The 57261-nt window shown below is 65.4% G+C and carries 52 protein-coding genes and 1 tRNA gene (1 of these 53 only partly in view); 29 read left to right on the top strand and 24 right to left on the bottom strand.

The features are described 5' to 3' along the window. Both B8446_RS05980 and B8446_RS05975 read left to right on the top strand, forming a co-directional pair. Nucleotides 1-978: the 3' portion of a DegT/DnrJ/EryC1/StrS family aminotransferase gene (locus B8446_RS05980; RefSeq protein ID WP_048848263.1), read on the top strand. It extends 186 nt beyond the left edge of the window; 978 of the gene's 1164 nt are visible here — the last part of the coding sequence; its start codon lies off the left edge, out of view; its stop codon occupies nt 976-978. Further along, on the top strand, nt 975-1436 hold the full coding sequence (locus tag B8446_RS05975) for a hypothetical protein (RefSeq protein ID WP_048848262.1): 462 nt from the start codon (nt 975-977) through the stop codon (nt 1434-1436). The genes B8446_RS05980 and B8446_RS05975 overlap by 4 nt, the downstream gene beginning before the upstream one ends. Nucleotides 1437-1693: 257 nt before the next feature. Here B8446_RS05975 and B8446_RS05970 read toward each other — a convergent pair whose 3' ends face one another. The 4 genes from B8446_RS05970 to B8446_RS05955 form a co-directional block, all read right to left on the bottom strand. After that, nucleotides 1694-2818 (bottom strand): AI-2E family transporter, encoded by a 1125-nt coding sequence (locus tag B8446_RS05970; RefSeq protein WP_048848261.1) that lies wholly within the window; start codon nt 2816-2818, stop codon nt 1694-1696. A 25-nt stretch (nt 2819-2843) separates the two neighbouring features. Beyond that, the gene (locus B8446_RS05965) at nt 2844-4730 is read right to left on the bottom strand and encodes an ABC-F family ATP-binding cassette domain-containing protein (RefSeq protein ID WP_048848259.1); all 1887 of its coding nucleotides are present in this window, start codon (nt 4728-4730) and stop codon (nt 2844-2846) included. Between the two features lie 186 nt (nt 4731-4916). Further along, complete coding sequence (locus B8446_RS05960) at nt 4917-5288, bottom strand: hypothetical protein (RefSeq protein ID WP_048848257.1); 372 nt, start codon at nt 5286-5288, stop codon at nt 4917-4919. Next, the gene (locus B8446_RS05955) at nt 5285-6169 is read right to left on the bottom strand and encodes a VOC family protein (protein WP_241767657.1); all 885 of its coding nucleotides are present in this window, start codon (nt 6167-6169) and stop codon (nt 5285-5287) included. Before B8446_RS05955 ends, B8446_RS05960 begins: the two co-directional genes overlap by 4 nt. 204 nt (nt 6170-6373) lie before the next feature. On the opposite strand from B8446_RS05955, the gene ndk reads away from it, so the two are divergent. Both ndk and B8446_RS05945 read left to right on the top strand, forming a co-directional pair. After that, a complete protein-coding gene (ndk, locus tag B8446_RS05950; RefSeq protein ID WP_048848255.1) occupies nt 6374-6796 on the top strand; it encodes a nucleoside-diphosphate kinase in 423 nt (140 codons plus the stop codon). Nucleotides 6797-6808: 12 nt separating this feature from the next. After that, entirely contained in the window at nt 6809-8215 is a 1407-nt protein-coding gene (locus tag B8446_RS05945; RefSeq protein ID WP_084712113.1) for a DUF2142 domain-containing protein, read from the top strand. Here B8446_RS05945 and purN read toward each other — a convergent pair. From purN to purM, 3 genes are all read right to left on the bottom strand, one after another. Then, nucleotides 8147-8794, bottom strand: a complete 648-nt coding sequence (gene purN / locus B8446_RS05940; protein ID WP_048848252.1) for a phosphoribosylglycinamide formyltransferase — start codon at nt 8792-8794, stop codon at nt 8147-8149. The genes B8446_RS05945 and purN overlap by 69 nt on opposite strands. An 85-nt stretch (nt 8795-8879) precedes the next feature. Then, complete coding sequence (locus B8446_RS05935; protein ID WP_048848250.1) at nt 8880-10340, bottom strand: DUF2142 domain-containing protein; 1461 nt, start codon at nt 10338-10340, stop codon at nt 8880-8882. A 13-nt stretch (nt 10341-10353) separates the two neighbouring features. Then, nucleotides 10354-11427 (bottom strand): phosphoribosylformylglycinamidine cyclo-ligase, encoded by a 1074-nt coding sequence (purM, locus tag B8446_RS05930; RefSeq protein ID WP_048848388.1) that lies wholly within the window; start codon nt 11425-11427, stop codon nt 10354-10356. Nucleotides 11428-11564: 137 nt separating this feature from the next. Between purM and B8446_RS05925 the strand changes: the two genes are divergently transcribed. Further along, nucleotides 11565-12299, top strand: a complete 735-nt coding sequence (locus B8446_RS05925) for a hypothetical protein (protein WP_048848248.1) — start codon at nt 11565-11567, stop codon at nt 12297-12299. Nucleotides 12300-12303: 4 nt separating this feature from the next. Here the strand turns inward: B8446_RS05925 and B8446_RS05920 are convergent, their stop codons facing one another. After that, nucleotides 12304-12636: a hypothetical protein gene (locus B8446_RS05920; RefSeq protein ID WP_048848246.1), complete on the bottom strand. Its 333-nt coding sequence runs from the start codon at nt 12634-12636 to the stop codon at nt 12304-12306. 256 nt (nt 12637-12892) lie between these two features. Between B8446_RS05920 and B8446_RS05915 the strand changes: the two genes are divergently transcribed. From B8446_RS05915 to B8446_RS05890, 6 genes are all read left to right on the top strand, one after another. Further along, entirely contained in the window at nt 12893-15151 is a 2259-nt protein-coding gene (locus B8446_RS05915; RefSeq protein ID WP_084712111.1) for an RNA degradosome polyphosphate kinase, read from the top strand. 138 nt (nt 15152-15289) lie between these two features. Then, nucleotides 15290-16711: a Ppx/GppA family phosphatase gene (locus B8446_RS05910; RefSeq protein ID WP_048848384.1), complete on the top strand. Its 1422-nt coding sequence runs from the start codon at nt 15290-15292 to the stop codon at nt 16709-16711. Continuing rightward, on the top strand, nt 16708-17442 hold the full coding sequence (locus B8446_RS05905; RefSeq protein ID WP_084712110.1) for a CDP-diacylglycerol diphosphatase: 735 nt from the start codon (nt 16708-16710) through the stop codon (nt 17440-17442). The genes B8446_RS05910 and B8446_RS05905 overlap by 4 nt, the downstream gene beginning before the upstream one ends. 95 nt (nt 17443-17537) lie before the next feature. Next, nucleotides 17538-18104 carry a ferritin-like domain-containing protein gene (locus B8446_RS05900; protein WP_048848244.1) on the top strand — a complete coding sequence of 189 codons (567 nt, stop codon included), beginning with the start codon at nt 17538-17540 and terminating at the stop codon, nt 18102-18104. A gap of 70 nt (nt 18105-18174) precedes the next feature. After that, on the top strand, nt 18175-18903 hold the full coding sequence (locus tag B8446_RS05895) for an MFS transporter (RefSeq protein ID WP_048848242.1): 729 nt from the start codon (nt 18175-18177) through the stop codon (nt 18901-18903). Nucleotides 18904-18909: 6 nt separating this feature from the next. Next, on the top strand, nt 18910-19404 hold the full coding sequence (locus tag B8446_RS05890; RefSeq protein ID WP_148505868.1) for an MFS transporter: 495 nt from the start codon (nt 18910-18912) through the stop codon (nt 19402-19404). 115 nt (nt 19405-19519) lie between these two features. On the opposite strand, the gene B8446_RS05885 is transcribed toward B8446_RS05890, so the two are convergent. Both B8446_RS05885 and B8446_RS05880 read right to left on the bottom strand, forming a co-directional pair. Then, on the bottom strand, nt 19520-20737 hold the full coding sequence (locus tag B8446_RS05885) for a cytochrome-c peroxidase (RefSeq protein WP_053053724.1): 1218 nt from the start codon (nt 20735-20737) through the stop codon (nt 19520-19522). Next, a complete protein-coding gene (locus tag B8446_RS05880) occupies nt 20721-21965 on the bottom strand; it encodes an alkaline phosphatase family protein (RefSeq protein ID WP_048848238.1) in 1245 nt (414 codons plus the stop codon). The genes B8446_RS05885 and B8446_RS05880 overlap by 17 nt, the downstream gene beginning before the upstream one ends. A 146-nt stretch (nt 21966-22111) precedes the next feature. On the opposite strand from B8446_RS05880, the gene B8446_RS05875 reads away from it, so the two are divergent. Further along, nucleotides 22112-23230, top strand: a complete 1119-nt coding sequence (locus B8446_RS05875) for a P1 family peptidase (protein WP_048848236.1) — start codon at nt 22112-22114, stop codon at nt 23228-23230. Nucleotides 23231-24128: 898 nt separating this feature from the next. Here the strand turns inward: B8446_RS05875 and B8446_RS05870 are convergent. Together B8446_RS05870 and B8446_RS05865 are read right to left on the bottom strand one after the other, a co-directional pair. Then, the gene (locus B8446_RS05870) at nt 24129-25565 is read right to left on the bottom strand and encodes an NCS1 family nucleobase:cation symporter-1 (RefSeq protein WP_241767656.1); all 1437 of its coding nucleotides are present in this window, start codon (nt 25563-25565) and stop codon (nt 24129-24131) included. A 244-nt stretch (nt 25566-25809) separates the two neighbouring features. Then, on the bottom strand, nt 25810-27129 hold the full coding sequence (locus B8446_RS05865; RefSeq protein ID WP_048848232.1) for an aspartate aminotransferase family protein: 1320 nt from the start codon (nt 27127-27129) through the stop codon (nt 25810-25812). Nucleotides 27130-27299: 170 nt separating this feature from the next. Between B8446_RS05865 and B8446_RS05860 the strand changes: the two genes are divergently transcribed. After that, on the top strand, nt 27300-28448 hold the full coding sequence (locus B8446_RS05860; RefSeq protein WP_048848378.1) for an MFS transporter: 1149 nt from the start codon (nt 27300-27302) through the stop codon (nt 28446-28448). A 4-nt stretch (nt 28449-28452) separates the two neighbouring features. Here B8446_RS05860 and B8446_RS05855 read toward each other — a convergent pair whose 3' ends face one another. From B8446_RS05855 to B8446_RS05840, 4 genes are all read right to left on the bottom strand, one after another. After that, on the bottom strand, nt 28453-29700 hold the full coding sequence (locus B8446_RS05855) for a Zn-dependent hydrolase (RefSeq protein WP_048848230.1): 1248 nt from the start codon (nt 29698-29700) through the stop codon (nt 28453-28455). 58 nt (nt 29701-29758) lie between these two features. Next, nucleotides 29759-31042 (bottom strand): NAD-dependent dihydropyrimidine dehydrogenase subunit PreA, encoded by a 1284-nt coding sequence (gene preA, locus B8446_RS05850; protein ID WP_048848228.1) that lies wholly within the window; start codon nt 31040-31042, stop codon nt 29759-29761. 3 nt (nt 31043-31045) lie between these two features. Then, nucleotides 31046-32371 carry an NAD(P)-dependent oxidoreductase gene (locus B8446_RS05845; RefSeq protein ID WP_048848226.1) on the bottom strand — a complete coding sequence of 442 codons (1326 nt, stop codon included), beginning with the start codon at nt 32369-32371 and terminating at the stop codon, nt 31046-31048. Between the two features lie 116 nt (nt 32372-32487). Further along, nucleotides 32488-33138: a TetR/AcrR family transcriptional regulator gene (locus B8446_RS05840; protein WP_048848224.1), complete on the bottom strand. Its 651-nt coding sequence runs from the start codon at nt 33136-33138 to the stop codon at nt 32488-32490. A gap of 88 nt (nt 33139-33226) precedes the next feature. Here B8446_RS05840 and hydA point away from each other — a divergent pair, with 88 nt between their 5' ends. From hydA to B8446_RS05780, 12 genes are read left to right on the top strand one after another with little or no spacing between them, the layout of a single operon-like run. Beyond that, a complete protein-coding gene (gene hydA / locus B8446_RS05835) occupies nt 33227-34654 on the top strand; it encodes a dihydropyrimidinase (protein ID WP_048848222.1) in 1428 nt (475 codons plus the stop codon). Beyond that, complete coding sequence (locus B8446_RS05830) at nt 34651-35346, top strand: HAD family acid phosphatase (RefSeq protein WP_048848219.1); 696 nt, start codon at nt 34651-34653, stop codon at nt 35344-35346. Before hydA ends, B8446_RS05830 begins: the two co-directional genes overlap by 4 nt. 8 nt (nt 35347-35354) lie before the next feature. Next, entirely contained in the window at nt 35355-36821 is a 1467-nt protein-coding gene (locus B8446_RS05825; RefSeq protein ID WP_048848217.1) for a SidA/IucD/PvdA family monooxygenase, read from the top strand. Next, nucleotides 36818-37006 (top strand): DUF4089 domain-containing protein, encoded by a 189-nt coding sequence (locus B8446_RS05820; RefSeq protein ID WP_048848215.1) that lies wholly within the window; start codon nt 36818-36820, stop codon nt 37004-37006. The genes B8446_RS05825 and B8446_RS05820 overlap by 4 nt, the downstream gene beginning before the upstream one ends. Then, a complete protein-coding gene (locus tag B8446_RS05815) occupies nt 37003-38358 on the top strand; it encodes an AtzE family amidohydrolase (protein WP_048848213.1) in 1356 nt (451 codons plus the stop codon). The genes B8446_RS05820 and B8446_RS05815 overlap by 4 nt, the downstream gene beginning before the upstream one ends. Before the next feature lie 8 nt (nt 38359-38366). Then, complete coding sequence (locus B8446_RS05810) at nt 38367-39944, top strand: gamma-glutamyltransferase family protein (RefSeq protein ID WP_048848212.1); 1578 nt, start codon at nt 38367-38369, stop codon at nt 39942-39944. Further along, entirely contained in the window at nt 39938-41203 is a 1266-nt protein-coding gene (locus B8446_RS05805; protein WP_048848210.1) for an allantoate amidohydrolase, read from the top strand. Before B8446_RS05810 ends, B8446_RS05805 begins: the two co-directional genes overlap by 7 nt. A 5-nt stretch (nt 41204-41208) precedes the next feature. Further along, nucleotides 41209-42429, top strand: a complete 1221-nt coding sequence (locus B8446_RS05800; RefSeq protein WP_373277135.1) for a pyridoxal-phosphate-dependent aminotransferase family protein — start codon at nt 41209-41211, stop codon at nt 42427-42429. Further along, a complete protein-coding gene (gene puuE / locus B8446_RS05795) occupies nt 42426-43322 on the top strand; it encodes an allantoinase PuuE (protein WP_048848207.1) in 897 nt (298 codons plus the stop codon). The genes B8446_RS05800 and puuE overlap by 4 nt, the downstream gene beginning before the upstream one ends. Continuing rightward, nucleotides 43319-43837: a 2-oxo-4-hydroxy-4-carboxy-5-ureidoimidazoline decarboxylase gene (gene uraD, locus B8446_RS05790; protein ID WP_048848205.1), complete on the top strand. Its 519-nt coding sequence runs from the start codon at nt 43319-43321 to the stop codon at nt 43835-43837. Before puuE ends, uraD begins: the two co-directional genes overlap by 4 nt. Continuing rightward, the gene (uraH, locus tag B8446_RS05785; RefSeq protein ID WP_048848203.1) at nt 43834-44166 is read left to right on the top strand and encodes a hydroxyisourate hydrolase; all 333 of its coding nucleotides are present in this window, start codon (nt 43834-43836) and stop codon (nt 44164-44166) included. Before uraD ends, uraH begins: the two co-directional genes overlap by 4 nt. 1 nt (nt 44167) lies before the next feature. After that, nucleotides 44168-45010, top strand: coding sequence for a glycerophosphodiester phosphodiesterase family protein (locus B8446_RS05780; RefSeq protein ID WP_084712108.1), 843 nt, complete (start codon nt 44168-44170; stop codon nt 45008-45010). Here B8446_RS05780 and B8446_RS05775 read toward each other — a convergent pair. Both B8446_RS05775 and lysA read right to left on the bottom strand, forming a co-directional pair. Further along, a complete protein-coding gene (locus B8446_RS05775; protein ID WP_084712107.1) occupies nt 44997-47744 on the bottom strand; it encodes a DUF4175 domain-containing protein in 2748 nt (915 codons plus the stop codon). The two genes, B8446_RS05780 and B8446_RS05775, sit on opposite strands and share 14 nt — an antisense overlap. Then, a complete protein-coding gene (gene lysA, locus B8446_RS05770) occupies nt 47741-49084 on the bottom strand; it encodes a diaminopimelate decarboxylase (protein WP_241767661.1) in 1344 nt (447 codons plus the stop codon). The genes B8446_RS05775 and lysA overlap by 4 nt, the downstream gene beginning before the upstream one ends. Before the next feature lie 96 nt (nt 49085-49180). Here lysA and B8446_RS05765 point away from each other — a divergent pair, with 96 nt between their 5' ends. The 3 genes from B8446_RS05765 (at nt 49181) to B8446_RS05755 (ending at nt 50811) form a co-directional block, all read left to right on the top strand. Next, nucleotides 49181-49573 carry a cytidine deaminase gene (locus tag B8446_RS05765; RefSeq protein ID WP_048848374.1) on the top strand — a complete coding sequence of 131 codons (393 nt, stop codon included), beginning with the start codon at nt 49181-49183 and terminating at the stop codon, nt 49571-49573. Between the two features lie 107 nt (nt 49574-49680). Beyond that, the gene (locus tag B8446_RS05760; RefSeq protein WP_241767655.1) at nt 49681-50271 is read left to right on the top strand and encodes a trypsin-like serine peptidase; all 591 of its coding nucleotides are present in this window, start codon (nt 49681-49683) and stop codon (nt 50269-50271) included. Between the two features lie 138 nt (nt 50272-50409). Beyond that, complete coding sequence (locus B8446_RS05755) at nt 50410-50811, top strand: response regulator (protein ID WP_048848195.1); 402 nt, start codon at nt 50410-50412, stop codon at nt 50809-50811. A gap of 41 nt (nt 50812-50852) precedes the next feature. Here the strand turns inward: B8446_RS05755 and B8446_RS05750 are convergent. Both B8446_RS05750 and B8446_RS05745 read right to left on the bottom strand, forming a co-directional pair. Continuing rightward, nucleotides 50853-50929 (bottom strand) — tRNA-Arg (locus tag B8446_RS05750). Nucleotides 50930-51000: 71 nt separating this feature from the next. Then, complete coding sequence (locus B8446_RS05745; protein WP_048848192.1) at nt 51001-51399, bottom strand: hypothetical protein; 399 nt, start codon at nt 51397-51399, stop codon at nt 51001-51003. Between the two features lie 158 nt (nt 51400-51557). Here B8446_RS05745 and guaA point away from each other — a divergent pair, with 158 nt between their 5' ends. Further along, nucleotides 51558-53159, top strand: a complete 1602-nt coding sequence (guaA, locus tag B8446_RS05740; RefSeq protein WP_048848190.1) for a glutamine-hydrolyzing GMP synthase — start codon at nt 51558-51560, stop codon at nt 53157-53159. A 117-nt stretch (nt 53160-53276) separates the two neighbouring features. On the opposite strand, the gene B8446_RS05735 is transcribed toward guaA, so the two are convergent. The 4 genes from B8446_RS05735 to B8446_RS05720 form a co-directional block, all read right to left on the bottom strand. Then, on the bottom strand, nt 53277-53462 hold the full coding sequence (locus tag B8446_RS05735) for a hypothetical protein (protein ID WP_048848188.1): 186 nt from the start codon (nt 53460-53462) through the stop codon (nt 53277-53279). A gap of 2 nt (nt 53463-53464) precedes the next feature. Continuing rightward, a complete protein-coding gene (gene feoB, locus B8446_RS05730; protein ID WP_048848186.1) occupies nt 53465-55357 on the bottom strand; it encodes a ferrous iron transporter B in 1893 nt (630 codons plus the stop codon). Then, a complete protein-coding gene (locus B8446_RS05725; RefSeq protein ID WP_373277132.1) occupies nt 55347-55616 on the bottom strand; it encodes a FeoA family protein in 270 nt (89 codons plus the stop codon). Before B8446_RS05725 ends, feoB begins: the two co-directional genes overlap by 11 nt. A 76-nt stretch (nt 55617-55692) precedes the next feature. Then, nucleotides 55693-56670: a hypothetical protein gene (locus B8446_RS05720; protein ID WP_048848184.1), complete on the bottom strand. Its 978-nt coding sequence runs from the start codon at nt 56668-56670 to the stop codon at nt 55693-55695. Nucleotides 56671-57261: the final 591 nt, after the last annotated feature.

Genomic DNA, 57261 nt, shown 5'->3' with positions numbered 1-57261 from the left:
TCCGGCACCGATGCCTTGCTGATGGCACTCATGGCCGAGGAGATCGGCCCGGGCGATGCCGTCTTCCTGCCGGCATTCACATACACCGCGACGGCCGAGGTCGTGCTGCTGCTGGGGGCGACCCCGGTCTTCGTCGATGTCGATCCCGCGACCTTCCAGATCTCCCCGGCCGATCTGGCGATCCGGATCGGGCAGGTCCAGGAGGGCACCGAACTCGACCCTCGGGCGATCATCGGCGTCGATCTGTTTGGTCAGCCTGCCCCCTGGGACGAGCTGCGCGCGATCGCTGAACGCGAGGAACTGGCATTGTTCGCCGATTGCGCGCAGGCGTTCGGCGGCGCGTATCACGGTCGCAAGTTGGGCCGCGAAGCCCGGGCTACGACGCTGTCGTTCTTCCCGTCCAAGCCGCTTGGCGGCTATGGCGATGGTGGCGCGATCCTGACGGATGACGCATCTCTCGCCGATCTGTACCGCTCGCTGCGCAGCCACGGAGAAGGCAAGACCCGGTATGAGGTTCTGCGCATCGGACTGAACGCGCGCCTCGACACGTTGCAGGCTGCGGTTCTTCTCGCCAAACTCGATGCCTTCGAGGCGGAACTTGCGCGTCGCGACGAGATCGCGCGGGCGTATGACGCGGGCCTGCGCGATATCCTGCAGACGCCCACCCGCGTTGCGGACAGCCAGAGTGCCTGGGCGGTCTATTCGGTGCTGGCGGCCGATACCGCATCGCGCGACAGCCTCCAGCAGGCCTTGCGCGATGCAGGCGTGCCGAGCGCCATCTATTATCCGATGCCCCTTCACTGGCAGCCGGCCTACAGGGACACCCACGATTCGGCCATTTCACTGCCTGTTGCCGAGAGCCTCGGCACGCGTATCCTGGCCCTGCCAATGCAACCGGAACTTACTGACATGGAGGTTCAACGCGTGATCGACACCGCTCGCACCTGGGCGACCCAGGCCGCAGAGGCACGACTGTGAGGCGCGAAACGGCGATCGTCGCCGGGTTTGTCGTCGTCGTTGCCGGATCGGCAGCGCTGGTCTGGAGCTTTGCGCTGCCCAACCTGGTGCCGCTCCATGTGCCGAAGTTCGTCAGCGTGGCCATGGTGTCGGGGCCCAGTCGCCAGCAGACGATCCTGACGCCGCAGCAGGTGAGCGATCTCAACAGGTGGATCGACGGGACGACCCATGAATGGGGCCCGTTGAGCTCCACACCGCCATCGTCCGGCGACGCCGTGCTGACGCTGCATCCCGAACACGGCGCCGACTACACGATGACCGTCTGGCTCGGTATCAGTGCCGGCGACTGGAACGACGCGGCCGTTTTGCAGCGCGGCGAGGGAAGCAAGGCGCGCTACGCGACACTTCCCGAACACGACTTCGCACCGCTTCGGCATATCGTTCAGCCCGAGCAGTTTCAGCAGGCTGACGCCCCCTGAGCTTCAGGTTCCTTGCGTCACCTAGGGACCGGTAAGTGCGGTGATGCGGATTGCCAAATAGTTGGCACGGCACGCCGCAATCCGGGATGGACTGTCTGACGGCCGTATTGCCGGTCCAACCTTCGTCCAGACGCCGTGGCCCTGCGATCGCAGCGTCATGATTTACAAGAATTTTCACGTGCTTGTGGCCGGGTGCGCAACCCAGTCCTTCGCAGAGGACCGGGCTTGCGGAAACAGGACCGTAAGGACGGCCGGGCCTAGTCGCTCTTGCTCAGCCCGTCGGGAGATTCCGGCCCGTTTCCGACCCGGACATCGGGTGCAAGCGGGGCGGTCGAGCGATCGCCTATGGCAAGCAGGGCAGCCGTCAGAGGCGATGCCAGAACCAGACCCGGGACACCCAGGATCGAGCTGAACACCGTCTGCGACAGGATGGTAAGGGCAGGCGGCATGTGAACCGCATGGCGCTGGATCAGCGGAGCCATCACGTTGCCTTCGAAGAACTGGATGACGGAATAAAGGATCGCAACCAGAATCCCTTCGCGCGTGCCCTGCGACAGGCCGATCATGATGGCAGGAATGGCCCCGAGAAACGCGCCGATATAGGGAATGAAGTTGCACAGGCCCGCGAGGACGCCGAGTGCCAGCGCCAGAGGCACGCCGATGACGCTGAGGCCGATGCCGGAGAGCAGGCCCACCACGCACATATCCAGAGCCTGACCCGCCGTCCAGGCCCAGAGCGTTGCGCCCGCGGCAAGCGTCAGACGCCGGACCATCGGGCGATGCGGCTCCGGAAACAGCCGCAGCACACCATTGATGTAGAGCGCCGGAGACAGCGCGAAATAAAGTGCCGCGATCAGAATGACCGCGAGCGTTCCCAGTGCGCCGAAGGCGGAGCTGAGGATGCCGGTCACGGAGCCCGCGAGCCCCGAGCTGAAATCCCCGATGCCGCCGCCCTGCTGGTTGCCGCCCAGCGAGCTCGGCAGATGGTCGAGCGCCACCCGTCCCCATTCCGAGGCATTGAGACGATCGTGCCAGGTTCCGACCTGGGTCACGGTCGCCTGTTTCAGCAGCATGAACTGGGTCGCGATCCGCGGGCCGCTGCTCCAGACCAGCAGGGCGACAAGCCCCAGGATCACGAGAACGGCGAGGAAGATGGCGAGCTGATAGGGGATCGGCACGACCTTGCGAAACATCCGCGCGATGCCGTTCAGGATGACGGCACAGAGGATCGCGGCGAACGCGACCATCAGGACGTCCTTCATCAGCCAGACACCGACGGTCAGTGCCGTCAGGATCACGGTGAAGCGTGCAAGCCGGAACAGGCGGGACAACTCGGTGGGTGTCGTGTCCTGCCGGGCGAGGGAGAGATCGGTGTCGTTCATGGAGCCTGTCGCGTTGAGAAGACCATCAAGCGTCGCGCGCGGCCTCGAGTTCGGCTTCCGCTTCGAGCCACGCTGTTTCGGCGGCTTCTTCCTGGGCGCGCACGGCTGCGAGGCGGGCATTGATCCGTGCGATTTCGCCGCCATCCCCGCGTTCGTAAAGGGCCGGATCGGCAAGTCTGGCCTCGATCGTGGCCCGTTCCGCGGAAAGCTGCGCCATCATGCGCTCGGCAGCCTGAGCCTGCTTGCGTAATGGCGCCTGTGCCCGGCGCGTCTCCGCGCGGTCGCGACGTTCGTTCTTGCGCGCCGGCGTTTCGGCACGCTCGACGGTTTTCGCCCGTGCCGCCCGTGCGCGTTCGATCAGCCACGCGCGATAGGCGGCCATGTCGCCCTCGAACGCGCTGATGGTGCCGTCTTCCACGAGCCACAGGCGATCCGCGACCGATTCCACCAGATGCGCGTCATGGCTGATCAGCACGACGGCGCCTTCGAACGCCGCAAGCGCCCGGATCAGCGCATCGCGCGCATCGATGTCGAGATGGTTGGTCGGTTCGTCGAGCAGCAGGAGATGGGGCGCATCACGCGTCGCGAGCGCGAGCAGCAGCCGCGCCTTTTCACCCCCCGACAACTCGCCCACGCGCGTCTCGGCCCGCAGCGCGTCGAGGCCGAAGCGCGCGAGCTGCGCGCGCACCGCCGTTGGCGCTGCGTCCGGCAGGGCACGGGCCATGTGGTCGATGGGCGTTTCGTCCAGCACCAGCTCGTCCGTCTGGTGCTGGGCGAAATAGCCGATCCGGAGCTGGCGTGAATGGCTCATCGTGCCGCTCATGGGCGCGAGACGACTGGCGATCAGCTTGGCGAAGGTCGATTTGCCGCGCCCGTTCTGTCCGAGCAACGCGATCCGGTCCTCCAGATCGATACGGAGCGACAGGTTGCGCAAAACGACGCGGTCGCCATAGCCGACGCTGACGCGGTCGAGCGACAGCATCGGGGGCGGCAAGGGGCTGGGTTCGGGAAAGTCGAAGCTTTGAGGCGTATCCTCGATGACGCTGTCGATCTGCGGCAGTTTCTCGAGCGCCTTCAGGCGTGCCTGCGCCTGGCGGGCCTTGGTGGCCTTGGCACGGAAACGATCGACGAAGCTCTGCATATGCGCACGCTGGGCCGCGATCCGGGCCGCGGCGCGGTTCTGCTGCATGGCCTGCTCGGTGCGGATACGCACGAATTCCTCGAAGCCGCCCGGCGTCAGCGAAAGCCTGCCCTGATCAAGATGCGCAATGGAATCCACGCAGGCATCGAGCAGGCCGCGATCATGGCTGACGATGATCGCGGCACCCGAGAAGCGCTGCAGCCAGCCTTCGAGCCAGAGCGCCGCCTCGATGTCGAGATGGTTGGTCGGCTCGTCGAGTAGCAGGAGGTCGGGGTTCAGGAACAGCGCAGTCGCCAGTGCCACGCGCATGCGCCAGCCGCCGGAAAAGTCGGAGACCGGACGGCCCTGTGCCTCGTGATCGAAACCGAGGCCCGAGAGGATGGCGCTGGCGCGCGCGGGAGCACTGTGGGCATCGATCGCCAGAAGGCGCTCGTGAATGTCACCGAGTTCCGTGGGGGCGCTCGTCGTCTCGGCCGCATGGAGCAAGCGCGTGCGTTCGAGATCGCCGTCCAGCACGGTATCGATCAGGGATGCGCTCCCTGCCGGCGCTTCCTGCTTCACACGCCCCATCGTCGCGCGCGCGGAAAGCGTGATCATCCCGCCGTCCGGCGTGATGTCGCCGGCAATCAGCGCGAGCAGCGTCGATTTTCCGGCGCCATTGCGCCCGACAAGGCCAACCTTCCGGCCGGGATCGATGGCGAGCGATGCCCCTTCCAGCAGGGGCCGTCCGGCGATGCGAAAGCTCAGATCGGTGATGGTCAGCAGGCTCAAGAAGGAAGGCTCCGGTCACGACGGGTCCGACAGGTGGCGCGTGTTATGGGACGCACAGCGCTACTTGTCGAAGGGTCATGCGAGGCAGGCCCGCTTCACCATTGGTTTGTCGTGGATTTTGGCGCTGTTTGCTGCTCTGTGGCCACGCCTTTCCGCGTGGCCCGCACGTCGTCGCCTGTCCTGCCTTCAGCGACCATGTCCGCCCCCGCCACCGCCGTGGAATCCGCCGCCTCCGCCATGGAAACCACCACCGCCGCCATGGAAGCCGCCACCCGGGCCGCCTCCGGGACCGCCCATGCGGCGGCCGCCGGGCATGCCGGGCATGTGAGGTCCGCCGCGCATGCCGCCATGCCAGCCTCGATACGGACCGACACCGTATCCGGGGCCCCAACCGCCGCCCCAGCCACCCCAGCCGCCGCCCCAGCCGCCGCCATAGTTGCCGTAGTAGTTGCCGCCGTAGGGATCACCATAGACCGGACCGCAGGCGCCCAGCGTCAGCACGGAAGCGACGGCGCCCGCGAGAGCCGCCCCCTTGATGATGCGTGACAGGCCGTTCATTTCGCAGTCTCCGCCGGGGCGTCATCCGGCCACTCGAGCAGCCCCAGTGCCGCGCCCGTGGGATCGATCACGATCGCGACCTTGCCGCCGTCGTGATCCACATAAGGAGCCACGGCGACGCGGCCGCCCAGTGCCTGGGCCTTGGCCGTTGCGGCCGCGATATCGGCCACGCGAACGAAGCGCAGCCAGTGGGCCGGTACAGACCCGGCGCGGGGCGGCAGCGGGTTGATGCTCGCCCGCGCAAAGTTCTGGGACGCGAGGACGAAGTGATTCGCATCGCCGGCCGCGCTATATGGCGTGGCGCCCAGAAGTGACGCGTAGAATCCGGCTGCCGTTGCCGGAGCCGGGGTGTGAAGCGACGACCAGATCCACTCGCCCTGGGCCGCGGCATCGTCGGCAGGGTCGCCGGATACTGCATGCAGGAGTGCGAATGTGCCGCCTTCCGGGTCGGACAACACGGCCTCGCGGCCGAGGCCCGGTACATCGCGCGCCGGGGCGAGTACCCGGGCGCCGCGTTCCCGCGCTTCGGCGACCGCACGGTCCACGTCTGCCACCGAGAAGAAGACGAGCCATGAGGCGTGCACGCCGGGACGATCGGGCAGGGGACGTTCGATCAGGCTTGCGACGTTACGCCCGTCCGACATCGCCTCGGCGTAGTGCCAGTGACTGGTGGGCACATCGCGGAACGTCCAGCCGAACATGCCGCCATAGAAGCGTTCGGCGTCCGCAAGGGATGGCGTGACAAGCTGTGTGAAGACCGGCTTGCCCGGCAGCGACGCTCCGGTCGTCGAGATAGGCGGAAAGCCCGTGTGGGCGGCGCGTGCCGCGCCGGTCAAGGCAGCGGCTCCGAGCAGAACCGCGGTCAGTCGAGGAAAGCGCAACAGAACAACCTCCGCGTGGAAACAGGCATATGTTGATAAACGCGGCGACGGGCGCGCGATGACGATCTGGAAACTACGCGAAACGGCCCCTTCCGGTTTCGGTGGAGGTCTATCGTGATGGCGCCAGATGGTCTAAGTGGCCCGCTGAGATCGGCCTTGTACTTCGGACGGCGGCCGATGCGACCATCAGACGGAGACATCATCATGGCTACCGAGCGCACCCTTTCGATCCTCAAGCCCGACGCGACCCGTCGCAACCTGACCGGCAAGATCAATGCCGTGTTCGAGGAGGCGGGCCTTCGCATCGTCGCACAGAAGCGCATCAAGCTGTCCGACGAGCAGGCCGGCGCATTCTATGCCGTCCACAAGGAGCGTCCGTTCTACGGGAGCCTCGTTGCGTCCATGACGTCCGAGCCGGTCGTGGTGCAGGTCCTCGAAGGCGAGGGTGCAGTCGCTAAGAACCGTGAAGTCATGGGGGCCACCAATCCGGCACAGGCCGCCGACGGCACGATCCGCAAGCTGTTCGCCGAGAGCATCGAAGCGAACTCGGTCCATGGTTCGGACAGCCTCGAGAACGCGGCGATCGAGATCGCCTTCTTCTTCGCGCAGACCGAAATCCTGCCGTAAGATCTCTGCCGCATGACGCCACGTTCGGCCGAGCCTGCTCACTGCGGGCGGGCGACGCCGAGGGCACGGTTGATCGAAGCCGTTGCCAGGTGGCGTCTCTGGCAGATCTATCTCTGCCTCGGCCTGCCCATCGGCCTGTTTCTGATCGTGGCGCTGCCACCCTTGCAGATGCCGGATGAGCAGACGCATTTCCTCCGGGCGGTCTACCTCTCGCGAGGGCATCTGGTCGCCCATCGGCTTTCCGCATCGAACGCCGGCGGCGCAGTCCCGTCGGATGCCGTGCGCTTTGCCTGGTCCTTCGACGACATGAAGGGGCATGGGGAGCGCAAGTTCGACCTGGACCGTCTTCGTGCGGTCCAGAACGGCAGTCTTTCGAGCCCGCTGATTCCGACCGGCTTTCCGAATACCGCGGTCTACCCGCCGTTCTTCTATATGCCGGCTGCCACGGCCCTGCTGGCGGCGCGTCTAGGCCATCTGCCGATGGCATGCGCCTACTATCTGTCCCGGTTCGGCTGTCTGGTCGCGGCGCTGGGCGTATCGGCACTTGCCATTGCCCTCATCACGCGCGGCGCATTGCTGCTGGCGATGATCCTGAGCCTGCCGATGACCCTGTCGTTATTCGCGGCCTGCAGTCAGGAAGGGCTTCTGATCGCGGCAACAGCGCTCGCGGTCGCCCTGTGCACGCGCGTGCAGACCCGCACCGAGGCCGTGGTGCTTGCCGTCCTGCTGGCCATGATCGCCGGAACGAAGCTTCCCTATCTGCCGCTCGTCGCCCTGCCTGTGGTCTTCGCACCGCGTGCTCGCGCGGCCTGGCTCCAGGCAGTCGCAGGGCTCGGCGGCGCGCTTGCCTGCGCCGCCATCTTCACGCGCCCGGCAAAGATCCCGTTTCTGGTCGACCAGGGCGTCAATGCGGGCCGGCAGATGGCTTTGGTGCTGCATCATCCCCTGAGATGGGTTCGCACGCTCCTTTGTACGATGCACATCCAGGGCCCGAGCTTTGCCAAGCAGTTCATCGGCGTGCTTGGCTGGCTTGATACATTGCTGCCGGACTGGAGCTACGTCGCCCTGTCCGGGCTGCTCGTGACGGGTGGCGTGCTGAGCCTGCGGACACTCGGGCCGCAGGGGCTGGCGGATGTCGAGATCTGGCCGCGCATCGGTGTCGCTGTCATTGGCAGTATCGCGACCCTTGGCGTCTTCGGGTCACTTTATCTGATCTGGACGCCGGTCGGCCATGACATCATCTGCGGTATTCAGGGACGATATTTCATCCCGCTGTCGCTTCTGGTGTGCCTGATCCTGCCGCGTGGCGTGCGGACTGCCTCGCTTCAGATCCGCGCCGTCGATGGAGCGCTACTCGCGGGCTTTCTCGGTTGTGTTGCGCTCAGCCTCCACATTGGAATCATGGTCCGCTACTGGTAGTTCCCCGCGCAGGAACCGCGCGAGCGTCTCGGGATAAAGTGCGTGTTCCTGTTCCAGGACCCTTGCCGCAAGGCCTTCGGGCGTATCGGACGGATGAACCGGGACACTGGCCTGTGCCAGAATGGGGCCGGCATCGACACCCGCTGTCACGAGATGAACCGTGCATCCGTGTTCGGCAACGCCTGCGGCCAATGCGGCCTCATGGGTGTGCATGCCGGGGAAGTGGGGCAGGAGGCTCGGGTGAATGTTCAGCATTTTGCCCGCCCACGCATCGACCAGAAAGGGGGTCAGGACCCGCATGTAGCCGGCGAGGCAGACCGTCTCCACGCCTGCTTCCCGCAGGGCCGCGTCAATGGCACGCTCATGCGCCTCGCGGTCGCGGCCGAAGGGCCGGTGCGGAATGGCAAGAACCGGCAGGCCCGCTTCGCGTGCCAGATCGAGCCCGAGTGCGTCGGCCTGGTTGCTGATCACCAGTGCAATGCGGGCCGGAAAATCGGGTGACCGGCAGGCTTCGATCAGGGCGCGCATGTTGCTGCCGCGTCCGCTGATCAGGATGGCAATGGGATGACGTCTGGTCATGAAAACGGGGTCCGGGCAACAGGATACGAAGGAAACCGGAGACTGAACCTCATGCAGATGTCTCCGGGGAACGGCATGCGCGGGTCTAATGCCAGTTCAGGGCAAAGCGACCCAGCGCGACGAGAGACACGTGCAGCGCCAGGGCGGCCGCCAGGATCATGAGCAGCGCGGGCACGGCCATTACATGCGTCATGCGGCAACACAGCGCAGCGGGCCTGGCAGCGCTGATCGCCAGAGCCAGAAGGATGAGTGGAAGCAGGAAATAGCGCCCCTGAAGACCCGTGATCGGCGCATGTCCCGCAGGCGAGAAGCCGACATAGAACGCAGCCAGCGTCGCACCCGTGTAGAGCGCAGCCAGGACCACGAGACCCAGTGACGCAAGACCGTCTCCTTTTTCCCGCGTCCACCGGCTCGGATCGTGGCCCGCAGGCCGTCCCGAGACATCGCACACTGCGAGAAGCGCTGCGATCGCGAGCGCTGCCAACGAGGACATTGCGCCGAGCTTGAAGAACTGCGGCACCGGGGCTCCGCCGAAACGGCCATATACGTCGAGCCACCACCATTGCAGCCCTTCCCGGAACGTGACCCAGAAGATCTGCACTGCCGTCAGCGGGTGATGCACAGAATACGCCAGCACGAGATGCGGGTCGCCACCGGTCTGCCAGTAGTGCCCCGGCACGAACGGAAAGAATCCGTTCCAGAGCACGGCGAGTGCAACCGACAGGCCGATGGTCATCAGGCGGACGCGCAAGGCGTCACGGGGCGCGGGGAATGCCCTTGTCGGCACGAGGAGGATCGCGGCGCTCAGGACGCAGCATGTCAGCTTCAGCAGCCCCATTCCGCCACCCAGCAGGATCAGGGCTACGGCTTCGCGGCGGGAGACGGCCCCGATCGTCCTGCAGCGCAGGCACAATCCTACGAATAGCAGGCACAGCGTGTTCGTGACGGGATCGGCGCTATAAGTGCTGGCGAGGTGTAGAGCGGTCGGCGTCGTCAGCAGGACGAGGGCCGAGAGGCGTCTATAGGGAAGGACCACGAGGAGCATGAGCGCGAAAAGCCCGAGTTGGCCAAGGCGCCCGGCCATGAGGCGTGTGGCGACGCCCGCATGTCCGGCTTTTGCGATCGCAAGTCCTATGGCGGATCCGAGATAGGGCAGCGGGGGGTAGGATGCGGTCGAGCCGAATTCGGAGAAACGCCGCCCGCTTGCCGCGTGGTCGGCCATGTAGGCTCGATCCTGGGCCGCACCGCTGGAGGAGGGGGTGCCACGGTCCCGTTGATCCTCAAAATATTCCATGTAGCTCAGGAGGCGGCCGTCGAGCCGACCGCCGTAATGATCATGGGCCACGCGCAGCGCGAACAGGTGCCCTTCGGAAATCTGCAGCGCGCGCCGGAAATGCGCGCCCTCGCCGATCCCGCTGGCTGGTGTCACCCGATAGACGAACACCAGCGCGACGACCAGCATCGCGACCACGTAGCCGACCACGACCTGCGACAGGAATGTCCGCTGCATGGGCACGCCGGGCCGCAGCGGAGACCGAGCGTCCATACGGGGCAGTCCCTCAGAACGTGACGGGTGCCGTGAACCGCACCGGCGGCATGTTGTCCGCTGCCGCATGGAGGCGACCGATCACATGGCCTGTCTGCCCCTCGGCCTGAAGCTGGCGCAGCACGTCGTCCGGGCGGTCCGTCACCAGCACCATGCCGACACCGCAGTTGAACACGCGCAGCATTTCATCCGCCGCGATCTGGCCTGTCTGCGCCAGCCATCCGAAGACGGGCGGGACCGGCCAGCTTCCCGGCTCGATGTCCGCGCGCAGGTCGGCCGGCAGGATGCGGGGAAGATTGCCCGGCAGCCCGCCCCCCGTGATATGCGCACAGGCGTGCAGCAGCCCTGCGCGATGCAGTGCGAGCACGGGCTTGACGTAGAGCGCGGTCGGCGTGAGCAGCGCCTGTCCAAGCGTCTTGTCGGCGTCGAACGGGGCGGGGGCCGACCAGTCGAGACCTGAGCGGCGCACGACTTCGCGCACCAGCGAGAACCCGTTGGAATGCACGCCGGAAGACGGAAGCGCGATCAGCGTATCCCCTTCGGCAACGTTCTTCGGCAACAGTGCGCCACGCTCGGCAGCACCCACCGAGAAGCCGCCAAGGTCGTAATGACCGGCTGCATACATGCCCGGCATCTCGGCCGTCTCGCCGCCGACCAGCGCGCAGCCGCTTTCCCGGCAGGCATCGGCAATGCCACGCACGATCGTTGCCGCATCCTCGATCGCAAGCTTGCCGGTCGCGAAATAATCGAGAAAAAACAGGGGCTCGGCACCCTGAACGACGAGATCGTTGACGCACATCGCGACCAGATCCACGCCGATGGTCTCGTGCAGGCCGGTCTCGATGGCAATCATGAGCTTCGTGCCGACGCCATCCGTGCAACTCACGAGCACAGGATCCTTGAATCCCGCTGCCTTCAGGTCGAACAGGGCGCCGAAACCGCCCAGGCCGCCCATCGTGCCGGCGCGGTCGGTGCTGCGGGCGGCGGGCTTGATCGCGTCCACCAGTGCATCGCCTGCATCGATGTCGACGCCCGCGTCACGGTAGCTGGCGCCGGTCGCGGCGTGGCTCGAGGTCGGATCGGTCATGGCGCGGAACGGGTCCTGATTGATCATGGTTGCGCTCGAAAGGTCGGAGCGGGTGCAATACACTGTGCGTCCGCACGCCTGATTCGGGTCGTGTTGTCGTTCGGCTCATAACCCGATTGGAGGGCAGGCGTAAAACCATGGCGGACGCCGCACAGCGAGATCATGCCGATGCGGTGTGTCGGGACGAGGGAACCGGTGCCGGGCAACTGGCTCTGCCCTTTGTGCGCGAGGGTCGTCTGCGTCCGGAAAGCTTCGTCGCCGCGCCCTCGAACACGGCGGCGCGTGCATGGCTCGACAACGGAAACTGGCCGGAATTCCGGCTGTGGCTCTGGGGAGCGGAAGGGGCGGGCAAGACCCATCTCCTGACGATCTGGGCGCAAGGTCGCGATGCCGCCATGCTCGACGGGGCCACATTGTCCGATGCGGATGTGGAAAGCATCCTGCGCATGCCCGAACTGCAGGCGGTCGCAGTCGATGACGCGGATCGGGTGGCGGACGGCCGGGCATTGCTGCATCTGGTCAACGCACTGCGCGAGCGGGCCATTCCGCTGCTGCTGGCCGGGCGACTGCCGCCGGCCCGTGTCGTCCTCGATCCACCGGATCTGGCGAGTCGGCTCCGTGCGAACGCATCGGTTGCCATCGGCCCTGCGGATGATCGGCTGCTGGAAGCGCTGCTGCTGCGGCTCCTGGCGGAGCGGGAAATCGTCGTTTCGCGTCCGGTGCTGGACTGGCTGCATCGCAACCTGCCGCGCAGTCCGGCGGCTCTGGTGCAGGCCGCAGACCGTCTCGACAGGGCAGGTCTTGCCGCGGGACGGCCGATCACGCGGGCGCTGGCCCGTGATGCGCTAGGCTCTCTGATCGCGGGGGAATGAGCGCTCAGCTCCGCACGGCCGGACGGGAAATCGCGCCGAGATAGGTCGCGTGAACCGCGATGAAGAAGATACAGATCACGGCAGTCACGCCGAAATACCAGACACCCATGGCGTGCGGGACGACCACTGTCGGAAACATCATCAGCGTCAGGGTCGTCGCTGCCAGCGCCGGCGTGAAGGCCAGCGCCACGCTGCGCGGCGCCGACCATGACGGCCGCCCGTCAAGCCCCCACTGCATCGGAACGAGACGCGCCCCGATAAGCTTGCGGCCCGTGACAACAGACATCGTGGTGAGGGTAATCATCGTCGCGACAGCAATCAGCAGAGACAGCGTCATCGGCTTAAGCTCCAGGCGGAAGCCGATGGTAGCGTGTAACAAGCGTGGTCAGCCAGCGAAAACAGACGCCATCCGCCATGTGTTTGGCCAGTGACGCGAAAGTTTCATCGGCGCCTGCCGATTCTCGCGTTTGACAGCGCCCGGGCGCGGTCCGATCCTGCCTGCACAAGACGTCCGAGCCTGTGGAGACTGCGTGACCGACAAAGATACCGCGCCATCCCGCAAGGGTAGCCGGCTGGTGCGTGCAAGGCGCCCGATGCCGAAGGCGCCCCGTCGTCCGGCCTTGCGCCGGCACCGTGCCCCGCCGCTTCCCGACGGGCCTGAAATCCTGACGTCGCCGGCGCGCTTCCTCAACCGCGAACTGTCGTGGCTCGATTTCAACCAGCGCGTGATCGAGGAGGCGGAGAACCCCCGCAATCCTTTGCTCGAGCGCGTGCGTTTCCTGTCCATCAGCGCCAGCAATCTGGACGAGTTCTATTCCGTTCGCGTGGCCGGTCTGGTCGGCCAGGTGCGTGAAGGGCTGACGGCTACGAGTGCCGATGGGCTGACGCCGGTGCAGGCGCTCGAGGCCGTGCGCGAATCAGCCAATCGCCTGCTGGTCCGCCAGCAGGAGAACTGGCGGACGCTGCAGAAGCTCCTGGCGGAGGAACGGATCGTCCTGTGCGATCCGTCGGCTCTGTCCGATGCCGAGCAGGCGACGCTCGAACGACTGTTCATGGAGCAGATCTACCCGGTCCTGACGCCGCTCGCCGTCGACCCGTCTCATCCGCTTCCCTTCATTCCCAATCTCGGCATGGCGCTGGCCATGCGTCTCGTTACGCCCGAGCACGGCCATTTCATCATGGACGGGCTCGTGCTCCTGCCCGGGCAGGTCAACCGTTTCGTGCGGATTCCTTCCCCCGGCACGCCCGCCAAGGGTGCTAAGCCCTCTGCGCGCTTCGTGCTGATCGAGGATCTGCTGCGGCAGTTCGTCGATCGTCTGTTCCCTGGCATGCGCGTATCCGAAGGCGGCGTCCTGCGGATCACGCGTGATACGGATGTGGAGTTCGAGGACGAGGCCGAGGATCTGGTCCGTTCGTATGAAAGCGCCCTCAAGCGCCGCAGGCGGGGCAAGGGCATCCATCTCGATCTTGATTCGCGCCTGCCTGCGGCGCTGGGCAGCGAACTGGCCCATGCGCTGGGCGTCGCGCCCGAGGATGTCGTGGTGCAGCCGGATCTGATCGGGGTTGTCGATGTGCGCCAGCTCATCGTTGATGATCGGCCGGATCTGCTGTTCCCGCCGTTCACGCCGCGTTTTCCGGAGCGCATCCGCGACTATGACGGCGACTGCTTCGCTGCGATCCGAGCGAAGGACATCATTGTCCACCATCCGTTCGAGAGCTTCGACGTGGTGGTGCAGTTCCTGCGTCAGGCGGCGCTCGATCCGAATGTCGTGGCGATCAAGCAGACGCTGTACCGCACCTCGCGCGACAGCCCGATCGTCCGTGCTCTGATCGAGGCGGCGGAAACCGGCAAGTCCGTCACGGCCATGGTCGAACTGCGCGCCCGGTTCGACGAGGAGGCCAACATTCGTCTTGCGCGGGCGCTGGAAGCTGCCGGCGTGCAGGTGGTCTTCGGTTTTTCGCACCTCAAGATCCACGCGAAACTCAGTCTCGTTGTTCGCCGGGAAAGCGGCAAGCTTCGTTCGTATGCGCATTTCGGAACGGGCAACTATCACCCGATCACGGCGCGGATCTATACCGATCTGTCGTTCTTCACCTGCGACCCGAAGCTCGCATCGGATTCCGCGAAGCTGTTCAACTTCATGACGGGCTACGCACCGCCCGTGGAGATGGACGCGATCGCGTTTTCGCCGTTGACGACGCGCAAGACGCTGAAGGAACTGATCCAGGCCGAGATCGATCATGTCCGGGCCGGGCGTCCCGGGCGGATCTGGCTGAAGATGAACAGTCTCGTCGATGGCGACCTGATCGATGCGCTTTACGCCGCGTCCAATGCGGGCGTCCGCGTTCTCGCCGTTGTCCGCGGCATCTGCTGCCTGCGCCCGGGCGTGCCGGGCCTGTCGGAAAATATCGAGGTCAAATCGATCGTCGGCCGTTTCCTCGAGCACTCCCGGATCTTCGCGTTCGGCAACGGGCATCGGATGCCGTCACGTCAGGCGCTGGTCTACATCGCCTCGGCCGACTGGATGGTCCGCAACATGGACTGGCGCATCGAGGCCATGGTGCCGATCACCAATCCGACCGTTCATGCCCAGGTTCTTGCCCAGATCATGACGATGAATCTGAAAGATACGTTGAATTCCTGGGTTCTGGATCGTCATGGCGTCTGGCATCGGATGGCCCCCGGTGCGAAACCGTTCTCGGCGCATGACTATTTCATGCATAATCCCTCGCTCTCCGGCCGGGGGTCCGCCGCGCGGGAAAAGAGCCTTCATGATGCAGCCCCACATTCCGACAGGCCCGAGCGGCTTCCTTCCGAAAGCATGCCTCATGACCGGATGGTCGATGACTGATCGAGGACGCGCACTGCATGCGCCTTTCATCACGGTGCGCTCGTGAGCGGCGCCCTGGGACATGACGGAACGCCATCAGCGTCTTCGACGGCCCATCGACGTGCGGCGGTGGTCGACCTTGGATCGAATTCGGTCCGCATGGTCATTTTCGAGGGTGTCACGCGCAACCCGGTCCCGATCTTCAACGAAAAGGCTGTGCTCAAGCTCGGCCGCGGGCTCAGCACGACTGGGCGACTGAACGAAGAGGGTGTCCTTGGCGCAGTCGAGGTCATGCAGCGATTTTATGCGATCGCGCGCTCGATGGATGCGGCACCTTTCGAGATTTTGGCGACGGCTGCGGTGCGCGATGCCCGCAACGGTGCCGAATTCGTCGCCTCCCTGCGCGAGCACATGCCCAACGTTCCGGTCCGTGTCCTGTCGGGCGAGGAAGAGGCGAGCTTCGCGGCGGCCGGCGTCGTCTGCGGCATTCCGGATGCGGACGGGCTTGTCGCGGATATCGGCGGCGGTTCGCTCGAACTGATCCGGATGGTGAACGGGGAGCGGCATGAAGCCTGCTCGCTGCCGCTTGGCGTCATCCGCCTGAATGATCGGGCCAATGGCGACGTGACGGCTGCGCGAGACATCGCGGATCGGGACATTGCGAGCGTGCCGTGGCTCGATCAGCTGGTTGGCAAGCCGCTGTATCTCGTGGGCGGAGCATTCCGGGCGCTGGCACGGTTGCAGATTGCCCGCACCCATTATCCGCTCAACATCGTCCACCTCTACGAAATGGGGGAGGGTGAGGCGCGGGAAATGGCTGACTGGCTGATCGCAACACCGCGCCGCACGCTGGAACGCCTCGCGCACGCACCGAAAAAGCGTCTCCCGGACGTGCCGTTCGCCGCCACCGTCCTGCGCCGCCTGATGCGACAGGTGCAGCCGGGTCGGATCGTCTTCAGCGTCGATGGCCTGCGCGAAGGCTGGTACATGCGGGAGGTCGCGGAGGCCATTGCGGGCCGTGACCCGAACGAAGCGCTGGCCGAGGAGATATCGGCGCGCCTGAGCCGCAGCACGGCGCTTCCGCGCGATCTCGTTGCATGGACGACCCCGCTCTTTTCGAACGAGACGCCGAAGGTCGCGGCCCTGCGCCGGATGGCATGCTTCATGTCCGACATCGGCGCGTTCGATCATCCCGAATATCGCGCCGAGCAGACCTATCTGCGCACCCTGCGCGTTCACGGCTCGGGCTTCGACCATCCATCGCGCGCGTTCGTGGCACTGACGCTTGCCGTCCGTTACGAGGCGGACGTCACGGCTCCGTTGTTCGAACCTTCCCGCCGGCTGATCGACCGCGAGGCCCACGGCCTGGCTGTCCGGCTCGGACTGGCGTTGCGGCTGGCGTATACGTTATGCGGTGGAACACCGGCACTGCTCGCCGGGTCGTCATTGAAGATCAAGGGCAAGGAACTGGTGCTGTCGTTGTCGAGTGATACGGCGCGCGTCTCGGGCGGAAGCGTCCGTCGCCGTCTGGAACGTCTGGCGGCGGTCATGGACCTGTCGGCGGTCATGCGCGAACTATGAGACGTCTTCTTGCGTATGCCGCGGTCGCCGCGCTGGCGATCGGATCGACGACCGCCGTTCTCGCTCGCGACCCTGACAAGCTGTGGAAGATTGTGCACGATCGATGCGCGCTTCACCCGGATCATCCGACACCATGCACGTTTTATGATGAAGCGCACGGAGATGCGCTGCTCCACAGTCTGGAAGGGCGCGGCCAGTATCTGCTGATTCCGACGGCGCGTGTTCCCGGCATGGAAAGTCCGATCCTGCTCGATCCCGCGACCCCTGACTATTTCGCGGAAGCATGGGATGCGCGCGCCCGCGTCGGAGAGGCTTACGGGCGCACGATCCCTGATACGGATATCTCTCTCGCCATCAATTCGAAGCCGGGTCGTTCACAAAACCAGCTTCATATTCACATCGATTGCATCCGGCCCGATGTCAGGCAGCAGTTGCTGGCGATGGTGCCTCACATCGGCACGAAGTGGCAGCCGCTGCCGCAGGCCATTCTCGGCGTTCGTTATCGGGCCATCTGGCAACCCGACCTGAAGACATCGCCGTTCCGGGTACTCGCCTCGTCATTGCGCGATCCCGGGACCGAGATGCGCGATCATACGCTCGTTGCCTGGCCGGCAACGCGCCCGGACGGGCAGGCGGGGTTCGTGTTGCTCGACGATCATGCGCATGGTCTGGATTTCGCGTCCGGCGAGATCGTTCAGGATCATAGTTGCGCGATCCTGAAACCATCATGAGAGTGATTCTCACAACGAAACATGGCCGGCTTCGTGCGTTCGGTTGAACGTGTGCCCCTACCGGGGCGACCGACAACCGTCTTCGGAGACCAGACATGGCAGATGTGCCCGACAACACTTTTCTGACCGACGTGCAGACCCTGCGTGAGCGTGCGAAGCGCTCGCTGGGCGACGGCGCGGTGATGCCGAGCTATCAGGGCGACGTTAATCAGGCGATCGATCTGCTTCAGGCCGTGCTTGCGACAGAGCTGGTCTGCGTGCTGCGTTACACGATGCATGCGATTTCGGTGGACGGCCTGACAAGCTCGAGCGTCGCCGAAGAGTTCACCGAGCACGCGAACGACGAACGCAAGCACATGCTGGCGGCTGCCGAGCGGATCGACCAGTTGGGCGGCGTTCCCAACTTCGACCCCGAAGGCCTCGCCTCACGCTCCGCCACCGAGTACGGCAAGGGCGGAACGCTGGTCGAGATGGTCAAGCAGAACCTGATCGCCGAGCGTCTGGTGATCGAGCATTATCAGGAACTGATCCGTTTCTTCGCGGACCACGATCCCACGACGCGCATCATGCTCGAAGGCTTCCTGAAGGACGAGGAAGATCATGCGACCGACATGCATGACCTCCTCATCGCCCACGAAGGCACGCCGTTCCTGAAGGACTGATCGTCTTTCGAGACGAAATCCGCACGACAGGGCGGACAGGCAGGCGGCGTCGTGATAGTGGCGCCGCCTGATGTCATTTCTGGTCGAGCGCGCAGGACCTTTGCGCTATCCTGCTTTTACCCTGTTCTGTTGCGGCTATCTGCTGTCCTGCACCGGCAGCGCCATGGTGCCGGTCGCACTGACCTTTGCGATCTACGAGCAGGGCCATGACGCGACCCAGGCCAGCTGGGTCATGACTGCCGAGACCATTCCACTGGTCGGCCTTATTCTGGCCGGCGGCACGATTGCCGATCAGCTCCCGCGACGACATGTCATGCTTGGCGCGGATATCATCTGTGGCGCGGCGCAGGCGGCACTTGCCTGTCTCCTGGCATTTCATCATGGATCGCTCGGCGCCATCATGGCACTTGCCGCCGTTCTGGGAGCCGGAAATGCCTTCTGCATGCCCTCGCGCGGCGGCCTCGTGCCGCAACTCGTGCCGGCGACGCATGTTCAGGGGGCCAATGCCCTGATCTCGATTGCCCAGGCAGCCGGCAACATGGCCGGACCGGTCATAGGCGGCCTGCTTGTGGCGGCTGGCGGTGCTGCATGGGCGGTTGCCGCGGACGCGGCCAGCTATGGAATATCGGCATTGTGCCTCGCATTGATAGCAGACGCGTCCATCACGTCGTTTTCGGCCGAAGAGGAAGAAGACGGAGGGTTCCTGCGCCAGATCGTGGCCGGCTGGCACGCGTTTCGGACGCGGCTCTGGCTCTGGCTGACCGTCGTCCAGTTCGCGCTGTTCCACCTTTTGGCGTAGGGTCCGTTGATGGTGCTGGGAGCCTGGCACTTTGCCCACGTGTCGCGCGGCGCCTCGCTCTGGGGCGGTGTGCTGAGTGGAATGGGCGTGGGGTCGGTGATCGGGGGGCTGATCGGGCTGCGCTGGCGTCCGACATATGCGCTTCGTGCGGCGCAACTCACGTTTGTGCCGTTCGCGGCTCTCCCGGCGGCGCTGGCGATATCCTTGCCATATGCGGCCTGCGTCTGTGCTGCCGTCCTGGCAGGAATCGGCAGCGCATTGTTCGGAGTGCTGTGGGAGACGTTGCTGGCACGCGAAATTCCCGCCGGTCTGCGCGCGCGGATCGGGGCCTATGACGCGTTCGGCTCGATCTGTCTGTTGCCGGCGGGATATGCGCTGGCAGGGCCGATGGCGAGTCTGATCGGGGCTGACGGGATGCTTGGGATCAGCGGGGCTTTTGTCGTCCTGGCGACGATCACGGCACTGCTGCCGCGCACGATCCGGAATATGCGATCATCCTGACGCGAGCGCTTTCTTCTTCGGCAGGCCCCACTGGTGCCGCTTCAGCTCGGGCGCGACGAGGATGACCGAACGGCCGGGCTGGTCGACGCGCGTGCCGAGCGGTTTTTGTCTGCCTTCAGGGCGCCGTCTTGCCGGTCTTCGGGTCATAACCATCCGTCAGCGTCTTGAGGAACGCGACAAGATCATCGACCTGATGTTCGGCGATGACGGGCCTGGCACCGGGGTGTTGAGCCGCGAAAGGCATGTCCGCACGGTCCACGTTGCGGCGGATGTCGGGCGGCAGATCATCGTAGGGCAGGTCGCCGTCATGAGCATGAAACCAGCGTCGCGGCGTGATGTCGCGCGTGATGTAGAATTCGATGACGTCACGTAACGACCGAAAGACGCCATTGTGGAAGAACACCTTACGGGTCGCGGTATTGCGCAGTGTGGACGTTGCAAACATGCCGCAATATCGGATGTTGTTCGCGGATTTTGTGGGCGAGAGATCGGTGCGCAGGGGCCCGCACAATCCAAGGTCGCGCCCCCCGATATCGCGATAGTCGATCGCCGGATTGCGTGGCGTGCCGAGGTTGCGCAGGAAGAAATCGCTGAATTGGCCTGAGGTTGTTCCACCGCCACGTGCAGGACCGAGGCCTGCGGTGTGGCACTGCACACAGTTCGCCCGCTCGGTATCGTTGAAGATCGCCATGCCGCGCGTCTCCTGCGGCGTCAGGGATACCAGTCCGCGCGAATAGAAATCGTATTTGCTGGTGTAGGGATGAAAGCTCGGGTCCTCCAGGATGAAGGCTTCGAGGGCGCTTCCGGTCGCGCGGAATGCATCATGTGGTTCGTCGAAGATATCGGGCCCGAATGTCTGTCGATACGCCGTCGCCAGATCGGGTCTGGCGCGCACGCGCCGGATAAGCGCGTCCTCGTTCCTATTGGCCATCTCATAACGCGTTGTCAGGACGCGCAACGCCTGGTCAGCGATCGAACTGCTTCGACCGTCCCAGTCCTGGCCGCCGGCCGGGCCGCTGGCCGAGCCATCGGGATTTTCGAGGTCGGCATTGAAGCGCGGGATCTGGTCGATATAGGTCAGGCTCGGTGTTGCACGGAACCCGAGGCGATCCATGTGCGCCCCTCCCGGCTGAACCGGAAGGTCGTTCGACGGCGCATAGTGATTGGCCGGATCATGACATGACGCGCAGGATTGCCGGCCGGAGGCTGACAGGCCGGTGTCGAAGAACAGCTTCCGGCCGAGCTGCGCCTTCGGCGACAGCGGCGCCGCATGCGCCGTGATGCCTGCCGCAAGAAGTCCGGCCAGAAATGCGACGCTAGTTCGTGACCGCATGTGGCGCGAGGCGGAAGAGCGGCACCATCGGCAGGACCGGTGTCTGCCGGAACGAACCGTCCGCCGGCTGGACGGCCGGATTGAGCGCGGCATGACCGAGATGGTCGGAAATGCCGAACGTATCCTCCAGCGTGCGCAACAGCGCATAATGATTATACGGCGTCGCATCCTGTACGCCGGTCACGCCGTGATTGGTGATGACGATGGTGGGGATCTGACCGCCACCCTGATTGATCGCGCCGAACCGCGACCCTCCGGGCGCTATCGGCTGATAGCCGCAGCAGCCCTGCACGCCGGCACTGCCCGTATCGTCCTCGTCATAGGTGATGACGACCGCGACGTTCTGACTGGAACGCCACAGCGGCGAGGCGCGCACGGCATCCACGATCTTCTGGACATAATTGTCGCCTGTCGTCAGGAGCGGGGAGGGGCCGGCATTCGTGCTGACGCATTCCGATGCATGGGTCAGCGTTCCACGGGGCCCGTGATCGTCATGACAGAGATCCGGCACGACATAGGAAAAGCGCGGGAGCGTTCCCCGGCTTGCATCATCGAAGAACTGCGCATCGGTGCGGTTGTGCGCGCGAAAATCCGGCGCCGTGCGCACGGCATCGAAATTGACGGACGGATTATGTTTCGATGCATACAGGCTGTAGAGATCCGGATTGGCCGATTTGAGCGGCCACATCGGGATTTCCGGGCGTGGCGTGCCGTCGGGATCGACCGGCATCGACTGGGAATACATGGCCCATGAGATGCCGGCCCGACCGAGCTGGCCGAACAGGCTGTCGCCCGGGAAATGATGAGCGACATAATGGCCCGATGCGCGCTCGGGATGGCAGCCGGGCGACATGTCGGCATCGTCCGGCTTGCCGGCCACAATGGCGCGGTCGCGGGCAAGCTTGCTGCCATCGGCTTCGCAATACCACGGGTCGTCATCGACGACGCCGTGCTGATCGCCCGCCATCATTGCGATGTAATTCGGCTGGCTGACATGGGTCGTGCCATAGAACCGCGTAGCCGAGTTGTAGCGATGCGCGAGCGCAGTCATGTGCGGCGATGTCGCGGGCGAGGCATCGATGATCTGGCCGTACTGGCGGTTCTCCATCTCGATGATGACGACGTGATCGTAGGCCGGCATGCCTTCGAGGCCGCCGGTCGCCGCGCGCGCTGCGCCGCAGGCCGCGAAAGTACATAAGGCGGCCAGCCGCAAACCCGCTTTCGTCATCAGATGCTCCCGATCCAGCTATCGCAAAAACCTGTGAAGAGCCGGCCGGTGCCTGTCAACGGGGACGGGGATGTCATCTTGTAGGCGCGTGTCGCCCCTGCCATGGTCCGCGTCCGATCCGGCGACAGACAGGGACACGACGCCAAATGGACAGACGGGCTTTCCTGCGCGCGACCCTTGCAACGCCAGTCGCATACCGGGCCGGTGCGGCATCCCCCCTGCATCCGGGCGGACCGGGCGCGCCGGGGCCGCTGAACCTGATAACCGATGTCGCGGGCCTGAAGGTCGGGCTTGCACAGGATATCCATGTTCGCACGGGCCTGACGGTCATCCTGCCGGACCAGCGTGCACCGTGCGCGGTCGACGTCCGTGGCGGCGGCCCCGGCACACGCGAGACCGATGCGCTCAATGGCTGGAATCTGGTTCGCTCGGCGGATGCGATCACCTTGTCCGGCGGTTCGGTCTACGGGCTTGCCGGGGCTGACGGGGTGGCGTCGGTGCTGGGTGCCGAAGGCCGTGGCTTCGAGCTCGTGAAGCAGCCGGGTGTTCCGCCGTCGCCCATCGTGCCGACGGCAATCCTGTTCGATCTCGCGAATGGCGGCGACAAGAACTGGGGGCTGACCCCGCCCTACCGCGCGATGGGTATCGACGCGGTTCGCAACGCAGCCGGAGGCCGCTTCCCGCTCGGCACGGCGGGCGCCGGGTTCGGTGCCCAGGCGGGGTCGTTGAAAGGCGGTACGGGCTCGGCGTCCTGGCGGACTGCGGACGGCATGACGGTGGGCGCAATTGCCGCGGTGAACTGTCTCGGCTCGGTTGTCGTGCCCGGCACGCGGCATTTCTGGGCCGGCGCATTCGAAGTGGGATCGGAATTCGGAGGTCTTGGGCCCAGCGCTGCGCGGGTGAACGGCGAGGACTGGGGCGATGCGAAGCTCAATCCCGCAGCGCGCGCCAACACCACGATTGCCTGCGTCGCAACCGACGTGGCGCTGGACCCCGATGAACTCAAGCGCATCGCCATGATGGCGCAGGACGGGCTCCCGCGTGCCATTCGCCCCGTGCATTCGCCATTCGACGGCGATGTCGTGTTTGCCCTGTCGACCGGCCGGGTCACGCTGTCTGGGTCGAGCCGCGCTCTGACGGTCGCCCGGCTCGGTTCGGTTGCCGCCGATGTCCTGTCCCGTGCCATTGCACGCGGCGTGTTCTCGGCGACGCTCCCACCCGGCATGATGGGTCAGACCTGGCATGATCTGAAGGAACGCGGCTGACGGCGAAAACGCTGCGGGATTGGGAGGCGACGGGATCGGCTGGGACTCTCGGTGCTGCGGGATGAAGTGGTCTATGACTGTTCGAGCGTGAAGCGGATGCCTCCAATCGGCGCGTCCGCGGATCGCGTAGCAGATGAAGCCACACGCTGGCCGATTTGTTCAGGAGCCGGGTTCAGAATGCGATTTCGAAGGCAGTGCCAGTGCCAGTGATCGTGTTGCGCTCGCCGTCGCTCTTGCAGCCGATCAGCGCAGGCAAAAAGCTGTATCAGTCGTGCTCGGCATTTCCGGAAGGAGGCACGCCGAAACGGTTTGCGATCGCCGCTCGATTATCTCCGATCGTCACCCGGCGAAGTTTCTCAGCGGCTCTAAGTTGTCGAAAAACGTCAGGTCGCCCGGGTCTGACCCATCATCGCAACGTTCGCCATCAATACCAACGGCCAGAGTGCTGTCGATGACGGCCAGTCGGCCGTCGCGATATGGCAGATCGGCCGATAAAAACCGGGCGGCACCATTTCGCACACGACGCGCCTTACGCTGCCTGAAGTCATGACGAGCCGAAAGGCATATCGGCGCATCCGTCGACGCACCGGGGCATCTAATGGGGGCAACTGCCGTCAGTGTGCCGAAGACCTTGCGGACCACAGCCTCCGCCATGCCCGGGTGTATGGGGCCGACGACCAGACATTCTGGCGGCGCTCCAGCGAGAGTGCCTGTTGAAAGCGCCTCCGACAGCATCGACCGGCAGGATGCAGGAGCACCTGTCTGGACCGACGCACCCACTGCCGGAAGCATAAGCCTAACAACGTCTATGATCGGACGTAACGGACCCATCACCTTTTCCCGTCCAAGGCAGCGTTGTCGCCACGACAAAATCGACCGGAAGGGATCTGAGCGCGACTTATTGCGGCTGCAAACCCGCGTCGGTGACGGCGCGTCGCTCGCTCTTCCAGGCCAGAGCCGTATAGATCGCGCCACCCACTGCAACGCCGACGAACCATGCGACCGCATTGAGAGCCGACAGTGCCGGGACGATCTCGCCGAGTGCTGCGACAATTCCGCCGATCACGAACGCGATCAGCCCCGGCATATGCCAGCCATGCTGGCCGCCATAGCGCCCGTGCCGCTGGTAAAGGGCGGGCACATCGAGCGACTGGCGACGGATCACGAAGAAGTCCGCGAGCATGATGCCGGTTACCGGACCGAGCAGACCGCTGATGATGCCCAAGGCCTGAAAGATGCTGGAGGCCTCGTTGAACCACAGCCAGGGCGCGAACAGCAGGCCGAGCGCCATCACGAGGGGACCCGCACGGTCAAAGTTCAGACGCCGCGGCGCCAGATTGATCAGGTCGTAACAGGCGGGCACGATGTTCGCGACCGTGTTGACCGATAGCGTCGCCAGCACGATCACGGCGCCGCCGAACACGGTGATCAGCGGATGATGCAGCGCCAGCAGCAGGTCGACAGGGTTCCAGATCGGTCGTCCGAACAGGATGATCGTCGCCGACGTCGTGATGATCGCCATCGGCGTGAAGACCAGCGCCGTTACGGGAAGGCCGATGGCCTGTCCCAGCACCTGGTCGCGCTCGGATCGTACGAAGCGTGACAGGTCGGGAATGTTGACGGCAAACGTCGCCCACATACCGATCATGCCCGTGACGCCCGATGCGAATGCACCCACGAACGCCATGCCGTGCAGCCGCGATGGCACTGCGAACAGCGGTCCGGGACCATGCGCCACGTTCAGCGCCCAGATCGTGGCGAACAGCCCGATCAGGATGACCAGAGGCCCCGCCACGAGCTCGAAGTTGCGAATGCGCGACACGCCATGTCCCATGACCCACGCGTGAAGCGCCCAGACGAGAACAGCAGCGCCCCACATGTGGGCGGACATGCCGAGGATGTGGAGGGAGGCCGCATTCCATGCCGGCCATACCGTACCGATGACCGCATCGACCGCCTGCGTCGCGGCAAAGGCCTGCACCGAGAACCAGAAGATCGCACAGAAGCCGCGCAGCAACACCGGGAGCTGCGCCCCTGCCGGACCGAATGCCGAACGGATCAGCACGCAGAACGGGATGCCGTAGCGCGTGCCTGCGCGCGCATTGAACCACATGGCCAGGAACAGGACGACGTAGGCGACAGCCACGACTTCCATGCATTCCCACGCGGAGAACCCGAGCGCCATCAGCCCGGCTGCCGCCTCGTAGACGACGATGTTGTGGACCATGCCCATCCAGACAGTGGCCATGTTCAGCCACGACCAGTCCCGCCGCGCGAACGGGATCGGAGCAAGGTCCTCGTTGTAGAGCGAGGGATCGGGCGATGCGCCCGCCATGTTCGTTTCGTGAAGCATTCGTTCCCGTTGTGACAGAGAGGCGGTCGCCCGTGTAGTGGTCTCCGGCCGGCACATCGTAACGGTTTCGAGACGGACACGAGCGCCTCGATGACCAGGAAACCGCGCCTAGCCCGCATGGAGACAACGGGGCGACTGAATAAAACCCGTGCGTCCCCGAGATCCGCCGCGGCCGTCAGTGCGAACACCGGCCGGCCGCGCGATGGAAGAGCCGCGCGGCTGCTCCTCAGGCCACTTCGCGCAGGATCGAGGCGATCGTCTCGAAGATCCGGTCGATTTCGTGCTTTTCGATGATCAGTGGCGGAGAAATTGCAAGAATGTCGCCCGTGTAGCGCAGCAGGACGCCTTTTCGGAACGCGCGGTCGAAGACTTCATAGGCGCGCGTGGTCGGTGCGTTGCGGGGTTCGAGCTCGATACCGGCAACAAGGCCGACATTGCGGATATCCACGACATGCGGACAGTCGCGCAGTGCGTGGGCCGCCTCTTCGAAATAGGGCGACAGGATCTCGGCCCGTTCGAACAGATGCTCTTCGGCATAGGTGTCGAGAGTTGCAATGGCTGCGGCACAGGCGATCGGGTGCGCCGTGTAGGTATAGCCATGCGGGAGGTCGATGGCGGTTTCCGGTCCCTGCATGAAGGCTTCGAAAACATGATCCGAGACAATGGCGGCGCCCATCGGCACGGTGCCGTTGGTCAGGCCCTTGGCGCACGTCATGATGTCAGGAATCACGCCGTATTTCTCGGCGGCGAACGCCGGACCGCCGAGACGGCCGAAGCCCGTGATGACCTCGTCGAAGATCAGCAGGATGCCGTGCTTCGTGCAGATGTCACGCAGGCGCTTCAGATAACCGACCGGCGGCGGGAGGACGCCCGTGGAACCGGCCATCGGTTCGACGATGACGGCGGCGATGGTCGAGGCATCATGAAGGGTGACGATCCGCTCGAGCGCATCCGCAAGTTCGGCGCCGTGCTCGGGCAGGCCGCGCGTGAAGGCGTTGCGCCTGAGGTCGAGCGTGTGGGGCAGATGATCGGTGCCGGTCAGCAACGATCCGTACAGCTTGCGATTGCCTGAAATGCCGCCCACGGAAATCCCGCCGAAGCCGACGCCGTGATATCCGCGCTCGCGCCCGATCAGCCGCGTCCGCGCGCCTTCGCCGCGCAGGCGATGATACGCGATCGCGATCTTCAGGGCCGTATCGGCCGCTTCCGAGCCGGAGTTGCAGAACATCACGTGATTGAGGGAGCCGGGCGCGAGTTTCGCCAGCCGGTCGGCAGCCTCGAACGCCATCGGATGGCCCATCTGGAAGGCCGGCGCGAAATCCAGCGTCGCCACGGTCTTCTGCACCGCCTCGACAATGCGCGGACGGCTGTGCCCGGCATTGACGCACCACAGGCCCGCGCAGCCGTCGAGAACGTCATGCCCCGCGTCGTCGCGATAGTACATGCCCTTGGCAGACACGAGCATCCGCGGGTCGGCGCGGAATTGCCGGTTGGCCGAAAACGGCATCCAGAACGCGTCATGGTTGGTGTTGGAGAAGCTGGACATGCGGCGTGCCTTCCTGTCGGGGAAGAAGGTGGAAAATGGGGCGCAGCGGTTGGTTCGATCCGGATCCGGCGCTATGCGAAATGAATGGTGCCCGGGAGCGTCGCACGAAGCTCCAGGCGCGGGAAGCCTTCGAAATCGGGCGGTCGGGGACGTATGGAGGGATATCGGGTTTGAACGCAGTATTGCTGGCTCTGGCCGTGGGATCGTTCGCGATCGGCACCACCGAATTCTCGCCCATGGGGCTGCTGCCGGTGATTGCGCACGATATGGGCGTCTCGGTGCCGAAGGCGGGCGGCCTGATCACGGCCTATGCGATCGGTGTGATGATCGGTGCGCCGATCGTGACGATCGCGCTGGCGGGCGTGCGCCGCAAGAAGGCGCTCGTCGGGCTGATGGGGCTGTATACGATCGGCAACCTGATGTCGGTCGGAAGCTTCGGTTACGACACGCTGCTGCTGTCTCGCGTGGTGACGAGCTTCTGTCAGGGCGCGTTCTTCGGTCTCGGCGCGGTCGAGGCCGCCGGTGTGGTGGCGCCCGAAAAGCGTGGCAGCGCGGTCGCGACCATGTTCATGGGGCTGACCATCGCCAATATCGGCGGTGTGCCGTTCGCAACGTGGCTGGGCGACAGCTTCGGCTGGCGCAGCGCTTTCCTTGCGACGACTGTGCTCGGGCTGATCGCGATGCTGAGCCTGTCGATTGCCCTGCCGTTGCGCCCGCCCGGTCCCCCACCCGATGCGCGGGCGGAAATCCGGGTTCTGTTGCGCGGCAATGTTCTGGCGGCGCTCGCGATCACAGCAATCGGCGCCGGCGCCATGTTCGTGCTCTACACCTATATTGCACCGATCCTCGAACACGTGACGAATGCGAGCGCCAGTGTCGTGACGATCGCCCTCATGCTGGTCGGTGTCGGGTTCAGCATCGGCAACGCGATCGGCGGCCGGAGTGCCGATCATTCGCGTGACGGCACGCTGCTCATCGGCTTTCCCGTGCTGGGTGTGATGCTGCTGGCCTATCCCTTCGCGGCGGGAACGGTGCCCGGCGCGCTTCTCGCAACACTGCTTTGGGGGGCAGCCACATTCGCGATCATGCCGTCGCTGCAGATGCGTGTGATGGAAGCCGCGCACGAGGCGCCGGGGCTCGCGTCGTCCGTCAATATCGGCGCGTTCAATCTCGGGAATGCCATTGGTGCGGCTTTGGGCGCCGTCGTCCTGTCGTCCGGCCTGGGCTATCCGGCCGTGTCGATCGCCGGAACCGGGCTGGCCCTGACAGGGGTCGCGGCTGTGCTCGCCTCGCGCCGGGCAGGGATCAGCCCCGGCTGACATGTCAGTCGAGTGCCTGATCCGCGGTCAGCACCGCCCGCAGCAGCACGTTGGCACCGGCTGCCACATCGCCCGGCGTGGCACTTTCCTCCTCGTTGTGGCTGAGCCCGCCCGCACAGGGGACGAATATCATCGTCGTCGGTGCGATCCGCGCGAGATAGGCCGCGTCGTGGCCCGCGCCCGAGACGATTTCGCGCGCGGGATAGGACAGGTCCTGCGCGGCATCACGAACGGCCGCGATCAGATCCGGGGCGAACTTGACCGCAGGACTGTCCCAGACCTGAGCGATCGCGACATCGAGGCCCGTTGCGATGATGGTCTCCGCCTTTGCACGGAACGCCATTTCCATGGCCACGACGACGGAATCATCCGGATGGCGGAATTCCGCCGTGAAGAAGACTTCACCGGGCACGACGTTGCGGCTGTTGGGCCGACATTCCACAAGCCCCACCGTGCCGACGGCATCCGGGCCGTGATCAAGCGCGATCGACTGCACGGCAGCCATCAGCGCAATTGCCCCCTGCAAGGCATCGCGCCGCATGGACATGGGCGTCGTGCCGGCGTGGGCATCAGCACCCGTGACCGTCACCTCGTACCAGCGCATGCCCTGGACACCGGTGACGATCCCGATGGTTTTCTCTTCGGCTTCGAGAATCGGACCCTGCTCGATGTGAAGCTCGAAATAGGCCACGACTGGATGATCGCCGCAGCGCTCGGGGCCGGCCGCGCCGATCTGCGTCAGGGCATCGCCGAACCGCACGCCGTCACGATCCGTGCGGGACAGCGCGTAATCCTCGTCGAAGACACCGGCGAATACGCCTGAGCACAGCATCGCGGGTGCAAAACGCGACCCTTCCTCGTTCGTCCAGTTCGCGATCTCGATCGGATGGCGGGTGCGATGCCCGGTTTCCCGCAATGCGCGCAGCACGGCGATGCCGCCCAGAACGCCGATGATGCCGTCGAATTTTCCGCCCGTCGGCTGCGTGTCGAGGTGGCTGCCGATGATGATCGGCGGCAGGCTTTCATCCGTGCCGGGAACGCGGGCGAACTGAATGCCGAGGCTGTCGGCGCTGACGGTTGCCCCCAAATCCGAGCAGGTCTTTTCGAACCAGGCACGAACCTGCGCATCTTCCTGCGTCAGCGTAAGCCTTCGGATGCCGCCCTTCCTGGTGGCGCCATAATGCGCCTGCGCCATGATGTCGCGCCACAGGGCATCCCCGTCGATCGTGAAATTACCGAAGCCTTCGGCCATGTTCGCGTTCTCCTTGTCTGCTCTGTTCGCGCCTGCCGCGTCGTCTGGCCTGCGAGATCTATCCTGCCCGCTCCGCCAGGATGCGGTGAGGGTTGTTCGGATGTTCGGGCCACGTCAACTTCTCGGCCGTCTGCGGCTGCGGCACCATCGTGATGCAGTCGTCGACCGGGCAGGCGAGGGCGCACAGGTTGCAGCCGACACATTCCGCGTCGATGACCTCATAACGACGCATGCCGTCGACTTTCGATCGCCCGATGGCCTGATGCGACGTGTCTTCACAGGCGACGTAGCACAGGCCGCACTGGATACAGCGATCCTGATCGATGCTCGCGAGCGTCTTGAAATTGAGATCGAGCGCGTTCCAGTGGACGAAGTTCGGGACGGCCCGGCCTGTCACATCGCTGATCGACGCATAGCCTTTCTCGTCCATCCAGTTGGACAGGCCCGTCGTCAGGTCATCGATGATCCGGAAGCCGTAATGCATCGCTGCCGTGCAGACCTGTAGCGCACTCGAGCCCATGGCGAGGAACTCGGCCGCGTCGCGCCAGGTGGAAATGCCGCCGATGCCCGAGATCGGCAATCCGCGGAATTCCGGCTCGCGTGCGATCTCGCCGACCATGCGCAGCGCGATCGGCTTGACCGCCGGGCCGCAATATCCGCCATGCGTTCCCTGACCGCCCACGACGGGCATCGGCGCCATTGCATCGAGATCCACGCCGATGACCGACTGGATCGTGTTGATCAGCGACACGGCATCGGCACCCCCGCGCAGTGCGGCACGGGCAGGTGACAAGATGCTGGTCACGTTCGGGGTGAGCTTGACGATGACCGGCATGCGCGTGTGCTGCTTGCACCAGCGCGTGACCATCTCGACATATTCCGGAACCTGACCGACGGCCGCGCCCATGTTGCGCTCCGACATGCCGTGAGGGCAGCCGAAATTCAGCTCGATCCCGTCCGCGCCCGTTTCCTCGACGATCGGCAGGATTGCAGCCCAGCTCGCTTCCTCGCACGGGACCATCAGGCTGACGACGATCGCACGATCCGGAAAATCGCGTTTGATCCGCTTGATTTCCGCAATGTTGGTCGCAAGCGGCCGATCCGAGATCAGCTCGATGTTGTTCAGGCCGCTCAGGCGCTTTCCCTGATAGGCGAGGCCGCCATAACGGCTGCTGACATTGACCACCGGCGGGTCTTCGCCAAGCGTCTTCCACACGACGCCGCCCCATCCGGCTTCGAGCGCGCGGCGGACATTGTATTCCTTGTCCGTGGGAGGTGCTGACGCCAGCCAGAAGGGATTGGGCGACGTGATGCCGCCGAGATTGCTTCGCAGATCGGCCATGGTTCAGCGCCCCCGTTCGGTCAGCATGGTGTCGATGGCTTCCGCCGCGTCGCGTCCGTCACGGACGGCTGCGACCGTCAGGTCCTCTCCAGCGGTGCAGTCGCCACCGGCGAAAACACCGGGAAGGGACGTCTCGCCGCGCGCATCGACCAGGATGCGGCCGCCCGACAGCGCGAGCGTCCCGTCGATCGGATCTTCGTAGAGCTGCCCGACAGCTTTCAGAACCATATCGGCCGGGATCGTCAGTTCGCCCCGATCGTAAACCGGCTTGCCGGTCTCGTCCGGCGCGCCGCGTGCAAACCGCACGCCCGTGACATGGCCCGCTTCGGTCTCGATCGCGGCAGGCGTTGCCCAGTGCCGGATCGTGACGAGATTCTGGAGCGCCCATTCCTGTTCTTCAGGTGTTGCATTCATGTTTTCGGGCCCGCGTCGGTAGACGAGCGTGACGTCGTCCGCGCCGAGCCGCCTAGCCTGCACCGCCGCGTCGATTGCCGTGTTTCCGCCGCCGATCACGACGACCCGCGCACCGATCGGTACGGCGGCAGGCGGCGACTGGCGCAGCGTTTCGATGAAGTCGACGGCATCGAACACGCCGTCTGCGTCTTCGCCCGCAAGTCCAAGCGCCCGCACACCTGACTGGCCGATCCCGAGGAACACGGCGTCATAAGTCTCGCGCAGGGTCTCGAGCGACAGGTTCTGGCCGAGCACACGATCGCCGTACCACGTGATCCCGCCGATCTCCAGCACGAAGGCGACTTCGTTCTGGGCGAAATCGTCCGGCACCTTGTATGCGGCAATGCCATATTCATTGAGGCCGCCCGGCTTGGGGCGCGCATCGTAAAGATCGACGTCGTGGCCACGCAGCGAAAGCCGGTGCGCGCAGGCAAGACCCGCAGGCCCTGCGCCTACGACGGCGATGCGCGTGCCTCTTGCAGGCGCGCGTCGATACGGCTGGCCCTGCGCCATCTGCCAGTCGACGGCGGTGCGCTGCAACGCTCCGATGGAGACCGCGCGCTCGCCCTGTTTGACGCGGACGCACACGCCTTCGCAGAGAATATCGGTCGGGCAGACACGTGCACACGCGCCACCCAGAATGTTCTGGTCGAGAATGGCTTCGGCGGCCCCGCCCAGATCGCCGGTCGCGATGCGCCCGATAAAGCCCGGAATGTCGATGCCGGTCGGGCAGGCTTCGATACAGGGCGCATCATAGCAATGATGGCAGCGATCGGCCTCGACGACGGATTGCGGCGCGGTGAGCGGCGGGTGGGCGTCGCTGAAATTACGCGCGAGTGTCGCAGCGCTCAGGCGTCCGGCGGCAATATCGATCACGAAACGTCTCCGTAAGGCAGGGTCAGACTGCAACCTCGATCGCGAAATGAAACGTTGCAGCTTTCGTTTCGGGGCGCAATATCGTTCCTGACCGATGCGTCAGAAAATTACGTTTCTTACCCGGCGCGGCGCTCCGGGACATGGATGCTCGCTTCGATGTCTGATTCGGCGTGCGCACCGAGGACGAGCGCCAGGATCGTCTCCGCGCCGCGTTCGTAATCACCGTCGTCCAGTTCCGGCTTGCCCAGCACGGCCACCATCTGGGGGCGCATGTCGGCATAGGCCTGCGTCATCGCCCAGAGACAGAACATGAAATGTGTCGAATCGACCTGCGGCAGCAGTCCACTGCGGGACCATTCTTCCAGCGTCTGCCCGATTGCCTGGACATGGCTGCGCAATGTCGTTTCGAGATACGTGCGGATCTGTGTGCCGCCTTCGAGGATCTCGTGGGCGAACAGCCGCGAGGCGTCCGGATGCTCCCGCGAGAAGGCCAGCTTGGCTGCGATATATCCTCGAAGGCCGGCGCGCGGGGCATGCGCGGGCGTGATCCAGCGATCGGCATCCGCCAGCCAGTCGGTCAGCGTGTTCTCGAGGACAGCCTGATACAGAATCTCCTTGGTGCCGAAATAGTAATGAATATTGGCCTTGGGCAGTTGAGCGACCCGGGCGATCTCGGCCATGCTGGCGCCCGCATATCCGCGTTCGCCGAAAACCCTTTCCGCGACCGAGAGGATATGGGAAGTCGAGATGTCACGTGGCACGCCCATCGGTGTGGACCATCCTCATCCTGTGTGTGGGGACTGTCTGATTGATGGGGCGAGCATAACGCGTGTTGCCGGAGGGGAGAAACGCCGCATGTATCTGATCCGGGGTGGGACCGTCGTTACGGCTGACGACACACGGCGTTGCGACGTTCTGATCGACGGCAGCCGGATCGCATCCGTCGGGCCGGATCTGGAAGTGCCCATGGGCTGCACGGTCGTCGACGCGGATGGCCTGATGGTGATGCCGGGCGGGATCGATCCGCATACCCATATGGAAATGCCGTTCATGGGGGCGACGGCCTCGGACGATTTCGAGACCGGCACGCGCGCCGGCCTTGTCGGCGGCACGACCACGATCATCGATTTCGTCATCCCGACGGCCGGGGGATCGCTTGTCGAGGCCTGGCGGGACTGGCGCGCCAAGGCCGGGAAGGCCACGGCGGACTATTCCTTCCACGTTGCCGTCACGCACTGGGACGAGCGTGTGCATGATGAGATGGGTGTTCTGACGCGCGAACACGGCGTCAACTCGTTCAAGCATTTCATGGCGTACAAGGGTGCGCTCATGGTCGATGACGGGGTGCTGCTCCGTTCGGTCAAACGCGCGCTCGAACTTGGTGCGCTGTGCAACGTCCATGCCGAAAACGGCGATGCGGTGGCCTATCTTCAGGCCGATCTGCTCGCACGCGGCATCACGGGGCCGGAAGCGCATCCGATGTCGCGGCCGCCGGAAGTCGAGGGCGAGGCGGCGGGGCGCGCGATCGCCATCGCCGGCCTGCTGGGTGCGCCGATCTATATCGTGCATGTCTCGACGAAGGACGCGACGGATGCGATCGCGCGCGCCCGGAGTGCTGGCCAGCGTGTCTATGGCGAGGTTCTCGCTCAGCATCTGGTGATCGACGACAGCGTCTATCAGAATCCTGACTGGTTGGGTGCGGCCCAACATGTCATGAGCCCGCCGTTCCGGCCGAAATCGCATCAGACGGCGCTCTGGGCCGGCCTGGCGTCGGGTCAGCTGCAGACGACGGCGACCGATCATTGCTGCTTCTGTGCGCCGCAGAAGGAAGCAGGACGGAACGATTTCACGAAGATCCCCAACGGCACTCCGGGTATCGAGGATCGCATGAGCGTCCTGTGGCACCATGGTGTCGGCAAGGGACGGCTGACGCCGCAGGAATTTGTCGCCGTCACGTCCGCGAACACGGCGAAGATTTTCAATATCTATCCGCGCAAGGGCAGCATCGCGCCGGGTGCCGACGCCGACATCGTTCTGTGGGATCCTGTCGCCGAGCGAACGATATCGGCTGCGACCCATCACCAGCGCGTGGATTACAACGTGTTCGAGGGCATGCGCGTGAGCGGTGTCGCGCGGTCCGTCTTCTCAGGCGGGCGGCTGGCCGTGCATGAGGGCGACATCCGGGCGAAGCGGGGTGACGGCGCCTATGTCGAACGGCCCTGTTTTTCCGATACGTTCGACGCGCTGGCACGCCGGCGCGCTTCCTCGGGAACCACGGCATGAAGGGTTTTGCGCTGGCCTGCCTGATGGCGGCCGGTCTGTCAGCCTGCGCAGCGCCGCCGAAGGCGCATGACTGGCATGATCTGGTCAATGTCGGGGACGCGGGGATGCGGGCCCGTGCCTATCACGACAGTGGCGATTATGACCGTGATGTCGCGGCCGCTGATGCGCAGGCACAGGGCTGGATCGCGGCGCGTGCGAAAACCGCCTCGAAGCCTGCGATCGTGCTCGATATCGACGAGACATCGCTCTCGAACTGGCCGGCAATGGCGGCGGACGATTTCGGTTATTTTCCCGGCGGCACGTGTGATGTCCTGCCCAAAGGCCCATGCGGTGCCGTGGCCTGGGAGATGAGTGCGCGGGCCGCAGCCATCGCGCCGACGCTGGCCCTTGTGAAGGCAGCGCAGGCGCAGGGTGTCGCCGTGTTCTTCGTTACCGGTCGGCATGAGAGCGAGCGCGCGGCGACGGCGCGCAATCTGGCGCAGGCGGGCTATGCGAACTGGTCCGGGCTGTCGCTGAAGCCTGACGCGATGCACGTCATGACGGCGAGCGCCTACAAGGCGCCGGTTCGCGCCGATATCGAGGCCCAAGGATACACCATCATCGCAAATATCGGCGACCAGCCCTCCGATCTCGCCGGCGGTCATGCCGAGCGTGCGTTCCTGCTGCCCAATCCTTTCTACCGCGTCCCGTGAGCACCGACATGACATCTCAGTCCCCGTCCGAACCCGAAGGGCTTGCGCGCCTGCGCGAAACCGTCGCGCGCGATCTGGCACGCATCAGCTATGGCACGAAGCCGTGGAGCCCGGCGCATACCCATCGGGGCGAACCTGTTCTGGACGTGGCCATCGTGGGCGCCGGTCAGGGCGGCCTTGCGGCCTCCTTCGCCCTGCGCCGGATCGGGATCCATAATGCGCAGGTTTTCGACCGGGCCGGGCGCGGCGGCGAGGGGCCGTGGATCACGTTCGCCCGCATGATCACGCTCCGCACACCCAAGCACGTCACCGGGCCGGACATGGGAATCCCGTCGCTGACGGCGCAATCGTGGTTCGAGGCACGATACGGCGCGCAGGCGTGGGAGGAACTCGACAAGATCTCCCGTCACGACTGGCAGGCCTATCTGGACTGGGTGCGTGACGTGCTCGACCTGCCGGTCGTCAACGACCATGCACTCGTCGAAACGGCGTGGGATCATGGGGTTCTGCGGCTGACTTTCGAGACATCGTCGGGTGAGCGCGTGGTGCGATACGCGCGCAAGCTGGTGCTGGCCACCGGGATCGACGGGGGCGGCGCATGGCATGTCCCGCCCGAGATTGCCTCCGCGCTGTCGCCCGATTTCTATGCCCATACGCATCAGACGATCGATTTCGAGCGTCTGCGCGGCAAGCGGATCGGTGTCCTGGGTGCGGGAGCTTCGGCGTTCGACAATGCCGCAACAGCGCTCGAAGCCGGGGCCGGTCGCGTCGATCTGTGTCTGCGCAGGCGCGCATTGCCCACGGTCAATCCGTATCGCTGGATGGAGAACGCGGGCTTTCTCGCCCATTTCCATGCGCTGCCGGATCTGCTGCGCTGGCGCTTCATGCGCCACATCTACGACCTCAATCAGCCGCCGCCGCAGGACACGTTCTGGCGGTGCCGCAAGCATGCGAACTTCGCTTTCCACACCGCGACGCCATGGGAAACCGTGCGGCAGGTCGACGGTGCGAATGGCCCGGAGATTGCGGTCGATACGCCCGACGGCGAGATGCGGTTCGATTTCGCGATCATCGGCACGGGCTTCGTCATCGACCTGACCCGCAGGCCCGAGACGGCCGGTTTTGCCTCCGACGTCCTGCTGTGGCGCGATCACTACACGCCGGAGGATGGCGAGGAGAATCAGCTTCTGGGCAGCCATCCGTATCTTGGGCCGGACTATCAGTTCCAGCCACGCGACGGGGCCGCGGAGCCCGGGATGCTCGGCGCCATCCATAATTTTACTTTTGCAGCTACCCCCAGCATGGGACTTTCCGGTGCGTCCATCAGCGGCATGCGCTTCGGCGTCGAGCGGTTGGCGCGCGGGATCGCGCGGGATCTGTTCGTGGCTGATGGCGCAGCGCACCTCAACAGCCTTCTGGCTTACCAGGTGCCTGAACTGACCAGTCTCGAACCCCCAGTGGAGATCATGTCATGACCGAGCCCGATCCGAACGCCATCAGTGACGTGGTCACGCTTGCGGAACTCAACGGGATCGCGATCGCCGAACCGTTCCGGCAAGGCGTCGCGATGAATGCCGCCCTCCTGCAGCGCTATGCGGCACTCGTGCATGGGCTCGTGCTGCCGGACAGCGTCGAACCGGCCTACGAGTACGTCCCATGAGTCACGACGCGACACCAGCCGTTCCGGATACCGCACATGGCATCGCGTCAGCCGTCCGCGCCGGTCGCCTGAAGGCGACAGCGGTCGTGGGCGCTGCGATCTCCGAGATCAGCCTGCGTGACCGGGCCTACAACAGCGTGACCCGGATCCTCGGCCCTCGTGCAATCGGCCTTGCGGAGCAGGTCGACCGGAAGGTGGCGGCCGGAGAAGACCCGGGGCCGCTCGCGGGCGTGCCGTTCGGGATCAAGGATCTATTCGACTGCGAAGGCGAGACCACGACGGCAGGCTCGACCGTGCTGCGCGAAAGTGCGCCGGCGCCACGCGATGCGGCGATCGTGGAGCGGCTGCGTCTGGCGGGCGCGATCCCGCTCGCCACGACGAACATGGACGAGTTCGCCTACGGGTTCGCAACCGACAATGCCCATTACGGCATCACCCGCAATCCGCATGACACGACGCGACTGGCAGGCGGATCCTCCGGCGGATCGGCAGCGGCCGTCGCAGCCGGACTCCTGCCGCTGTCGCTCGGCACCGATACCAACGGTTCGATCCGCGTGCCCGCATCATTGTGCGGGCTGTGGGCGATCCGGCCGACGCAGGGGCGGCTGCCGAAGGCCGGGACCTACCCGTTTGCCGCGAGCTTCGACACGGTCGGACCGTTCACGCGGGATCTCGCGGATCTGAAGGTCGCTTTCGATGCGCTCGACATGCACGGCAATCGTGAACCCGCACCGCCTGAGCTGCGTGTCGCCCGGCTTGGCGGCTGGTTCGCCGAAAACGTCAGTGACAAGCTGGAATCTGCCATCGGGGATGTCATGGCGGCCTTCGGTTCGAACGAAATCGTCGAGCTGCCGGAAGTTGCCCGCGCGCGAGCCGCTGCCTTCCTGATTACCGCCGCTGAAGGGGGGGCATTGCATCTGCCGCGCCTGCGCGCGCATGCCTCTGCCTACGATCCTGCAACGCGCGACCGACTGCTGGCCGGTGCGTTGCTGCCCGCGCGCACCGTCTATCAGGCCCAGCGCCTGCGCCGCTGGTTCCGCGAGCAGGCCTATGTCGCATTCGCGCGCGCGGACGTGCTCGTGGCACCGGCCGTCGTCGGCGAGGCGCCGCGGATCGACCAGCCCCTGATCGAGATCGACGGACAGATGGTTTCCGCCCGCGCCAATCTCGGCCTGTATACGCAGCCTCTGACCCTGACGGGTTTCCCGATCATGTCGGTGCCGCTGAAGACTCCGGGCCTGCCGGTGGGCCTTCAGCTCATGGCGCTGCCGGGCAAGGAAGAGGCGCTGTTTGCGGCGGCCGAGGTCCTTGCAAAGGCCGGGCTTGCGGTCGCGGCATCCGTTCCGGGCTAGGTCGTTCGTTGCTGCATACATCCTGCGCCCAGCGCGGCGCCGTCACGAGCCCCCATCACCTTGCCAGTCAGGCAGGCCTTGCTGTCCTGCGCGCGGGGGGCAATGCCTGCGAGGCGGCGGTCGCGACCGCCGCTGCCCTGAGTGTCGTCTATCCGCACATGACCGGGCTGGGCGGCGACGGCTTCTGGCTGATCGCCTGGCCCGACGGCCGCACCGAAGCAGTCTACGCGGGCGGCGTTGCCGCAGCCCGCGCCACGCCTGCGCTGTATGCCGGACATGACGCGATCCCGTGGCGCGGGGGGCTTGCGGCGAACACGGTCGCGGGAACCGTCGGCGGCTGGGCCCGCGCTCTCGAGCGCAGTAGCGCGCGCCTTCCGCTGGCGCAGGTTCTCGCCGATGCGATCGCTTATGCCGAACAAGGCGTGGCCGTGACCGAACTCTGGGCCGCGCTGGCCGAGGTCAAGGGCGCCGATCTGCGCGCCGCACCCGGTTATGCCGCACTGTTCGAGCCGGGCGGGCGACCCCTGTGCACGCATGAGCGGTTCCGCAATCCGGCACTGGCCGAGACGTTGCGTCGTCTGGCACGCGACGGTCTCGACGATTTCTATCGCGGTGGGATCGCTCGCGATCTGGCGCATGATCTGGGTCAGGCCGGCTCGCCCGTCGGGCTGGACGATCTGGCGGCAGCGCAGGCCGAATGGGTCGAGCCCCTTTCGACGCGTGTTGCCGGAGCCACGCTGTTCAATACGCCGCCCGCGACGCAGGGCGCGGTCTCGCTGCTGATCTTGGCCCTCATGGATCGGCTGGGCGCCCGGGACGTGGATACGGCAGACGGGCTGCATGCCGCGATCGAGGCGACAAAGCGCGCTTTTGCGTATCGCGATGCCTATCTGGGCGATCCCGCCCGCACGGGCTGCAATCCTCAGTCTTTGCTGGATGACGGGGCTGCCCTTGATGCGATGGCGGCGGATATCGATCCTGCTTGCGCGGCTGCCTTCGGCATGGCGGCCGGTGGCGGCGATACGACATGGTTCGGCGTCGCCGATGCTGACGGCTGCGTCGTCAGTGTCATCCAGAGCATCTATTTCGAGTTCGGATCCGGCGTTGTCAGCCCGCGAACCGGGATCACCTGGCAGAACCGCGGTGCCAGTTTCGCGCTCGGCGGGGATGGGCCAAATGTGCTCGCCCCGGGCGCCAAGCCGTTCCATACGCTCAATCCGGCCCTGGCGCGGTTCGAAGACGGACGAATTCTGGTCTACGGCACCATGGGCGGCGAAGGTCAGCCGCAGACGCAGGCCGCGATCTTCTCGCGCTATGGCTGGAGCGGACGAGGCCTTCAGGCCGCCATCACGGCGCCACGCTGGCTGCTTGGGCGGACCTGGGGTGAGGCAAGTTCCCGCCTGCAGATCGAGGAACGGGTCGATCCCGCAGTTCAGGCGGCACTCGTGGCGCGCGGGCATGTCATCACCCCCAGCGCCGATTTTTCGTCCGTCATGGGACATGCTGGTGCCGTCTGTCGGCATGCCGACGGACTGATCGAGGCCGCGTGCGATCCGCGCAGCGACGGGGGAATTGCCGCATGGTAGAGGCAGACATCGGCGCGCGGATCGTGGCGCGCTGCCGCTCGCTCGGCGCCCGGCCGTTTTCCGAAAGCAGCGACATTCTGTTCCGGCCGTGGCTTTCGGACGCGTTCATGAACGCCCAGGCCCAGGTCGATGGCTGGATGCGCGAGGCCGGAATGCAAACCCGGCAAGATGCGGCCGGCAATCTCGTCGGCCGGCTGGAGGGCGCGACATCCGACGCGCCTGCAGTCGTCTTCGGCTCGCATATCGATACCGTGCCGAATGGTGGATGTTTTGACGGCCTGCTTGGCGTCGTGCTCGGGATTTCCGTCGTCGAAGCGCTCTCGCGGGCTGGACGGCGGCTGCCGTTCGCGATTGAGGTCATTGCGTTCGGCGATGAGGAGGGCTCGGCTTTTCCGGTCTCGATGATCACGTCGCGGGCGGTTGCCGGTATCGTCGATCCGGCGGATTTCGACCTGAGCGGTCCGTCTGGCACGGTGACGCAAACCATGCGCGCGCGGGGCCTCGACTCCGGCGCGCTTGGCGAGGCGGCGCGGGCCTCGACCGACGTCCTGGCCTTCGTGGAAGCCCATATCGAGCAGGGGCCCGTGCTCGAAGCGCTGGATCGGCCGGTTGCCGCCGTGCAGGCGATTGCCGCCCAGCGTCGCGGGACCGTTCAGATCAGGGGCGTTGCGGGACATGCGGGCACCCTGCCGATGGCCATGCGACAGGACGCGCTGGCGGCCGCAGCCGAAGCCATTCTCCTGATCGAGCGCGTGGCGTGTGATCTGCCCGAGGCTGCGGATTCAGGGCTGGTTGCGACTGTGGGTCGCATGGATGTGGGACCAGGCGCCACGAACGTGGTACCGGATGCCGTCTCATTCTCGCTGGATGTCCGGGCAGGCGACCGGCGCATGCGCGATGAAGCGGTGAGACAGATAGAGAGTGGATTTGCCGCGATCGCGCAGAGACGCCGGGTCTCGATCGAATGTACATGGCTACAGGACCTGAAGGGTGCTGCCTGCGATCCTGTGCTGGTATCGCTCATGCAGGAAGCTGCCCTGGAAGCGGGCGGCACCGGGATGACGCTCGTCAGCGGTGCCGGACATGACACGATGGTCATGGCGCAACGCTGGCCCTCGGTCATGCTGTTCGTCCGCAGTCCCGGCGGTATCAGTCATCATCCGGACGAGACCGTGCTGGAATCCGATGTCGCGATCGCGCATCGTGCGCTTCTCGGTTTCGTCGACCGCTTTGCTCAGTGCCTGAAAGTTTCGCCATGACGCCCATGTTCCCGGTTCTCGATATGCCGCAGCGTCTGCTGATGGGGGCGGGGCCGTGCAATGTTCATCCGCGCGTGCTGCGCGCCATGGCCTGCGACGTGATCGGCCAGATGGACCCCGAAATGACCGGGTGCATGGACGAGACAGCGGAGCTCTACCGGCAGGTCTTCCGCACGAAGAACCATCATACGCTTCTGATCGACGGCTCTGCGCGTGCGGCCATCGAGGCCGCGCTCGTTTCCCTGATCACCCCGGGCATGAATGTCGTCGTCTTGCGGATCGGGCGGTTCGGCCTGCTGCTGACCGAGATCGTCACCCGGTGCGGCGGTGTGGTCTGCGCGGTGGATGTGCCCTGGGGCGAGGTCGTGCCGCCTGACCGCGTGCGGGATGCGATCGTCGAGCATCGGCCGGAGCTTCTGGTCTGCGTTCATGGCGATACGTCCACCACGACGGCCCAGCCTCTGGCCGAGATTGGCGCGGTCTGCCGCGAGCACAACGTCCTGTTCTATGTGGACGCGACGGCGACACTCGGCGGCATGCCGTTCGAGACGGACGCGTGGGGCATCGACGTGGCGACGGCCGGTCTGCAGAAATGTCTCGGTGGTCCGCCGGGCAGCGCGCCGATCACGATGTCCGAACGGGCCGTGGCGCAGATCATGGCCCGCCGTCATGACGAGGCCGGTATCCGCAATCCGGACGCGCCGCAGGGTGCGGGGCCGGTTATCCGTTCCAACTATTTCGACCTTGCGATGCTGATCAACTACTGGTCGCCCGAGCGCATCAACCACCATACCGAAGCGACGAGCATGCTCTATGCCGCGCGGGAGGCGGCGCTGATCGCGGTCGAGGAGGGAATGGATGCGCGGTGGGCCCGCCATGCGCGTGCAAGCCGCGCGATGGTCGCGGGCCTGCTGGCGATGGATCTTTCGGTCTATGGCGACGATGCGACGCGGATGGCCAATGTGACGGGCGTCGTCGTGCCGGAAGGCTGCGATCCGATACGTGTGCGCACGCTGATGCGGACCGAATTCGAAATCGAGATCGTCTCGTCCTTCGGGCCGCTTGCCGGCAAGATCTGGCGGATCGGCGCCATGGGCGTGAACGCCACCAAGCCCAAGGTCCTCCAGACGCTGGGCGCGTTCGAGGCGGTGCTGGCGGGAGAGGGCGTTGCCGTGACTCGCGGTGCCGCGGTCGATGCCGCGCGCGCTGCATGGGGTGCAGAATGAGCGCGCCTTATCCACGTGATCTGATCGGGTATGGCGCGAGCCCGCCCGATCTGCGCTGGCCGAACGGCGCACGCATCGCGGTGCAGTTCGTCGTCAACTACGAGGAAGGAGCCGAGAACTCGGTTCTTCACGGCGATGCGGGTTCGGAGGCGTTCCTGTCCGAGATGGTCGGCACGCGATCGATCATCGGCGCGCGCTGCCTCCAGATGGAAAGCCTCTACGAATACGGATCGCGCGTCGGCTTCTGGCGCCTGCATCGCCTGTTTACCGAGGCAAAGTTTCCTGTGACCGTGTTCGGCGTCGCCAAGGCGTTGGCGCGCAATCCCGAAGCGGTTGCCGCGATGAAGGCGGCGGATTGGGAAATCGCCAGTCACGGCCTGCGCTGGATCGATTATCAGGAGATTCCTGAAGATGTCGAACGCGCGCACATGCTCGAGGCCATCGCGCTGCACACCGAGGTAACGGGATCGCGTCCGCTCGGGTGGTATCAGGGCCGCACCAGCCCGCAGACGGCAAGGCTCGCAGCGGAGGAAGGCGGCTTCGTCTACGATGCCGACAGCTATGCCGACGAACTGCCTTATTACGATCGCACGCACGGACGCCCGCAGCTGATCGTACCGTATACGCTCGATGCGAACGACATGAAGTTCGCGGCTCTCAATGGTTTTACGGAAGGCGAGCAGTTCTTCCGTTACCTGCGCGATGCATTCGATCAGCTCCATGCGGAAGGCGGACGAATGATGTCGATCGGGCTGCACTGCCGGCTCGCGGGCAAGCCTGCCCGTGCACGGGCGCTGGCCCGCTTCATCGATCATGTCCGGGCGCACGAAGATGCGTGGGTCGCAACACGGCTCGATATCGCGCGGCACTGGCTGGAGCACTTCCCGGCATGACGACGCGCCTCGATCTTGCGGGCGTCAATGCCCTTTCTGATGATGCGTTCGTCGAACGTTTCGGTGCGCTCTATGAACATTCTCCCTGGGTGGCGGCGGATGCGGCGCGCAGGCGGCCGTTCGCCTCGTTCGATGCGATGCGTGCGGCGCTGAGTGATGCGGTGCGCGCGGCCGGACCCGAGCGTCAGCTTGCGCTGGTCCGCGCGCATCCCGAACTCGGGCACCGGGCCGGGATCGATCCCGATTTGAGCCGCGAGTCCCGCAGCGAGCAGGGAACGGTTGGACTGGATCGGCTGACACCGGACGAATACGCGCATTTTCGCGCGCTGAATGATGCCTACAGTGCCAAATTCGCGATGCCGTTCGTGATCTGCGTCCGTCGGGCGAACAAGGCGATCATCCTCGACGCCATGGAAAAGCGTCTGCAGAGCACCCCGGACGTGGAACTGGCGACAGCACTGGCGCAGATCGACATGATCGCGGCCCTCCGTCTGGAAGATCAGGTAGACCCATGAGCTCGCTCTCGACCCATGTTCTCGACACCGTCTCCGGTCGCCCTGCGGCAGGGGTTACGCTTCGCCTGTACGGCGCCGGGCTGCTGCTGTTCGAAGGTGAGACGAACGAGGATGGCCGGTGCCCGGCCTTGCGGGAGCTGGCACTCGCTGCTGGGCACTATCGTATGGAGTTCGAGATCGGCAATTATTTTCGGGGGCAGGGCGCTGTGCTGAGCGATCCGCCATTTCTCGATATCGTGCCGATCGTCTTCGGTCTGGGCACCGATATGCACGCCCATGTACCCCTGCTGGCCGCGCCGTTCAGCTATTCGACCTATCGCGGCAGCTGACATGCGCCTGTCGCGCCGCAGCGTGATCGGCGCTGCGTCTGGCGTGCTGCTGTCGGGTCCGTCCCCGGCCCGCGCGGCTGCGCCATCCTTGTTCCAACGTCTCGCACTTCGGCCTCTGATCTGCGCGCATCGCGGCTGGCGGAATCCTGAAGCGTCGGAAAATGACCTCGCCGAATTCGCGCGAGCGACGGCAGCGGGTCCGTTCATGCTGGAACTCGATCTGGCGCAAGCCTCCGACGGTACGGTCGTGCTCATGCACGATGCGACCGTGGATCGGACGACTGACGGACACGGTACCGTTGCAGCATTGTCCGGGCCGGCCATTCGCGCGCTCCATCTGCGCCGGTCAGGCGGGATCGCCGAAGCCCGGGTGCCGGATTTCCAGTCCGTGCTTCAGTGGGCCGCGCGGACACCGACCGCGCTCCTGATGCTGGACATCAAGGCGGTGCCGCCCGACACGGTGATGACAATGGTCCGACAGGCGGGGCTCGATGATCGTGTGCTGCTGCTGACATTTTCCGAAAAGATCAGTCGCGCGGCCTTCGCCGTGTCGGATCGTGCGCTTGTCTCGTGCCTGGCGACCAGCACTGACGCAGTAAGGCGCGCCCGGACGATGGCGGGCGACAGGTGTTTTGCAGCCTACGTTCCGCGCGGGGCGCAGCCCGATTTGTTCCAGGCCGCGCACGATTCAGGCGCTGTGGTGGTGACCGATCTGCTCGGCCGCACCGCTATTGATGATGCGGTGTCGCCCCCGGCCGGTGCTGCGTTCGTCCGACGCCTGCCGATCGACATCATCGTCACGAACACGCCGCTTGCACTGCGCGCGGCCCTCAGAACGACTTGAGCAGCCGGTCCAGATAATCCAGCTCGTCTTTCGAGCGCGTCCGGTCGGAATCGCGACGCTGCAACTCGCGCTGGATCTCCCGGGCGCGGTCGCGCTGCTGCTGGTCGGGCAGCTTGGTGTCGGTGTCCTGTGCATCGTGACCCTCGCCGGTATGGCGGCCGAGCGGATCGCGATTGCTCTTGTCCTGATCGTCGGACTGCGCGCCGCGACTGTCCCCGTCGCCATGATCAGAGCCATGTCCGCTCGACTGGCCCATGCCCATGCCGGGCAGGAAGATCGGCTGGCCTGCGCTCTTCTGGCTCATCGCCTGGCGCATCTGTTTCGAGGCCTCGCTGAGGTCCTTGATGGCCTTCTGCGCCTGCCGTTGCGCGTCGTCGTCGTGAGAATCCATCAGCGCACGCGACGCCTTGACCATGTCGTCATGCGCGGCTGCGAGCTTCTTCGCATCCTTGCCGGTCAGGTCATGCGTCTCGCGTGACAGCGCCTGCACCGCGCGGGTCAGCGCATGGGATATGGCATGGTCCTGCAACCGCTGGTCCGCCTGCCGCTGGCGCTCGTCGGGGTCGAGCGCGTTCAGCCCATCCTGTGGCGATGTCTGGGCGGGGGCCGGCTGTTGCTGCTGCATGTCGGCCGGCGGCTGGAGACCGAGACGACGCAGCAATTCGGCCGTCGGCATGTTGGCCAGATCGTTGCCGCCGCCCTGGTCCTCGTCCTGATCGGTCTGCTGCGCCTTCGCCGCCTTGGTCTGCGCGCCCAGACGAGCCTGCGCATGATCGAGCAGTCCGGTCTCCCGGTGGATCATGTCATGGACCGCCTGCATCTGCTGCTGCGCCTGCATCTGCGCCTGCATCTGCTTGGCGAGATTGGCCAGATCCTGCGGCGTCGCATTCCGCATGCGCTCGGACAGGTCTTCCATCTGCTGAAGCTTGCGCATCGCATCGTCCGACCGGCCGTTGGCGGCGTCGGACTGCATGTCGCGCATCATGCGCTGCAGCTCGTCGGACGGGCCGTTCATGGCATCGCCCATGTCCGGCAAAGCGGTGCCGTTGCGCATCGCCTTCTGGGCCAGAAGGTCCATTCGGCGCTGGAGCGCCTCGCGCAGTGCCTGCGTCCGGCGGCCGAGCTCGGCCTGTTCGGATTCGGTATGGCCCTTCGATCCGAGGCGGCGCATCCGGTCGATCTGCGACTGGACGCGCTCCTGCGCCGCACGGATATCGAGTGCCGCGGTTGCTTCTTCCGGAGATGCGTGGCGCATATCCTCGAGATAAAGCGCCAGATACCACAGGACCCCGATGGCTTCGTCATGCGGCCCGTCGGCCGCTGCCGCGGTCAGATCCGGACTGCCGAGCAGCGTTGCCAGCGCGGACAGCTCCGTGAACGCGCCAGGCCGGGCATCCGCCAGCTTCGGCGCATCCAGCAGGGCCGCGACTTCGTCAGATGCGGTCGGGTCGTCTTCCTCTCCGAGCGCCATGCGACGACGCAGATCGATCAGTGCCCGGGCCAGCGGATCGCGGAACGATCTCGCGCCGAGCGTGAAGGATACGGAGGTGCTTCGGCTTTCGCGACCGCTGAGGCTGCGGGCGTGGAGCACGGCGCTGACCTGCTCCCCGGCCCATGGGTCGGCCGAGAGATCCGGCGTTGCCATGCCGTGGGCATCGCGCGGATGGCCGTCGAGCGTAATCGGCACACGCAGAACACGGGTGCTGCCGGCATGGCGAATTTCGGCTTCAAGCATTGCGATGCCGTAGGACTGCTTTGCGGTCCAGGGCAGGTTCGTGCGGAACCCTTGAGGATCCGCGCCGGGATGAGGGCCCCAGTGCAGTTCGGGTGCCAGATCAGGCTGCACGGAGATCGGCCACTGCGCGAGCGTGCGACCGCGCGCGACCAGCCGCATCGTGCCGCTCTGCGTCAGGTGCGCATCGACCTGCCAACTCGTGGGGTCGAGCCCCTTGATGCCGATGGCGCCAGTATCCGCGCCGGCACCATGGGGCTTCGCGGCAAGTCCCGTGAGGGTCGCGTGAAGCGCTGCCCCGTCCGGTACACTTGCGGGGCGCGCCTGCAGGGCCGCGTCGGGTTCGGTGCCGTTCTGAAGAAAGATCGGGGAGCCGGGCGCATAGTCCGGCATGTCGATCCAGGCCTGGATCTGTGGCAGCGGGACATCGGCATCGTCCCAGCCGGGACGCAGGGCAGCGGCCAGACGCGATGGCGCATGATCGCCGGCGGCAATCACGCCGAGTGCAAGAGCCGCAATCATCGCACCGACGCCCGCGCGATCGGCTAGTGTCAGGCGCGGCCAAGGCCAACCTGCGCGAAGCGGGCCGATCCTGCCGAGCGCGCGGCTGACATGGGCGTCCCAGACGGCTTCGGCGCCTGGAAGGGCGGGGTGGTCCGTCAGTGCCAGCAGCGGCTGGTTCGCCAGGCGCGAGGCACGTTCGATCCGTCGATCCACCTCAGCGGCGGTGGGTGGCACGACGGCGCGCAGACTGGCCGCCGCACGCCAGAGCGCCGTGCCGAGCCATGCGGCCTCGACCGCCGCATGAAGCCAGTCCGGCATGCGCTGGGGCCAGCGGAGCAGGCCCGCCAGCAGATAGGTGCCACCCATTGCGAGCGGCATGCGCAGGCCCGGCCATGCCCGCTCGCACAGGATAGCCGCCCGCGCGAACGATCGCGTGCGATGCAGCCGTGCGGACAGCGGCATCGTGGGCGCGAGAGTTGGCGCGGGCGCGGGGCTCATGCCGCAAACCACTCCGGCACGGTCTCGCCCGCCCAAAGCGCCTCGATATCCTGCCGCGGTTTCACGCAGGCCATGCGGCCATCGTCCACCACGACCTGAGCCGCAAGCGGGCGGGAGTTATAGGTCGAGCTCATCACCGCACCGTATGCTCCCGCATCAAGGATTGCGACGAGTGCATCTGGTTCGAGCCGCGGCAGCGGACGCGCCCGTGCCAGAACGTCGCTGCTTTCGCAGACGGGACCCACGACCGTGTGCGGCGTGCACGGCGCATGAAGGGCAGGGGGCGCGACCGGTACGATGCCGTGCCACGAGTCGTAGAGGCTTGGTCGCGCCAGATCGTTCATCGCGGCATCAAGCACGATCAGATCCGGCGATCCTTCCGGCATCGCCTTCGTGTCGATCACGCGCGCCAGCAACAGACCGGCAGGAGCGGAGAGCCACCGTCCTGGCTCGATGGCCAGACGCACATCGAGATCGCCGAATGCCTCCGCAATGGTTGCGGCCCAGGCGCGCGGATCGAGTGCGATCTCATCGCGATAGGCGATGCCGAGGCCCCCGCCGCAATCGACGATGTGAACGGCATGACCCCGCGCGCGCAGATCCCGAACCAGCGACGCGATGCGCGCATAGGCACGCCTGAACGGCGCCGCTTCGTTGATCTGGCTGCCGATATGCACGGCAAGGCCCGCCATGCGCAGACCCGGCAGGCGGCGCGCCTCGTCGAACAGCGCCGGGATATCGCCGAAGGGGATACCGAACTTGTCGTCCGCCCGTCCGGTGCTGATCTTGTCATGGGTCGCGGCATCGACATCGGGATTCACGCGCAGCACGACATCGGCCTCCCGGCCCATGGCAGACGCCCGCACCGAGAGGCGCCGGAGTTCCTCGGCGCTTTCGACATTGATGTGTGCCAGGCCGAGTTCGAGTGCCAGATCGAGTTCGGCATCGGTCTTGCCGACGCCCGAGAAGACGATGTGATGCGGCGCGATCCCGGCGGCACGGGCACGGCGGATTTCGCCTCCGCTGACGGCGTCACACCCAAAGCCTTCCGCTGCGAGCGTCACGAGTGTCGCCCGCAGGTCATTGGACTTGAGCGCGAAATGCATCGACGGCGAGAGGCCTGCATCCGTGAATGCGGCCCGCAGGGCGCGTGCGCGGCCTTTCAGGGTGCCGACGCCCATGACCCAGCAGGGTGTGCCATGCGCTGCTGCAATGGCGGCAAGCGGGACGCCTTCGAAGCACAGCCCGTCGATCGCATCCGCGCGCAGGGTAGGGCGTGCGGCGAGCAGTTCGCGCAGGTCGGGGTCAGGGGTCGTATAGATCGCGGCGTCCATACCCATCACGATACCGGGCCTGTGTCATCGGTCCAAGCGTTCTTGCTGCCGACATGACGACGCTACTGACGCAACGACAGGGGGGCTGCTATGGATTTCATCATGTCAGACGAACTCGATCGTGCCGCAGCCGAGATCCGCAAGCGCGCCTATGCGCCATACTCCCGCTTTCAGGTCGGCGCTGCGCTGATCTGTGACGGGCAGGTCCATGTGGGCTGCAACGTGGAGAATGCGGCCTATCCGCAGGGCAACTGCGCGGAAGCCAGCGCGATTGCCGCGATGGTCGCATCCGGCGGACGGCGCATCGATGCGATCGCGATCGCAGGGCCCGGACAGGTCGCCTGCACGCCGTGCGGCGGCTGTCGCCAGCGACTGCGCGAATTCGGACAGCCGGATCTGGTGGTCCGGATGGTCGATGAGGACGGGCGTCTGGTCATGGCGCGAACCCTGGGCGAATTGCTGCCGGATTCGTTCGGGCCGGAGCATCTGGGCTGATCCGTCGGCCGCTTGCTGCGCTGGCATTGCTCTGGCCGCTCGCATGTGCGGCGTCGGCGCAGGACCTGCCTGGCCTGGGCACCCATGCCAGCCGACTTGAAATCGACGTGGACCAGCCACCATGGCGGATCATCGGCCGCGTCCAGACCGGTGTCGGCGAACGTTGCACCGGATTCGCCGTGGCGCCCAACGTGATCGAAACCGCCGGGCACTGCCTCTGGATCGCGCGGACGGGCCATTTCGTCCCGGCCTGGGATGTCCATGCACTCTTCGGCTACCGCATGGGCGCCTTCCGGATCCATGCGCGCGCCACGCAGATCGTCGTGGCAAGTGGCTACGATCCGCACCGCGAGGCCGCGACCGCCTGGACTGACCGTGCTCTCATCGTCCTGGATCAGCCGGTGGTCAAAGCCGCAGACCTGCTTCCCATGGTTCCGGCGCGCGGCGGCATGGCCGCAATGCTCGGTGGCTACCAGCAGGACCGCAGCGAAATCGCGATCGGGGACGCGCGCTGTCGTATCGTCGCAATCGACCGGATCGGCACACACACGATGCTTCGGCACGATTGCGCAGGGACGCATGGCGTTTCCGGTGCACCACTTCTGGTCCGCGATGATGGCGGCCACTGGGGCATAGCGGGGGTCGCCGTGCTCGCATTCGCAGGCGCAGGCGGTCTGGCAGCATCGCTGCCGCACTGACGAACTGCAGCAGTTCCGCCACAGCCGGCCGGGCCCTCCTCAAATTGCACGTTCGAAAACGAACGGGCCCGCTTCGCTCCCGTTAGCCGTCCTGATCCGTGCCTCCGGGCGCGATTCTCGGACCGCGGGGTCATTCTCATGCCGCTGACAACGGAATTCCACGCGCCTTTGCAAACCGTGCTGGTTGTCGAGGATCAGGCGTTCCTGCGTTTCATGACAATGGACATGATCGAGGACTGGGGGTTTGCGACCGTAGGCGCTGCGACATCAGCGGAAGCGCTGGCACTTCTGGAGTCACGCCCCGATATCAGCCTCGTCTTCAGCGACGTGGATATGCCCGGGTCGATGGACGGCATGGCCATGGCCGCTCATCTGGGACGTGCGCGTCGTGCCGTGAGCGTCATCCTGACGTCGGGCAAGATGCCCGATCGCGGTGTCGAACTGCCCGCGCGAAGTGCGTTTCTGCCGAAACCATATCTTGTGGAGGATGTCGCAAGACTGTTGCGTCAGATGTGTCCGGGAAATTCACTGCCCGCCTGATACGGCGATACATGACGACATCTGATATTTGCAAAATCTGCTGGCGCACCCGAAAGGACTCGAACCTCTAACCCCCAGATTCGTAGTCTGGTGCTCTATCCAATTGAGCTACGGGTGCGTCGTTGGAGCGGGCTTTTATCCGACGTTCTGGGGGGGCGCAACCCCCCTTTTTTCAAAAAAGATACGCTTTCAGTCTTTCGGCCGTGTCAGCGTGACATGAGCCCGGCAGGACGGCGTGCCGTAGGTGCCCCCGATCGCCTGTCCGACGGGCAACCCGTTGAAGACCATGGCCAACGGATGATGGTTCGCGTCCTGCAGCAGGAGCTGGGCGTGATATTTGTTGGGATCGGCCCCGCGGTGCCCCTTCAGGACGATCGAGCCGTCTCCGGGCGTGAACGACACGTCGCGTGCGCTGATCTGCAGCGTCGAGTTCCGCTCCGTGGGACACGTGCCGTCGTCCGTGACCAGTGCGCCCGTCCAGATGCCGATGGGATCGCGTGCCGGGTCGGGCGGCCCGCTGGAACAGGCTGCAAGCCCGAGAGACGCGGCCAGCAGGATGGCGGCGGAAGGTAGGAGGCGCGGGAACATGAAGTCTCCTCGAAAGGGCAGGCGATGGTCTGATAACGCACGAACGGGTCTTGGGTGACGTGCGCGCCCGTAGGCCCTATAGACTAGCCGATCTTCCGTCCGGTGCCGATCACCGGACGCACCTTCAAAGCCGAATCCCGAGGATCGAAAGACGCCGCATGACCAGCGCCACCCCGCCCGCCGCCAGCGCCGACACCCTGGAAACCGTGCTGCACGAGGATCGGATCCTGATTCTCGATTTCGGCAGTCAGGTCACGCAGCTGATTGCCCGCAGGGTTCGCGAGAGCGGCGTCTACTGCGAGATCTGGCCGTTCACGGCGTCTGACGAGCGCATTCGTGCCTTCGCCCCGCGCGGCGTGATTCTCTCGGGTTCGCCCGCATCGGTTCACGACGATAACGCGCCGAAGATCCCGGAGGCCGTGTTCGAGCTCGCCGTGCCGGTCCTGGGCATCTGCTACGGGCAGCAGGCGATGTGCATGCAACTCGGCGGCCGGGTCGAGACGCACGAACATCGCGAGTTCGGCCGCGCCCATATCGAGATCGCGGAAGACTGCGCGCTGTTCCGTGGCGCCTGGGCGCGCGGGCATCGCGAGCAGGTCTGGATGAGCCATGGCGACCGCGTCACGGCCCTTCCGCCCGGCTTTCGTGCAGTTGCCTGGTCGGAAGGGGCGCCGTTCGCGATCATCGCGGACGAGGGCCGCCGTCTGTATGGCGTGCAGTTCCACCCCGAAGTCGTGCACACGCCGCACGGTGCCGCACTCATCCGCAATTTCACGCATGGCGTCGCGGGCTGTCCCGGCAACTGGACGATGGCGGGCTTCCGCGATCTCGAGATCGCCCGGATCCGCGAGCAGGTCGGCACGGGCCGCGTCATCTGCGGTTTGTCCGGCGGTGTCGATTCCTCGGTCGCGGCCAAGCTGATCCATGACGCGATCGGCGACCAGCTGACCTGCATCTTCGTCGATCCGGGCATCATGCGTCAGGGCGAGGCGGACGAAGTCGTCAGCACTTTCCGCGGCCGGTTCAACATCCGCCTCGTGCATCGCGATGCGTCCGATCTCTTCCTCGGCGCGCTGGCAGGCGTCACGGACCCTGAAACCAAGCGCAAGACGATCGGCCGTTTGTTCGTCGAGGTATTCGAGGAGGAAGCGGCGAAGCTCGGTGGTGCGCAGTTCCTGGCGCAGGGGACGCTCTACCCGGACGTGATCGAATCCGTGAGCTTCACGGGCGGCCCGTCCGTCACTATCAAGTCGCACCACAATGTCGGTGGCCTGCCCGAGCGCATGAACATGCAGCTCGTCGAGCCGCTGCGTGAGCTGTTCAAGGACGAGGTGCGCGCACTTGGGCGCGAGCTCGGAATTCCCGAGAGCATCGTCGGCCGCCATCCGTTCCCGGGTCCCGGGCTTGCGATCCGCATTCCGGGCGACATCACCCGCGAGAAGCTCGACCTGCTGCGCAAGGTCGATGCGATCTATCTTGAGGAAATCCGCTCGGCCGGGTTGTATGACGCGATCTGGCAGGCCTTCGCCGTCCTGCTCCCGGTACGGACCGTCGGCGTGATGGGCGATGGCCGGACGTATGACCAGGCCTGCGCCCTGCGTGCCGTGACCAGCACGGATGGCATGACGGCAGAAGTCTATCCGTTCGACATGGGCTTCCTGAACCGGGTCGCCGGGCGGATCGTCAATGAAGTGCGCGGCATCAATCGCGTGACCTACGACATCACGTCGAAGCCGCCGGGCACGATCGAGTGGGAATGAGGCGCTAAAGCGCTGCGGACCGGCAGGCCAAGCGCTGGTCCGGCTACGGTGTTGAATAAGAAGAAGGGCGTCACGAGACGCTCGTCTTCGCGACGCACAGGCATATCTGCGTCGTTTTCAGTGACAGCCGGAGCCGCCCTTGCATGCTCTGCAGGCCCCGCAGGCGCTGTTGGGCGCTTCGACGACCTTGGGCTGAAAACCAAGTCGCGTTCTGGCCGACGCGGCCTGTGCCGGAAACAGGCGCGCGCCCCAATACAGCGCGCAGGCGGCCACGACGAGGCCGACCGTCAGATATTCGATCATGGTCACGCTCCTCCGAGCAGGCGGGCTACCTGGTAGGTTAGCAGAGACGCAGCATATGCCAGCGCGAAAAGATAGGCCGCAGTTCCGAACGCGATCTTGAGCGATCCTGTCTCGCGCCGGATGACGGCCAGCGTCGAGAGGCACTGGGGAGCGAACACATACCATGCCAGCAGCGACAGCGCGGTCGCGAGGCTCCAGTGCGCAGACAGAAGCGGCGTGAGCCGGGCTGCGGCGTCATCATCACTTGCGCCAAGCGCATAGACGGTGGCCAGTGCGCTGACCGCGACTTCACGGGCGGCAAGGCCCGGAATCAGCGAGACGCAGATCTGCCAGTTGAAGCCGATGGGTGCGAAAAGCGGCATCATCCAGTGCCCGATCCGCCCTGCGAGGCTGTAGTCGATCGCAGCACCCGTGGCACCGGGAGGCGGCCCTGGAAAACTGGACAAGGCCCAGAGCAGAACGTTCAGCGTGACGATGATCGTGCCGACGCGCGAGAGGAACATGGTCGCGCGCTGCCACAGGCCAAGGGCGAGATTGCGCAGTACCGGCCGCCGGTAGAGCGGCAGTTCCATGAGCAGCGGATGTTCCTCGGCGGTCACGCCCCGGGTCATGACGCGGGCGAGGATGAGCCCGCTGACGATGGCGAAAGCATAGAGCCCGAACAGGACCAGCCCCTGCAGGTTGAACAGGCCGAGCACGCGCCTGTGCGGCACAAACGCGCCGATCAGGAGCGTGTAGACGGGAAGGCGTGCCGAGCACGTCATCAGGGGCGCGATCAGGATCGTGACCAGGCGATCGCGCGGATTCTGGATGGTTCGTGTCGCCATGATGCCGGGAATGGCGCAGGCGAAGCTCGACAGGAGCGGGATGAACGATCGGCCGCTCAGGCCGGCCGACGCCATGATCCGGTCGAGCAGGAAAGCGGCCCGGGGCAGATAGCCGGACTCCTCCAGAGCCAGGATCCACAGGAACAGGATCAGGATCTGGGGCAGGTAGACCGCGACCGTGCCCGCGCCTGCGATGATCGCATCGACGATCAGGCTGCGCAACACGCCTTGCGGCAGTCCATGGCCGACAAGGCCGCCGAACCCGGTCATGCCGTCCTGCATCAGGTCCATGACCGGCTGTGCCCAGGAAAATACCGTCTGGAACATGACGAACAGGACGACGAGCAGGATCGCCGGACCGATGACCGGGTGCAGGAATGCACGATCGAGACGATCGGCCAGCAGCACGCGGGCCGTCGGCGAGGTCTGGACATAGCGAGCAAGCAGGCCGCGCACCTCGGCATGAAGATCGGCGGCATTCGGCGGACCCGCAGGAGGCGTCAACGGTGGCGCATCGAGGCACTTCAGCAGGGCCGCCGTGCCGCCGCGCTGCACGCTGATGCAGGGGATGACGGGGACGCCGAGTGCTGCGGACAGGCCGGGCAGGTCGATCGAGAGCCCGCGCCGTGCTGCCTCGTCCATCATGTTGACGACGATGACCATCGGGCGGCCGAGTTGTCTGACCTCGAGCGCGAAGCGCAAGTGCAGACGCAAATTAGTCGCATCGACCACGCAAATAAGAAGCTCGGGCACGCTTTCGGAACGATGCAGTCCGAGGCAGATCTCGCGGGTGACGTTCTCGTCCGGGCTGGTGGCGGCGAGGCTGTAGGTGCCCGGCAGGTCAAGCAGGCGCACGGGACGGGCGCTCGGCGTCTGGAAACGGCCTTCCTTGCGCTCGACAGTCACGCCGGCATAGTTCGCGACCTTCTGATGGCTGCCCGTCAGACGGTTGAACAAGGCCGTCTTGCCGCAATTCGGATTGCCGACCAGCGCTGCGTAAAGCGGAGTGGCGCTCACAGACGCGACCAGCCGCAAGGGGAAAGGAACAGCGCGTCGGTCACGCGGCATCCCGCAGGCGGACTCGCCCTGCCTCCACGCGGCGCAACGCAAAGCGTGTCGATCCGAGCCGGACGGCCACGGGGTCGGACCCGATCGGGCCGAATGCGATCATCTGCACGGATTCGCCGGGCACAAATCCAAGCTCGAGCAGGCGCGTGGCCACAGGGTCCGCATCCCCACGGTGCTCGACGCCGGCGATCACCGCGTGGCTCCCCCGGGGCAGGGCATCGAGATACATCGTCAGGGCCTTCCGTTCGTCTGCCTGCATACGTCCGACGGTATCGTGCCGCCGTCGCGCAGGGTCCAGCCCGTGTTGATACACCGCGCGCATTTTCGCCAGCCCCTCATCCACATCGTCTTGGCAAATACGCGATCAGACGATCCAGACAGGCATCACTCTCGTGGCGTCGCGTCTCGTCGATCGCCGACGCCACATGGGCTCGCGCCCTTCGTTTGAGCGCGATCGCGACCCGCGGATTGGCGTCCGCCATGCCGCCCGCTTCAGCGAAGTCGGCAAGCGTCATGGAGCGCCTGGCGGCCATCCGTGCCACGCGAAAGGCACAGTCATTGGCGATGGCCTCGAAAGACGCGCGGCCGAAGGGCGTCCGGCAGGTCAAAAGCTGCGCGATCGACTGATCGTAGGCCACGACGGCTCGGCGCTCGCATCGGACATGGAAATGCCGCTGATGCCAGACGCGGGCCTGCTCGTGTTCCCCTCGGGCATTCCGGAAGACGGTCATGGAGTCGCCATTCCCCGCGATCAGGGCACGTACGCTGCCGGCCGCCAGCCAGGCGCCTGCGAAATCCGGGTGACCCCGGTCATTCCACACAGGGCGGGCACCGGGAGACCCGTTGGAAAAGCGGAAGTTTCTATGGCCATCGATCCCATACAATGTCTGCACGCCCAAAGGCTCGTCGATCTCCTGATGCAGGATCAGGATATGACCTCCTTCGTTCGCATGCATGTACCGCTGCATCGTCAATACGTCGTAGAGCATCTCGTCTTCGAGCGAGTGCTGAAGATGCGCATGGACATAGGTCAGGAAAAGAGAGTTGCGCACCCCCGTGGCGCCGCGCGGACAGAAATCGACGTGCCACCAGCGAGACATCTTGACCAGATGGAAGGCCAGTGCGTTGCGCAGCTTCAGGAGCGCCGTCGTGTCGTCCCCGCCTGCGCAAAGTGTCTGGACACGGCGGAATCGCTCGGTCAGACGATTGATCTGGCCCATGAACGAGCGTGTCGGATCAAGATAGCGAAGAAGCGCTTCGGGCCGTGAATGATCGAGATGCCATGCGGCATCGAAAACCAGCGTATCAGCCATGACCGGAGAACACCTCGCGCCCACGCTTCAGAAGGATGCGGGAGGAAGAAGGGGATGCTTCCGTGCGGCGCATGCCTTCGGGCAGGGCTTCCCGACATTCCGACCGTTCAGACAGGGGATAGTGCTTCAACAAGGATCACTCCCGTTTGCATCGCGACATGCGCTGAGGGAGGCATTCGTCGGCCTTTCTGACTTCATTTGCAAGTGATAGTCGTTCTCAATTACGGCACCAAAGTCATGCTGCCATGGCCGGTCGGTCTGGCCGTCCGCATCTCTTCGGATGACGTTGCGTCCGGGCCGCGCAGTCTTCAGAGGCTGTCTCCACACTCCGTCAGGTGCGGAACAGAGGGCAGGAATCCCCGGTTTCTGGGGATTTCCCGAATGCCATCTGATCTTCTGTCCGGGTATCAACTCGGATGGCAGATATTCCCACGCCCGAAATAATCTCGAGGATACCAGAGGTTAATCCGGAGATTGTCAGCTCGGTATTGAACTGTCCGGTCGGGATTTCCCGGAATGTGCCTTAGCATGCACTGCTGTCCCTCTTTCACGGCATGAGTTCTGCGGTTCCTGAGAAGACGGGCTGTGGGT

This window comes from Tanticharoenia sakaeratensis NBRC 103193, from assembly GCF_000963885.1.
GTDB lineage: Bacteria > Pseudomonadota > Alphaproteobacteria > Acetobacterales > Acetobacteraceae > Tanticharoenia > Tanticharoenia sakaeratensis.
This window is presented reverse-complemented; position numbering and strand designations above follow the sequence as displayed.

Excerpts from the sequence above, each read along its gene's own strand:
- B8446_RS05970 (WP_048848261.1), bottom strand. The coding sequence starts at position 2,818 with ATGAACGACACCGATCTCTCCCTCGCCCGGCAGGACACGACACCCACC.
- B8446_RS05960 (WP_048848257.1), bottom strand. The coding sequence starts at position 5,288 with ATGAACGGCCTGTCACGCATCATCAAGGGGGCGGCTCTCGCGGGCGCC.
- ndk (WP_048848255.1), top strand. The coding sequence starts at position 6,374 with ATGGCTACCGAGCGCACCCTTTCGATCCTCAAGCCCGACGCGACCCGT.
- B8446_RS05945 (WP_084712113.1), top strand. The coding sequence starts at position 6,809 with ATGACGCCACGTTCGGCCGAGCCTGCTCACTGCGGGCGGGCGACGCCG.
- purN (WP_048848252.1), bottom strand. The coding sequence starts at position 8,794 with ATGACCAGACGTCATCCCATTGCCATCCTGATCAGCGGACGCGGCAGC.
- B8446_RS05935 (WP_048848250.1), bottom strand. The coding sequence starts at position 10,340 with ATGGACGCTCGGTCTCCGCTGCGGCCCGGCGTGCCCATGCAGCGGACA.
- purM (WP_048848388.1), bottom strand. The coding sequence starts at position 11,427 with ATGACCGATCCGACCTCGAGCCACGCCGCGACCGGCGCCAGCTACCGT.
- B8446_RS05925 (WP_048848248.1), top strand. The coding sequence starts at position 11,565 with ATGGCGGACGCCGCACAGCGAGATCATGCCGATGCGGTGTGTCGGGAC.
- B8446_RS05920 (WP_048848246.1), bottom strand. The coding sequence starts at position 12,636 with ATGACGCTGTCTCTGCTGATTGCTGTCGCGACGATGATTACCCTCACC.
- B8446_RS05915 (WP_084712111.1), top strand. The coding sequence starts at position 12,893 with ATGCCGAAGGCGCCCCGTCGTCCGGCCTTGCGCCGGCACCGTGCCCCG.
- B8446_RS05910 (WP_048848384.1), top strand. The coding sequence starts at position 15,290 with ATGGTCATTTTCGAGGGTGTCACGCGCAACCCGGTCCCGATCTTCAAC.
- B8446_RS05905 (WP_084712110.1), top strand. The coding sequence starts at position 16,708 with ATGAGACGTCTTCTTGCGTATGCCGCGGTCGCCGCGCTGGCGATCGGA.
- B8446_RS05900 (WP_048848244.1), top strand. The coding sequence starts at position 17,538 with ATGGCAGATGTGCCCGACAACACTTTTCTGACCGACGTGCAGACCCTG.
- B8446_RS05895 (WP_048848242.1), top strand. The coding sequence starts at position 18,175 with ATGTCATTTCTGGTCGAGCGCGCAGGACCTTTGCGCTATCCTGCTTTT.
- B8446_RS05885 (WP_053053724.1), bottom strand. The coding sequence starts at position 20,737 with ATGCGGTCACGAACTAGCGTCGCATTTCTGGCCGGACTTCTTGCGGCA.
- B8446_RS05880 (WP_048848238.1), bottom strand. The coding sequence starts at position 21,965 with ATGACGAAAGCGGGTTTGCGGCTGGCCGCCTTATGTACTTTCGCGGCC.
- B8446_RS05875 (WP_048848236.1), top strand. The coding sequence starts at position 22,112 with ATGGACAGACGGGCTTTCCTGCGCGCGACCCTTGCAACGCCAGTCGCA.
- B8446_RS05870 (WP_241767656.1), bottom strand. The coding sequence starts at position 25,565 with ATGGCGGGCGCATCGCCCGATCCCTCGCTCTACAACGAGGACCTTGCT.
- B8446_RS05865 (WP_048848232.1), bottom strand. The coding sequence starts at position 27,129 with ATGTCCAGCTTCTCCAACACCAACCATGACGCGTTCTGGATGCCGTTT.
- B8446_RS05855 (WP_048848230.1), bottom strand. The coding sequence starts at position 29,700 with ATGGCCGAAGGCTTCGGTAATTTCACGATCGACGGGGATGCCCTGTGG.
- preA (WP_048848228.1), bottom strand. The coding sequence starts at position 31,042 with ATGGCCGATCTGCGAAGCAATCTCGGCGGCATCACGTCGCCCAATCCC.
- B8446_RS05840 (WP_048848224.1), bottom strand. The coding sequence starts at position 33,138 with ATGGGCGTGCCACGTGACATCTCGACTTCCCATATCCTCTCGGTCGCG.
- hydA (WP_048848222.1), top strand. The coding sequence starts at position 33,227 with ATGTATCTGATCCGGGGTGGGACCGTCGTTACGGCTGACGACACACGG.
- B8446_RS05830 (WP_048848219.1), top strand. The coding sequence starts at position 34,651 with ATGAAGGGTTTTGCGCTGGCCTGCCTGATGGCGGCCGGTCTGTCAGCC.
- B8446_RS05825 (WP_048848217.1), top strand. The coding sequence starts at position 35,355 with ATGACATCTCAGTCCCCGTCCGAACCCGAAGGGCTTGCGCGCCTGCGC.
- B8446_RS05820 (WP_048848215.1), top strand. The coding sequence starts at position 36,818 with ATGACCGAGCCCGATCCGAACGCCATCAGTGACGTGGTCACGCTTGCG.
- B8446_RS05815 (WP_048848213.1), top strand. The coding sequence starts at position 37,003 with ATGAGTCACGACGCGACACCAGCCGTTCCGGATACCGCACATGGCATC.
- B8446_RS05805 (WP_048848210.1), top strand. The coding sequence starts at position 39,938 with ATGGTAGAGGCAGACATCGGCGCGCGGATCGTGGCGCGCTGCCGCTCG.
- B8446_RS05800 (WP_373277135.1), top strand. The coding sequence starts at position 41,209 with ATGTTCCCGGTTCTCGATATGCCGCAGCGTCTGCTGATGGGGGCGGGG.
- puuE (WP_048848207.1), top strand. The coding sequence starts at position 42,426 with ATGAGCGCGCCTTATCCACGTGATCTGATCGGGTATGGCGCGAGCCCG.
- uraD (WP_048848205.1), top strand. The coding sequence starts at position 43,319 with ATGACGACGCGCCTCGATCTTGCGGGCGTCAATGCCCTTTCTGATGAT.
- uraH (WP_048848203.1), top strand. The coding sequence starts at position 43,834 with ATGAGCTCGCTCTCGACCCATGTTCTCGACACCGTCTCCGGTCGCCCT.
- B8446_RS05780 (WP_084712108.1), top strand. The coding sequence starts at position 44,168 with ATGCGCCTGTCGCGCCGCAGCGTGATCGGCGCTGCGTCTGGCGTGCTG.
- B8446_RS05775 (WP_084712107.1), bottom strand. The coding sequence starts at position 47,744 with ATGAGCCCCGCGCCCGCGCCAACTCTCGCGCCCACGATGCCGCTGTCC.
- lysA (WP_241767661.1), bottom strand. The coding sequence starts at position 49,084 with ATGGGTATGGACGCCGCGATCTATACGACCCCTGACCCCGACCTGCGC.
- B8446_RS05765 (WP_048848374.1), top strand. The coding sequence starts at position 49,181 with ATGTCAGACGAACTCGATCGTGCCGCAGCCGAGATCCGCAAGCGCGCC.
- B8446_RS05755 (WP_048848195.1), top strand. The coding sequence starts at position 50,410 with ATGCCGCTGACAACGGAATTCCACGCGCCTTTGCAAACCGTGCTGGTT.
- B8446_RS05745 (WP_048848192.1), bottom strand. The coding sequence starts at position 51,399 with ATGTTCCCGCGCCTCCTACCTTCCGCCGCCATCCTGCTGGCCGCGTCT.
- guaA (WP_048848190.1), top strand. The coding sequence starts at position 51,558 with ATGACCAGCGCCACCCCGCCCGCCGCCAGCGCCGACACCCTGGAAACC.
- B8446_RS05735 (WP_048848188.1), bottom strand. The coding sequence starts at position 53,462 with ATGATCGAATATCTGACGGTCGGCCTCGTCGTGGCCGCCTGCGCGCTG.
- feoB (WP_048848186.1), bottom strand. The coding sequence starts at position 55,357 with ATGCCGCGTGACCGACGCGCTGTTCCTTTCCCCTTGCGGCTGGTCGCG.
- B8446_RS05725 (WP_373277132.1), bottom strand. The coding sequence starts at position 55,616 with ATGCAGGCAGACGAACGGAAGGCCCTGACGATGTATCTCGATGCCCTG.
- B8446_RS05720 (WP_048848184.1), bottom strand. The coding sequence starts at position 56,670 with ATGGCTGATACGCTGGTTTTCGATGCCGCATGGCATCTCGATCATTCA.